At 61.4% G+C, this 57,671-nt stretch carries 45 protein-coding genes and 2 pseudogenes (2 of these 47 running past the window's edge); 20 read left to right on the top strand and 27 right to left on the bottom strand.

Features of this window, described 5'->3' with window-relative positions; genetic code table 11:
• The 3 genes in view from CO657_RS26720 to CO657_RS26730 are tightly spaced (each overlapping or abutting the next) and all read left to right on the top strand, a layout consistent with a single transcriptional unit that may run on beyond the window.
• Nucleotides 1-433: the 3' end of an ABC transporter substrate-binding protein gene (locus CO657_RS26720; protein WP_054183934.1), read on the top strand. The gene continues 593 nt to the left of window position 1, outside the view; the window shows 433 of its 1,026 coding nt (coding positions 594-1,026); the start codon falls outside the window, past its left edge; it ends in the stop codon at nucleotides 431-433.
• Entirely contained in the window at nucleotides 430-1,470 is a 1,041-nt protein-coding gene (locus CO657_RS26725) for a FecCD family ABC transporter permease (RefSeq protein WP_054183933.1), read from the top strand. The genes CO657_RS26720 and CO657_RS26725 overlap by 4 nt, the downstream gene beginning before the upstream one ends.
• Entirely contained in the window at nucleotides 1,467-2,228 is a 762-nt protein-coding gene (locus tag CO657_RS26730; RefSeq protein ID WP_054183932.1) for an ABC transporter ATP-binding protein, read from the top strand. The genes CO657_RS26725 and CO657_RS26730 overlap by 4 nt, the downstream gene beginning before the upstream one ends.
• Nucleotides 2,229-2,356: 128 nt before the next feature.
• Here CO657_RS26730 and CO657_RS26735 read toward each other — a convergent pair whose 3' ends face one another.
• A complete protein-coding gene (locus CO657_RS26735; RefSeq protein WP_054183931.1) occupies nucleotides 2,357-2,824 on the bottom strand; it encodes an Lrp/AsnC family transcriptional regulator in 468 nt (155 codons plus the stop codon).
• Between the two features lie 150 nt (nucleotides 2,825-2,974).
• Here CO657_RS26735 and CO657_RS26740 point away from each other — a divergent pair, with 150 nt between their 5' ends.
• Nucleotides 2,975-4,150: an amino acid aminotransferase gene (locus CO657_RS26740; protein ID WP_054183930.1), complete on the top strand. Its 1,176-nt coding sequence runs from the start codon at nucleotides 2,975-2,977 to the stop codon at nucleotides 4,148-4,150.
• Nucleotides 4,147-5,775 carry a thiamine pyrophosphate-dependent enzyme gene (locus CO657_RS26745; RefSeq protein WP_054183929.1) on the top strand — a complete coding sequence of 543 codons (1,629 nt, stop codon included), beginning with the start codon at nucleotides 4,147-4,149 and terminating at the stop codon, nucleotides 5,773-5,775. The genes CO657_RS26740 and CO657_RS26745 overlap by 4 nt, the downstream gene beginning before the upstream one ends.
• Nucleotides 5,776-5,782: 7 nt before the next feature.
• On the opposite strand, the gene glgB is transcribed toward CO657_RS26745, so the two are convergent.
• From glgB to CO657_RS26760, 3 genes are read right to left on the bottom strand one after another with little or no spacing between them, the layout of a single operon-like run.
• Nucleotides 5,783-7,993 carry a 1,4-alpha-glucan branching protein GlgB gene (gene glgB / locus CO657_RS26750; protein ID WP_054183928.1) on the bottom strand — a complete coding sequence of 737 codons (2,211 nt, stop codon included), beginning with the start codon at nucleotides 7,991-7,993 and terminating at the stop codon, nucleotides 5,783-5,785.
• Nucleotides 7,990-11,271, bottom strand: coding sequence for a maltose alpha-D-glucosyltransferase (treS, locus tag CO657_RS26755; RefSeq protein ID WP_054183927.1), 3,282 nt, complete (start codon nucleotides 11,269-11,271; stop codon nucleotides 7,990-7,992). The genes glgB and treS overlap by 4 nt, the downstream gene beginning before the upstream one ends.
• Complete coding sequence (locus CO657_RS26760) at nucleotides 11,272-14,499, bottom strand: alpha-1,4-glucan--maltose-1-phosphate maltosyltransferase (RefSeq protein WP_054183926.1); 3,228 nt, start codon at nucleotides 14,497-14,499, stop codon at nucleotides 11,272-11,274.
• A 240-nt stretch (nucleotides 14,500-14,739) separates the two neighbouring features.
• Between CO657_RS26760 and CO657_RS26765 the strand changes: the two genes are divergently transcribed.
• The 5 genes from CO657_RS26765 to CO657_RS26785 all read left to right on the top strand — a co-directional run bounded on the left by CO657_RS26765 (nucleotide 14,740) and on the right by CO657_RS26785 (nucleotide 17,579).
• The gene (locus CO657_RS26765) at nucleotides 14,740-15,102 is read left to right on the top strand and encodes a hypothetical protein (RefSeq protein ID WP_054183925.1); all 363 of its coding nucleotides are present in this window, start codon (nucleotides 14,740-14,742) and stop codon (nucleotides 15,100-15,102) included.
• Nucleotides 15,103-15,177: 75 nt separating this feature from the next.
• A complete protein-coding gene (locus CO657_RS26770) occupies nucleotides 15,178-15,432 on the top strand; it encodes a hypothetical protein (RefSeq protein ID WP_054183924.1) in 255 nt (84 codons plus the stop codon).
• A complete protein-coding gene (locus tag CO657_RS26775) occupies nucleotides 15,429-15,878 on the top strand; it encodes a type II toxin-antitoxin system PemK/MazF family toxin (protein WP_012556193.1) in 450 nt (149 codons plus the stop codon). Before CO657_RS26770 ends, CO657_RS26775 begins: the two co-directional genes overlap by 4 nt.
• An 81-nt stretch (nucleotides 15,879-15,959) precedes the next feature.
• Nucleotides 15,960-16,841, top strand: coding sequence for an MBL fold metallo-hydrolase (locus CO657_RS26780; RefSeq protein ID WP_054183923.1), 882 nt, complete (start codon nucleotides 15,960-15,962; stop codon nucleotides 16,839-16,841).
• Nucleotides 16,842-17,579, top strand: coding sequence for an aminoglycoside phosphotransferase family protein (locus CO657_RS26785; protein WP_054183922.1), 738 nt, complete (start codon nucleotides 16,842-16,844; stop codon nucleotides 17,577-17,579).
• A 60-nt stretch (nucleotides 17,580-17,639) separates the two neighbouring features.
• Here CO657_RS26785 and CO657_RS26790 read toward each other — a convergent pair whose 3' ends face one another.
• The 3 genes from CO657_RS26790 to CO657_RS26800 form a co-directional block, all read right to left on the bottom strand.
• Nucleotides 17,640-18,683 carry a magnesium and cobalt transport protein CorA gene (locus CO657_RS26790; RefSeq protein WP_054183921.1) on the bottom strand — a complete coding sequence of 348 codons (1,044 nt, stop codon included), beginning with the start codon at nucleotides 18,681-18,683 and terminating at the stop codon, nucleotides 17,640-17,642.
• Nucleotides 18,684-19,170: 487 nt separating this feature from the next.
• Nucleotides 19,171-19,359: a type II toxin -antitoxin system TacA 1-like antitoxin gene (locus tag CO657_RS38310; protein WP_245292985.1), complete on the bottom strand. Its 189-nt coding sequence runs from the start codon at nucleotides 19,357-19,359 to the stop codon at nucleotides 19,171-19,173.
• A 119-nt stretch (nucleotides 19,360-19,478) separates the two neighbouring features.
• Nucleotides 19,479-20,189: a DUF4272 domain-containing protein gene (locus CO657_RS26800; RefSeq protein WP_054183918.1), complete on the bottom strand. Its 711-nt coding sequence runs from the start codon at nucleotides 20,187-20,189 to the stop codon at nucleotides 19,479-19,481.
• A gap of 198 nt (nucleotides 20,190-20,387) precedes the next feature.
• On the opposite strand from CO657_RS26800, the gene CO657_RS26805 reads away from it, so the two are divergent.
• Entirely contained in the window at nucleotides 20,388-22,271 is a 1,884-nt protein-coding gene (locus tag CO657_RS26805; protein WP_054183917.1) for a HAMP domain-containing methyl-accepting chemotaxis protein, read from the top strand.
• A gap of 88 nt (nucleotides 22,272-22,359) precedes the next feature.
• Here CO657_RS26805 and CO657_RS26810 read toward each other — a convergent pair whose 3' ends face one another.
• The 5 genes from CO657_RS26810 to CO657_RS26830 form a co-directional block, all read right to left on the bottom strand.
• Nucleotides 22,360-23,814 carry an NCS1 family nucleobase:cation symporter-1 gene (locus CO657_RS26810; protein ID WP_054183916.1) on the bottom strand — a complete coding sequence of 485 codons (1,455 nt, stop codon included), beginning with the start codon at nucleotides 23,812-23,814 and terminating at the stop codon, nucleotides 22,360-22,362.
• A 142-nt stretch (nucleotides 23,815-23,956) separates the two neighbouring features.
• Nucleotides 23,957-25,099: an alpha/beta hydrolase gene (locus CO657_RS26815; protein ID WP_054183972.1), complete on the bottom strand. Its 1,143-nt coding sequence runs from the start codon at nucleotides 25,097-25,099 to the stop codon at nucleotides 23,957-23,959.
• A gap of 73 nt (nucleotides 25,100-25,172) precedes the next feature.
• On the bottom strand, nucleotides 25,173-28,244 hold the full coding sequence (locus CO657_RS26820; protein ID WP_054183915.1) for an efflux RND transporter permease subunit: 3,072 nt from the start codon (nucleotides 28,242-28,244) through the stop codon (nucleotides 25,173-25,175).
• On the bottom strand, nucleotides 28,241-29,329 hold the full coding sequence (locus CO657_RS26825) for an efflux RND transporter periplasmic adaptor subunit (RefSeq protein WP_054183914.1): 1,089 nt from the start codon (nucleotides 29,327-29,329) through the stop codon (nucleotides 28,241-28,243). The genes CO657_RS26820 and CO657_RS26825 overlap by 4 nt, the downstream gene beginning before the upstream one ends.
• Nucleotides 29,326-30,399 (bottom strand): efflux RND transporter periplasmic adaptor subunit, encoded by a 1,074-nt coding sequence (locus CO657_RS26830; protein WP_054183913.1) that lies wholly within the window; start codon nucleotides 30,397-30,399, stop codon nucleotides 29,326-29,328. The genes CO657_RS26825 and CO657_RS26830 overlap by 4 nt, the downstream gene beginning before the upstream one ends.
• Nucleotides 30,400-30,509: 110 nt before the next feature.
• On the opposite strand from CO657_RS26830, the gene CO657_RS26835 reads away from it, so the two are divergent.
• Entirely contained in the window at nucleotides 30,510-31,142 is a 633-nt protein-coding gene (locus CO657_RS26835; protein WP_054183912.1) for a TetR/AcrR family transcriptional regulator, read from the top strand.
• A gap of 178 nt (nucleotides 31,143-31,320) precedes the next feature.
• Nucleotides 31,321-32,358: a LacI family DNA-binding transcriptional regulator gene (locus tag CO657_RS26840; protein WP_054183911.1), complete on the top strand. Its 1,038-nt coding sequence runs from the start codon at nucleotides 31,321-31,323 to the stop codon at nucleotides 32,356-32,358.
• A gap of 46 nt (nucleotides 32,359-32,404) precedes the next feature.
• On the opposite strand, the gene CO657_RS26845 is transcribed toward CO657_RS26840, so the two are convergent.
• Nucleotides 32,405-33,424 carry an AraC family transcriptional regulator gene (locus CO657_RS26845; protein WP_054183910.1) on the bottom strand — a complete coding sequence of 340 codons (1,020 nt, stop codon included), beginning with the start codon at nucleotides 33,422-33,424 and terminating at the stop codon, nucleotides 32,405-32,407.
• A gap of 265 nt (nucleotides 33,425-33,689) precedes the next feature.
• Here CO657_RS26845 and CO657_RS26850 point away from each other — a divergent pair, with 265 nt between their 5' ends.
• Entirely contained in the window at nucleotides 33,690-34,841 is a 1,152-nt protein-coding gene (locus CO657_RS26850) for an ROK family transcriptional regulator (RefSeq protein ID WP_054183909.1), read from the top strand.
• 179 nt (nucleotides 34,842-35,020) lie between these two features.
• Here CO657_RS26850 and CO657_RS26855 read toward each other — a convergent pair whose 3' ends face one another.
• Genes CO657_RS26855 through CO657_RS26880 form a run of 6 tightly spaced genes read right to left on the bottom strand, consistent with a single transcriptional unit; the run spans nucleotide 35,021 to nucleotide 43,161 of the window.
• Entirely contained in the window at nucleotides 35,021-36,067 is a 1,047-nt protein-coding gene (locus tag CO657_RS26855; RefSeq protein ID WP_197283901.1) for a carbohydrate ABC transporter permease, read from the bottom strand.
• Nucleotides 36,068-36,080: 13 nt separating this feature from the next.
• Nucleotides 36,081-37,070 (bottom strand): carbohydrate ABC transporter permease, encoded by a 990-nt coding sequence (locus CO657_RS26860; protein WP_003591231.1) that lies wholly within the window; start codon nucleotides 37,068-37,070, stop codon nucleotides 36,081-36,083.
• Between the two features lie 2 nt (nucleotides 37,071-37,072).
• Nucleotides 37,073-38,179: an ABC transporter ATP-binding protein gene (locus CO657_RS26865; RefSeq protein WP_054183907.1), complete on the bottom strand. Its 1,107-nt coding sequence runs from the start codon at nucleotides 38,177-38,179 to the stop codon at nucleotides 37,073-37,075.
• The gene (gene pglB / locus CO657_RS26870; RefSeq protein WP_054183906.1) at nucleotides 38,167-39,531 is read right to left on the bottom strand and encodes a polygalacturonase PglB; all 1,365 of its coding nucleotides are present in this window, start codon (nucleotides 39,529-39,531) and stop codon (nucleotides 38,167-38,169) included. Before pglB ends, CO657_RS26865 begins: the two co-directional genes overlap by 13 nt.
• On the bottom strand, nucleotides 39,528-40,622 hold the full coding sequence (gene bglB, locus CO657_RS26875; RefSeq protein ID WP_054183905.1) for a beta-galactosidase BglB: 1,095 nt from the start codon (nucleotides 40,620-40,622) through the stop codon (nucleotides 39,528-39,530). The genes pglB and bglB overlap by 4 nt, the downstream gene beginning before the upstream one ends.
• A 16-nt stretch (nucleotides 40,623-40,638) precedes the next feature.
• Nucleotides 40,639-43,161 (bottom strand): hypothetical protein, encoded by a 2,523-nt coding sequence (locus CO657_RS26880; protein ID WP_054183904.1) that lies wholly within the window; start codon nucleotides 43,159-43,161, stop codon nucleotides 40,639-40,641.
• 191 nt (nucleotides 43,162-43,352) lie between these two features.
• Between CO657_RS26880 and CO657_RS26885 the strand changes: the two genes are divergently transcribed.
• The 3 genes from CO657_RS26885 to CO657_RS26890 all read left to right on the top strand — a co-directional run bounded on the left by CO657_RS26885 (nucleotide 43,353) and on the right by CO657_RS26890 (nucleotide 46,264).
• Nucleotides 43,353-44,639, top strand: a complete 1,287-nt coding sequence (locus CO657_RS26885) for an ABC transporter substrate-binding protein (protein ID WP_054183903.1) — start codon at nucleotides 43,353-43,355, stop codon at nucleotides 44,637-44,639.
• A 59-nt stretch (nucleotides 44,640-44,698) separates the two neighbouring features.
• Entirely contained in the window at nucleotides 44,699-44,851 is a 153-nt protein-coding gene (locus tag CO657_RS36940) for a hypothetical protein (protein ID WP_156339787.1), read from the top strand.
• 150 nt (nucleotides 44,852-45,001) lie between these two features.
• A complete protein-coding gene (locus CO657_RS26890; protein WP_054183902.1) occupies nucleotides 45,002-46,264 on the top strand; it encodes a DUF3422 domain-containing protein in 1,263 nt (420 codons plus the stop codon).
• Between the two features lie 59 nt (nucleotides 46,265-46,323).
• Here the strand turns inward: CO657_RS26890 and CO657_RS26895 are convergent, their stop codons facing one another.
• The 6 genes and pseudogenes from CO657_RS26895 to CO657_RS26925 form a co-directional block, all read right to left on the bottom strand.
• Nucleotides 46,324-48,465 carry a methyl-accepting chemotaxis protein gene (locus tag CO657_RS26895; RefSeq protein WP_054183971.1) on the bottom strand — a complete coding sequence of 714 codons (2,142 nt, stop codon included), beginning with the start codon at nucleotides 48,463-48,465 and terminating at the stop codon, nucleotides 46,324-46,326.
• A gap of 16 nt (nucleotides 48,466-48,481) precedes the next feature.
• Nucleotides 48,482-49,410 (bottom strand): annotated as a pseudogene (locus tag CO657_RS26900) (substrate-binding domain-containing protein).
• A gap of 197 nt (nucleotides 49,411-49,607) precedes the next feature.
• Complete coding sequence (locus tag CO657_RS26910; RefSeq protein ID WP_054183900.1) at nucleotides 49,608-50,492, bottom strand: carbohydrate ABC transporter permease; 885 nt, start codon at nucleotides 50,490-50,492, stop codon at nucleotides 49,608-49,610.
• On the bottom strand, nucleotides 50,482-51,408 hold the full coding sequence (locus CO657_RS26915) for a carbohydrate ABC transporter permease (RefSeq protein WP_054183899.1): 927 nt from the start codon (nucleotides 51,406-51,408) through the stop codon (nucleotides 50,482-50,484). The genes CO657_RS26910 and CO657_RS26915 overlap by 11 nt, the downstream gene beginning before the upstream one ends.
• Nucleotides 51,409-51,608: 200 nt before the next feature.
• Nucleotides 51,609-52,829, bottom strand: a complete 1,221-nt coding sequence (locus CO657_RS26920) for an ABC transporter substrate-binding protein (RefSeq protein WP_054183898.1) — start codon at nucleotides 52,827-52,829, stop codon at nucleotides 51,609-51,611.
• 49 nt (nucleotides 52,830-52,878) lie between these two features.
• Nucleotides 52,879-54,200 (bottom strand): annotated as a pseudogene (locus tag CO657_RS26925) (alpha-L-fucosidase).
• 202 nt (nucleotides 54,201-54,402) lie between these two features.
• Here CO657_RS26925 and CO657_RS26930 point away from each other — a divergent pair.
• The gene (locus CO657_RS26930; protein ID WP_054183897.1) at nucleotides 54,403-55,410 is read left to right on the top strand and encodes a LacI family DNA-binding transcriptional regulator; all 1,008 of its coding nucleotides are present in this window, start codon (nucleotides 54,403-54,405) and stop codon (nucleotides 55,408-55,410) included.
• A gap of 64 nt (nucleotides 55,411-55,474) precedes the next feature.
• Here CO657_RS26930 and CO657_RS26935 read toward each other — a convergent pair whose 3' ends face one another.
• Both CO657_RS26935 and CO657_RS26940 read right to left on the bottom strand, forming a co-directional pair.
• The gene (locus CO657_RS26935) at nucleotides 55,475-55,750 is read right to left on the bottom strand and encodes a type II toxin-antitoxin system RelE/ParE family toxin (protein WP_054183896.1); all 276 of its coding nucleotides are present in this window, start codon (nucleotides 55,748-55,750) and stop codon (nucleotides 55,475-55,477) included.
• Nucleotides 55,750-56,010, bottom strand: a complete 261-nt coding sequence (locus CO657_RS26940; protein ID WP_054183970.1) for a CopG family ribbon-helix-helix protein — start codon at nucleotides 56,008-56,010, stop codon at nucleotides 55,750-55,752. The genes CO657_RS26935 and CO657_RS26940 overlap by 1 nt, the downstream gene beginning before the upstream one ends.
• 198 nt (nucleotides 56,011-56,208) lie before the next feature.
• Here CO657_RS26940 and CO657_RS26945 point away from each other — a divergent pair, with 198 nt between their 5' ends.
• Together CO657_RS26945 and CO657_RS26950 are read left to right on the top strand one after the other, a co-directional pair.
• Nucleotides 56,209-56,937 (top strand): FadR/GntR family transcriptional regulator, encoded by a 729-nt coding sequence (locus tag CO657_RS26945; protein WP_054183895.1) that lies wholly within the window; start codon nucleotides 56,209-56,211, stop codon nucleotides 56,935-56,937.
• A gap of 285 nt (nucleotides 56,938-57,222) precedes the next feature.
• A protein-coding gene (locus tag CO657_RS26950) for an ABC transporter substrate-binding protein (protein ID WP_054183969.1) crosses the window boundary here: on the top strand, nucleotides 57,223-57,671 show its 5' portion. 565 nt of this gene lie beyond the right edge of the window; 449 of the gene's 1,014 nt are visible here — the first part of the coding sequence; the start codon lies at nucleotides 57,223-57,225; the stop codon falls past the right edge of the window.

A 57,671-nucleotide genomic window follows, 5' to 3' on the forward strand; every position in this document is an offset into this window, starting at 1 on the left:
CAAGCTTCGCGGGAGCGTTGCCAAGGACGGCAAGAACCTGTCCTACGTCTTCTGGTTCTCCAGCCCCAGCCCGTCGGCCGACGCCTATGTCGGCGGCAAGAACAGCGCCTCCGGCTTCATCGCCGACCTGCTCGGTGGCCACAATGCGATATCGGCGGAAGCAGAATGGCCGACCGTCGGCTGGGAAGGCATCATCGCCGCCAACCCCGACGTCATCGTCGTCGCCAGCCTCGACCGCAACCGCTGGGAACTCGACAAGCCTGAGGCCAAGATCAACTTCCTGAACACCGATCCGGCCGTCAGCCAGACCCCGGCCGTCAAGAACAAGGCGCTCGTCGTCATGGACGGCCAGGCGATGAACCCGACGATCCGGACGATCTACGGCGCCGAACAGGTCGCCGAGCAGCTGAAGGCTCTCGGTCTGCTGAAGTGACGGACGCAGGCCGTCTCTTCCGGCAGTTGGGAGCGCTCACCGCACTGCTGCTCGCTTCCCTCTGCCTCATCGCTGTCGCCGTCGGCATGAGCGTCGGGATCGGCGACTTGCCGATTCCGCTTGCGACCACGTTTTCGGCCGTCACCAATCGGCTCGGTTGGACTGCCGTCGAGCTGAACCGCATCCATGAGACGGTGATCTGGGATTATCGCCTGAGCCGCGCGCTGGTCGCCGCCTTCTGCGGCGCGGGGCTGGCGCTCTCGGGCGCCATCATGCAGTCGCTGCTGCGCAATCCGCTTGCCGAACCCTATGTGCTCGGCATCTCCGCCGGGGCCTCCACCGGCGCCGTCGCAATCGTCATCCTGGGCCTCGGCGCTGGCGCGGTGTCGCTGTCGGCAGGCGCCTTTGCCGGCGCCTTCGCCGCCTTCTTCTTCGTGGCGCTGCTCTCGAACGGCACGCGCGGCGGCGCGGACCGCACCATTCTTGCCGGGGTCGCCGCCTCGCAGCTCTTCAACGCCTCAACCTCTTATATCGTCACCACCTCGGCCAATGCGCAGCAGGCCCGCGACGTCATGTTCTGGCTGCTCGGCAGTTTCAGCGGCGTGCGCTGGCCGGAATTCGCGCTGGTCTCGGTTATCGTCGGCCTCGGCCTTGCCGCCTGTCTGTTTTATGCCCGCGTGCTCGACGCCTTCGCTTTCGGCGACGAGGCGGCCTCCTCGCTCGGTGTCAATGTCGGCCGCGCCCGCATGGTGCTCTTCGCGCTGACTGCCATGATGACGGCGACGATCGTCAGCATGGTCGGCTCGATCGGCTTTGTCGGCCTTGTCGTGCCGCATGTCGCGCGCTTCGTCGTCGGGCCGCTGCATATCCGCCTGCTGCCGGCCTGCGCCATCGCTGGAGCGATCTTCATGGTGCTCGCCGACATTGCCGCGCGCGCCCTCATTCCCAACCAGATCCTGCCGATCGGCGTCGTCACGGCGCTGGTCGGCGTTCCCCTCTTCTCGATCATCCTCTACCGGTTCCAGCGCGCGTCATGAGCATCAAGGCCGACAACCTCACTTGGAAAATTGGCAGAAAAACCATTCTGGACGGCGTTTCCATGGAGGCACGGCCGGGCCGGATGCTCGGCCTGCTTGGTCCGAACGGCTCCGGCAAGACCTCGCTACTACGGCTTCTCGCCGGGCTGAAGCGACCGCATTCCGGCCGGGTCACTCTTGATCGAAACGACATCGGCACGATCAGCCGCCGTTCGATCGCCCGGCGCATCGCCTTCGTCGAGCAGCATGCAACGACAAACGCCAATCTGAAGGTCGTCGATGTCGTCAAGCTCGGCCGCTTTCCGCATCGCTCGATGTTCTCCGGCTGGACGAGAGCCGACGAAGAGGCGGTCGAAGCGGCGCTCGCGCGCGCCGGCATGGCGGAGAAGCGCGACGATCGCTGGCAGAACCTGTCGGGCGGTGAAAAGCAGCGCACCCATATTGCCAGGGCGCTCGCCCAGTCGCCGCAGGAATTGATCCTCGACGAACCCACCAACCATCTCGACATCCAGCACCAGATCGGCCTGATGCGGCTTGTCTCCGGCCTGCCGATCACCAGCATCGTCGCCCTGCACGATCTCAACCATGCCGCCATGTTCTGCGATGAGCTTGTTATCATGCAGCAGGGCAGGATCGTCGCCTCGGGCGCGCCTGAAGACGTGCTGAGCGAGAATCTCCTGCGCGACGTCTTTTCCGTCGAGGCCCGCATCGAGGCCTCGCCCCATCATTCGCGCCCGCATGTCCACTACCTCATATGAGAGTGGCTAGAACAGGATTCAGATTTTAGGCCGGATCGGCCTAAAATCTGAATCCTGTTCTAAATTAAAAAGTTAGAGCATGATGTCGCCCGAAAACCGCTCACACTTTTCGGCATCATGCTCCGTTCTCACGTCACGATCTGCAGCGGCAAAGCAGTCGTCTTTTTCAGCGTCTTCAGGACGATGCTCGATTTGACCGAGGCCAGATTATCGGTGACCCGGATCATTCTTTCGAGAAATTGGCTGAGATGGTCGAGGTCGCGCGCCATCACCTTCATCAGAAAATCGGCATCCCCCGTCTGCGAATAACACTCCAGGATCTCCGGCGAGGTTTCGATGAAACGATGGAGCCGCTCGTTTCCGCCTTCCGTATGCGCACGCAAGCTGACGAGGGTATGAGCGACGACGGCAAAACCCAGTTTTGCAGGATTGAGGATAGCAACGACGCTCTGGATGTACTGCTCATTGCGCAGCCTTTCCAAACGGCGGGCGCATTGGGTCGCGGAGAGATTGACCTTCTGCGACAGCTCACCCTGCGTCACTTCACTGTTTTGCTGGAGAGCGGCGAGCAATTTGATATCGAACTGGTCAAGCATGACTCACCCGAAAAAAGGAGACTTTCTGCACATTATAGCCAGATGACGCAGAATGTCTGCATCCAGATATCGCATTAGGCAGATAATCGCATAAAATCGCCGCGGAACTTCCGTTAATCTCCAGCCATTGGATAAAACGGAGGTGGACTTGTGTTTGAGAAACTGAATAACCGGCCAGCCGACAGCCTGCTTGCCCTCATCAAGGCCTTTCAGGCCGACGAGCGCAGCGGAAAGATCGACCTCGGCGTCGGCGTCTATCGCGACGCCATGGGCCGCACGCCGGTGATGCGAGCCGTAAAGGCGGCGGAACAGTTTCTTCTCGAGACCCAGGACAGCAAGAAATATCTCGGCCCGGAAGGCGATCTGCAATTCGTGCGCCTGCTGCAGCCCATTATTTTCGGCAAATCGCCAAAATTCGATCATCGCCTTGTCGGCATTCAGACACCCGGCGGCAGCGGCGCGCTGCGTCTCGGCGCCGAGCTCATCCAGATGGCAAACCCATCGGCGAAGGTTCTGTTGGGGACACCGAGCTGGCCGAACCACGCGCCGATTTTTGCCTCGGCGCGCCTGGCTGTAAAGGACTACGCCTTCGTCGATCTGACGTCGCAACAGGTCAAATTCGAAGGCGTCGCCGACGCCCTGTCTTCCGCTGCGGAAGGCGATGTCGTCCTCCTTCACGGTTGCTGCCACAATCCGACCGGTATCGATTTCACCATGGAGCAGTGGCTAGAGATTACCGAACTCCTCGTTGCGCACAAATTGGTGCCGTTCATCGATCTTGCCTATCAGGGGCTTGGCGACGGTCTCGAACAGGACGCTGCACCGACCCGCATGATCCTCGACGCGGTCGACGAGGCGCTGATCGCCTATTCCTGCGACAAGAATTTCGGTCTCTATCGCGAGCGCGTCGGCGCGCTCTACGTCATGACCCGCAATATCGACGACGTCGGCAAGGCAGAAAGCAATATGGCGGCACTTGCGCGTGTCAACTGGTCGATGCCGCCCGATCATGGCGCGGCGATCGTCAGAACCATTCTCGAGAGCCCCGAAATGTCGGCAATGTGGCGCGCCGAACTCGACGAGATGTGCGAGCGTGTCAACGGCAACCGCGCGGCGTTCGCCGCCGCAGCCGCCGATCTGGCCTTTATCAGCCGGCAGCGCGGCCTGTTCTCCAATCTCTCCATGTCGAAAGAAACGGCCGCGGCGCTACGCGCCAAACACGGCATCTACATGGCCGATTCCGGCCGTATGAACCTTGCGGGCATGCAGCCGGCTGATGCCGACGCAATCGTGACCGCACTTCGCGCTGAAGGCTGCTTGAAATGAGCAAGAAGGAAACAACCGGCCAGGCGATGACCCGTTCGCTTGTCGCCCATGGGATCGACACGGTGTTCGGCATCCCGGGCGCCCACATGTATGATTTCAACGATGCCCTCTACGGCGCCCGTGACAAGGTTCGGTTCATTCACACACGGCACGAACAGGGCGCCGGATATATGGCCTATGGCTATGCCAAATCCACCGGCCGGATCGGCGCTTATACCGTCGTCCCCGGTCCCGGTGTTCTCAATTCAGGCGCGGCTCTTTGCACCGCTTACGGCGCCAACGCGCCGGTGCTTTGCATCACCGGCAACATCATGTCCCACCTGATTGGCCAGGGCAGAGGGCAGCTGCACGAACTGCCCGATCAACTCGCGACAATGCGCGGGCTTACCAAGACGGCGGAACGCATCAATCATCCGTCCGAGGCCGGTCCTGTCATGGCCGAGGTTGTTAACAAAATGCTCTCCGGCCGCCAGGGTCCGGGAGCGGTCGAAGCCCCATGGGACGTGTTTGGCCAATCCGGCCCCGAAGTCGATCTTCCCGTCGGGTCGAAAGCCCCTCACCCGGCTGTCAACTCGGATCAGATCGCTGCCGCAGCGGCACTGATATCGGTCGCCAGCAACCCGATGATCATGGTCGGCGGCGGTGCGGCGGATGCCGGCGCCGAAATCGCCGCCCTTGCGGAATTGCTTCAATCGCCCGTCACCTCCCATCGTTCCGGCAAGGGCATCGTCGCCGACGACCACCCGAACTATCTGAACTTCGTCGCCGCCTATGAATATTGGAAGAAGACCGACGTTCTGATCGGCATTGGCAGCCGGCTCGAATTGCAGTTCATGCGATGGAAATGGCTGCCGAAGGACCTCAAGATCATCCGCATCGATATCGATCCGACCGAAATGGTCCGTCTCAAGCCCGGTGTCGGCATCGTCGCCGATGCCAAGGCGGGAACGCAGGCTCTGATAGATGCACTGGCAGGCGCCCCACGCGATGATCGCACCCGCGAATTTGCCGACCTCAACAGAGACGCCAGATCCCGGTTCTCGGAAGTACAGCCGCAGCTTGCCTATCTCGATGCCATTCGTGAGGCTCTGCCGAGAGATGGCTTCTTCGTCGAGGAAGTCAGCCAGATGGGCTTTACCGCCCGTTTTGCCTTCCCCGTCTACGCCCCGCGTCAGTACGTGACATGCGGTTATCAGGACAATCTGGGTTTTGGCTTCAACACCGCCTTGGGCGTGAAGGTCGCCAATCCCGATAAAGCGGTCGTGTCCGTTTCCGGCGACGGCGGCTTCATGTTCGGCGTTCAGGAGCTTGCCACCACCGTCCAGCACAGGATCAATGTCGTCGCCATCGTCTTCAACAATTCGGCCTATGGCAATGTCCTGCGCGACCAGAAGCAGGCGTATCATGGCCGCTATCTTGGCTCGGATCTCACCAATCCGGATTTTGTCGCGCTTGCCGAGAGCTTCGGTATCCGCGCATTCCAGGTGACAAGCCCCGTCGAACTCAAAGAGACGATCGAGAAAGCCCTCTCTCTCGACGAACCTGTGCTGATCGAGGTTCCGATCGAAAAGGGATCCGAGGCAAGTCCCTGGCCTTTCATTCATCCAGCGCCGCACGCCGAATGATGCCCTATCAACGCGACGAGCTCTTGAGAAAGACCGTCGCCAGCGGCGGCAGCGTCAGCGACAGGGAAACCGGCCTGCCGTGGGCGGGGATGGGTTCGCTCGACAGCGCGCCGTTGACGAGGCCGGAGCCGCCATATTCGCGTGCATCCGTGGTGATCCGCTCGATCCACACGCCATCATCAGGCACGCCGATCCTATAGCCGTAACGCGGCACCGGCGTGAAATTCGATACGACAAGGACGGATGAAGAGCGGCCCTCGGAATAACGGAGCATGCCGAGGACGGAATTGACGGCATCGTCGGCCGCCGCCCATTCGAAGCCCTGGGGATGAAAATCACCGAACTGTAATGCCGGCTCGTCCAGGTAGAGGCTATTCAGATCCTTGATCAGCCGCTGAATTCCGACATGCTGAGGTCGGTCCAGCACATCCCAGCTTAGCGAAGCATCGTGGTTCCATTCGCCCGGCTGGGCGATTTCGCTCCCCATGAACAGCAGCTTCTTGCCGGGATGACCCCACATGAAAGCGAGATAGCTGCGCAAATTGGCAAATTTCTGCCATTCGTCGCCCGGCATCTTGGTCAGCAGCGAGCCTTTACCATAGACCACCTCGTCATGAGAAATCGGCAGCATAAAGCGCTCGGAATAGGCGTAGATCATGCCGAAGGTCATGGTGCCATGATGATGGCTCCGATAGACCGGATCCTTCTCGATGTAACTCAGGCTGTCATGCATCCAGCCCATGTTCCATTTGATGTCGAAGCCAAGCCCGCCTTCTTCCGGCGGCTTCGTCACACCCGGCCAGGCCGTCGATTCCTCGGCGATGGTCATTGCATGCGGGCAGCGCTCGTGGACGATGCTGTTCAGGTGCTTGAAGAACTCCACCGCCTCCAGGTTCTCGCGGCCGCCATACTGATTTGGAATCCATTCGCCTTCGTTGCGGCTGTAATCGCGGTAGAGCATCGAGGCCACGGCATCGACGCGCAAGCCGTCGACATGATAGCGCTCCAGCCATTCGAGCGCGCTGGCGATCAGGAAGCCTTTCACCTCGTTGCGACCGAGATTGTAGATCAGCGTATTCCAGTCGCGGTGAAAGCCCTCGCGCGGGTCCTCGTGTTCATACAGCGCGCTGCCGTCGAAACGGGCAAGACCCCAGACATCCGTGGGGAAGTGAGCCGGCACCCAGTCGAGGATGACGCCGAGCCCGGCGCCATGGCAGCGGTCGACGAAATAGGCGAAATCCTCGGGCGTTCCGTATCGCCCGGTCGGGGCAAACAGGCCGAGCGGCTGATAGCCCCAGGACCCGCCGAACGGGTGCTCCATGATCGGCAGCAGCTCGATATGGGTAAACCCCATGTCGCTGGCATAGGGAACAAGCCGCTGGCTGAGCTCGACCCAGTCGAGATATCTGTTGCCGTCCCGCCCGTCGCGCAGCCAGGAGCCGGCGTGCACCTCGTAAACGGAGATCGCGCCCTCCAGTCTCGCTTGCCGAGACCGGCCCTTCATCCAGCTGTCATCGGTCCATCGAAATGGTGTCGACGATGCGACGATGGAGGCGGTGGATGGGGCGGCCTCGCTCGCCCGTGCCACGGGATCGGCCTTTTGCGGCAGGCAGGACCCCTCGGCATCGACGATCTCGAACTTGTATCTTTCACCGGGGGCGAGGCTCGGAATGAACAACTCCCAGACGCCCGCCGATTGCCTCAGCCGCATCGGATTTCGCCGCCCGTCCCAGGCATTGAAGTCACCGACGACCGAAACGCGGCGAGCATTCGGCGCCCATACAGCGAAACGAACACCTGATATGCCGTCGATCGACATCGCCACCGCGCCAAGCGTGCGGCTCAGACTGTAATGCGTGCCCTCCGATATCAAGTGGAGGTCGAGTTCACCGAGCAGCAGACCGAAACTATAGGGATCCTCGGTGATCTGCACCGCATCCGGCCAAGTGATCTTCAGCCGGTATCCGCTCCTCAAACCGGTTGCCGCCGCAAACAGGCCGGCGGGATGGGCGATGCTGAAAGGCGTCACCACCCGTCCACTCGCAGCCTCGATGAGATCGACCGCCTCCGCCCCGGGCAGGTAGACCCGCACGATCGTCATCCCGCCGCTTTCATGGGGGCCGAGGATCGAAAAAGGATCGCCGTGGCGCCCCTCGATCAGAGCCCAGAGGGCATCGTGCCCGATGCCGGCCAGAAGTTCCGAGCGCTCAACATTCATGCCGGAACTCCCGCCAGACGCGAGACGATTTCGGTGAGGCCGGAAAGCGGGATCGGAAGCCATTTCGGCCGGTTGCGGGCTTCATAGGCGATTTCGTAAGCGGCCTTTTCGAGAAGAAAGGCATCGAGGACCCTCCGTCGTTGATCGGGTGGCATATCAAGCGCCTTCGATGCCGAAACCGCCTGCGAATAGGCGTCGAGAAACGCCTCTTCCGCCTGGCGCCCGAAGCGGGCGATGGCCTCGCGCCGGACTTCGTTCTCGTGTTCGATGACGGCGTCGTTATCAAGCTGGGCGGTGGCGACGAGATAACTCAGTGACCTCAAAAGCCCGGCGACATCGCGCAGCGGATTGGTCTTGGCGCGGCGTTCGGCCAGGTTTTTCGCCGGCTCGCCCTCGAAATCGATGATAACGGCATCGCCCTCGCTGACGAGGATCTGACCAAGGTGAAAATCGCCATGCGTGCGCGTCATCAGCGTATGGCGCGTGGCCTCGGTCAGCGTCGCGGCAAGCTCGACGAGTTCGGAGCGGCGCTTGAGCAACGGAGCAGCGAGTAGATCGATCGCCGGATCGGCATTCTCCGCCCGTTCGGCAAGTTTCGACATGGCATAGGCGACTTCGCCGGCAACCGCCTTCTTCATCGCCTCGACTTCGCTGTCGCCGGCGATTACCGGGCTGAAGGCTTCGTCTGCAGTCTCCCCGGCGAGCACGACATGCAGCTCTCCGAGACGCATGCCGACCATCGCAACGAAGCTGATCAGCGGCTGGAAGACGTCGTCGCCCGGCTGGACGGCCGGGTCGTTCAGCACGAGTTCGTCTGCCCCGCGGCGCAGGTTGTTCAGCATCCAGTTCCAGGCATCGCCCTGATTGCGGATCGCGCCTTGTACGATGATCAATGTCGAGCGGCGTCCACTGGAGTCCGTGTGCGCGACCTCGCCGAGCAAGGGCGCCGTGTGATCGTAGCCGGCACGGGTGAGATAGCGCGTCATCTCGACCTCCGGATGAATGCCGGGAAAGATGTGCCTGATCAGCTTGATCATCGCGAGATCGCCGACGATCAGCGAACTGTTGGATTGTTCGGCCGAGAGCCAATGGACCGGAAGATCGTCGGTGACGGCGAGACGGTCGAGCCGTTCCGTGCCGAGAAATTCAAGCGTGCCGGTGCGCCCCGTGGTACGCGAGCGGTCGCCAAGCCCGCGCAGGATACCGCGCGCCATCGCCTCCACGGCAAATCCGTCCGTCAGGAAGCCGACGCGCCGGCCCTGGCGGACCCGCCCGAGCGCAAGCTGCTGGGTCAGCACCGATGGTTGCGCATCGTCCCAGGCGACCGCCAGCGGCAGCTGGTAGGATTCGCTATGGTTTGGCAGCACGGCCTCCAGTTCGCCGAGAACGATCCCGTCGGCAAACGGGATCGGCGTTGCGGAGATCAGACGCGCCGCCTGCAGCGGCTGGTCCTTCGCCCCGAACCACCGCCGCTTCGCCAGATAGGCCGGCAGAATTTCATTGCTGAGGACGCGTGCAAGCTTGGGTTCATCGACAAGATCCAGCAGGCCGCGGCGGGTGACGATTGTCACCAGATCGGGAAGTTGCTCCGGCGGCGCGGTGCGCCATGCCGGCGGGTCGGCATCGGCCTCCAGCTGGAACCAGAAAAATCCGTAGGGCGGCAGTGTCAGCAGATAGGTCAGCTGGCCGATCGGCGGAAAAGGCGACATGCCGGTCAATTCGATCGGCACGCGGCCCTCGAAACTCGACAGGTCGAGTTCCACGGCCTGCGGCAGGCGCGAGAGGTTTGCGACGCACATCAGCGTCTCGCCTTCATATTCCCTGAGATAGGCGAGGATCTTGCGATTCTCCGGCGCGAGAAACCGCAGCGAGCCACGGCCGAAGGCCGGATGCCGGCCGCGTAGCGCCAGCATCTTGCGCGTCCAGTTGAGCAGCGAATGCGCATCCGTGCTCTGCGCCTCGACGTTGACGGCCTCGAAACCGTAGAGCGGATCGGCGACCGGCGGCAGCACGAGACGCGCCGGATCCACCCTGGAGAAGCCGCCATTGCGGTCCGGAGACCATTGCATCGGCGTCCTCACCCCATCCCGATCGCCGAGATAGATATTGTCGCCCATGCCGATCTCGTCGCCGTAATAGATCACCGGCGTTCCCGGCATCGAGAGCAGCAGCGCGTTCATCAGCTCGATCCGCCGGCGGTCGCGCTCCATCAGCGGCGCCAGGCGGCGCCTGATGCCGAGATTGATGCGGGCGCGCTTGTCGGATGCGTAGGTTTCCCAGAGATAATCGCGCTCGGCGTCCGTCACCATTTCGAGCGTCAGTTCGTCATGGTTGCGCAGGAAGATCGCCCATTGGCAATTCTCCGGAATCTCCGGCGCCTGCCGCAGGATATCGGTGATCGGAAACCTATCCTCCTTGGCGATCGCCATGTACATGCGCGGCATCAGCGGAAAGTGGAAGGCCATGTGGCATTCGTCGCCGTCGCCGAAATATTCGCGCGTATCCTCCGGCCATTGATTGGCCTCGGCCAGCAGCATGACGCCGGGATGGGTGGCATCGAGGGCGGCACGGATGCGCTTGAGGATCGCATGGGTTTCGGGCAGGTTTTCGTTGATCGTCCCCTCACGCTCGACAAGGTAGGGGATCGCGTCGAGGCGGAAGCCGTCGATACCGGTTTCCAGCCAGAAGCGCATCACCTTCAGCAGTTCCTCCATGACCAGGGGACTGTCGAAGTTGAGGTCAGGCTGGTGGGAATAAAAACGATGCCAGTAATAGGCGCCGGCCACGGCATCCCATGTCCAGTTCGATTTTTCCGTATCTATGAAAATGATGCGCGTTTCCGGGAATTTCTGATCGGTATCCGACCAGACGTAAAAATCGCGCTCCGGTGATCCGGCCGGCGCCTGACGGGCACGCTGGAACCAGGGATGCTGATCGGAGGTGTGGTTGATGACGAGCTCGATAATGACGCGGATATTACGCTGGTGGGCGGCGTCGACGAAGGCGCGAAAATCCTCCAAGGTGCCGTAATCGGGGCTGACATTGCCGTAGTCGGCGATGTCGTAGCCGTCGTCGCGGCGCGGCGAGGGAAAGAAAGGCAGCAGCCAGATGGCATTGACGCCGAGCGCCGCGATGTGATCGAGCTTGGCGTGCAGGCCGGCAAAGTCGCCGACGCCGTCGCCGTTGGCGTCGTAGAACGACTTGATGTGCAACTGGTAGATGATCGCATCCTTGTACCAGAGGGGCTGCTCAATGCCATCGGGGTTCATCGTGTCCATTCATGCCTCCGCTGCTCGAACGCGCCAGATCGCAAAGGGCAGGATTTCAGGGTTCAGGCTGATGCTCTGCCGTTTGCCGGTCCATTTGAAACGATGCCCGCCGATGAGATCCTCGGCATCCAGCGCGCCGCCGTCGCCGAGCGACCAGTGCCAGAGCGGCAGTTCGACATCGCTTTGCTGAAAATTGTGAGGGTCGAGGCTGATCGCGATCAGCAAGACATTGTCGCGGGCCTTGCTCGCCTTCTCGAAGAACAGGATATTGTCATTCCAGGCATTCAACAGCGTCAACCCGAGATGCGAATGCAGCGCGGTGTTCTCGTTCCTGATACGGTTGAGCATCCTGATTTCGCCGACGATATTGCCCGGCCGGTCATAGTCCCAGGCGCGGATCTCGTATTTCTCGCTGTCGGCATATTCCTTGCGCTTGGCATCGGGTCGCCCCTCGCAAAGCTCGAATCCATTATAGACGCCCCACAGGCCCGAAAGCGTGGCGGCGAGCGCCGCACGGATCAAGAAGGCCGGGCGCGGTGCGTTCTGCAGAAAGTCCGGATTGATGTCATGGGTGTTGACGAAGAAATGCGGCCGGAAAAATTCCTTCGCCTCCGTCTGCGTCAGCTCGCGCATATATTGCTCGAGCTCCCATTTGGCATTGCGCCAGGTGAAATAGGTGTAGGACTGGGAGAAGCCGATCTTAGCCAGCCGGTACATGACCTTCGGCTTGGTGAAGGCTTCCGACAGGAAGACCACATCGGGATGACGCGCCCTGATATCGCCGATCAGCCATTCCCAGAATGGGAAAGGCTTGGTGTGCGGATTGTCGACGCGAAACAGCTTGACGCCCTGGTCCACCCAAAGCTGGACGACATCCCTAAGCTCCACCCATAACGAGGGCAGCGCGTCCTTCGTGTAGAAATCGACGTTGACGATATCCTCGTATTTCTTCGGCGGGTTCTCGGCATATTTGATCGTGCCGTCCGGGCGCCAGTCGAACCAGCCGGGATGTTCCTTCAGCCAGGGGTGATCCGGCGACGCCTGGATTGCAAGGTCGAGAGCGATCTCCAGCCCGTGCCGGCCCGCCTCCTCGACCAGCCGGCCGAAATCCTCGAAATCGCCGAGCTCGGGATGGATGGCATCGTGGCCGCCCTCCTCGGAACCGATCGCATAGGGGCTGCCAGGATCGCCGGGAGCGGCCTTCAGGCTGTTGTTGCGCCCCTTTCGGTTGGTCGAGCCGATCGGGTGAATGGGCGGGAAGTAGAGTACGTCGAAGCCCATGCCGCGAATATCGGCCAGCCTCGGGATGACGTCGTCGAAGGTGCCGTGCCGGTTGGGATCACCGCTCTGCGAGCGCGGGAAGATCTGGTACCAGCTGGCGAAGGCCGCTTCCTTGCGTTCGGAATCGACGGCGCTTGCCGTGGAGCGGAGCCGGAACGGCCGGCTGTCGGCTTTGTTCATCAGCTCGGATGTCTGAGGATCGAGCAGGATTGCCGTCCGCTCGGCATCCGAGGCGGTTTCGAGATTGTCGCTCAGGGCCTGCAGTTCGGCGCCGAGCGCTGCCGGCGCCCCGGCCTGCGCGGCGCGGACGAGGTTCAATCCCTCCTGCAGTTCGAGCTTCAGGTCGAGCCGGGCGTCGTTCTTCTTGGTCAGCTCGTAGCGGAAGATCGCGAACGGATTTTTCCACGCCTCGACGGCGAACTCGTAGCGGCCGGTGCGCTCCAGCAGGAACTCGGCGCGCCAGCGGTCGTTTTCGACCAGATGCATCTCCGTCTCGTTCCAGTCCGCCATGGCATCGAGCGGCCGCCAGAGCAGGACGGCGGCGATCGGGTCGTGGCCGTCGGCGAAGATATCAGCCTCGACGGTGACGATGTCGCCGACCACCCGCTTGACCGGGAAACGCCCGTCATCGACGCGCGGCATGATGTTTTCGATGGCAAGCCGCGGCGACGCCGTCGCCTGCGCGATCTCCAGGGCGGGCCTGGACGTGATCGGCGCCGGCGCCCTGCCTTGGATGACCAGCGCCTCCCCTGCCCGCAAGCGCAAAACCCCAGCGTCGGCTGCGACGGGCAGAAAGCCGGAGGCCGCTTCACGAAGGGCCGTCACCGGCGCGGGCGCACTTTTCCGAAGGTCTCTGTTCAGCAGGATGAAGCGCACATTGTCAGCGCTGCGCAGATCCTCCACCTCGGATTGCAGGAGCGCCGAGACCGGTCCATTGGCGTTGCGGATCAGGCGTAGCGATGCGGCAGGCGCGTGATCGATCTTGCCGATCTCGGCATTCGCACGCCGGATTTCGGAAGAAAGATCGAAAGCCAGGTCGTGACGCAGTCCCTTAAGGCCCGACCTGTTCCCATGCGTCGGATCGAGCGGCGTGGCTGCACCATATTCGAAACCCATCGGAATCATAAGGCCGCCGCCGAGCGAAGCGGCAAGGCGCAAGGCTCTCACGGCGCGCCGCTCGAGGATCTCGCGGCTTTCGGTTCCGTGCGCGATACGCCGCGCGAATGGCGGCTCCGGAAACGCGACCTGCCAGCCCAGCGGCTGCTGCACACGATGCTCGTCGATGAACCATCTCTCGTCAAAGTCCCACCAGGGCATCGACGAAAAACAGCCGTTAAAACCTGCCCCCTTGATCCCGTCCCTCACCGCAAAATCGGTGCCTGGCGTCCAGGCGAGGAATTGCGCCTCAGTCTCTTCGCGCACCGCCGCAATCAGCGATTTGAAAAGCGCCGGCGTCGCCCGATCGATCCCGAGCACCCGATAGCCGGCGAGGCCGGCGTCGGACAGCCGCTGCAGCCGTTCCGTCCATTCCGCCAACAGCTGCGATTGCCGTTCCGCCCCCATCGCCGTCATCGGCTCCGCCGGGTCCAATGGCGAGCGCCTCGGATCGACTGGGCGAAAGCCCGCCTCGGAATCTTGCGCCCTGCCGTCGAGCATCAGGTCCATCATCACGGCGACGCCACTCTTGCGGCCAGCCTCCGCCAGGCGGGCCAACCCATCCTCGACCACGTTTCCGAGCGACAGTTCAGGATCGAGACGATCGAAGTCCCGGGAGGCAAAGACACTGCGCTCCCCACCGCGGTCGAAGAGGGGTGCCGTCAGCACATGATCGAAACCGGTATCCGCCGCATGGTCGAAAACCTCGCGCCATGCATCGATGCCCTGGAGAAGGAGCGGATTGACATAATAGATCCGGGGCGGGGTGCTCAACACACCCCCGTTTGCACGAAATAACATCGGCCGCCGCCTCGAGTTGCTTTTCAGGCAAACTTCCTTTGGCGGTTGTTGTTCCACCGGCAAGGCCAATTCGCGGCTGTACGAACTCATCCGTCGCATCGGCGGCGGATCGAGGGGACGCATTTCGTTCGAGCATCAAAGCCCTTCCAGGAGACGAAGAAACCTTGAGAATTCCAGCCGCATCCGGGTAGTCTTCCGTCATCTACAGAGGTGAGTCAGTTGGCTGTTGAAAGCGCATCCATGCTTCGATCAATACTCGTCGCTGCAACCCTGCCGGCCTGCGTCCTCTGCCTCACCGCCTGGAGCATCGAGACCGATCGTTCGACAGAGTACAAACAAGGCCTGTTCGAAATCCGCGAGGAGGCCAGGCGCTTCATCGCGCAGGAGAACGCCAATGGGCACGAGCAGTGGAACGTGCTGGAACCCAACGCGAAGGTGCTGGTTCCCCGATGCGCGGTCCCGCTCCAGGCGCAGTGGACGCCGAAGAGCCTCGGCCGCTCAAAACCCAGCGTGATGGTCGTGTGCTCAGCCGCGGTGCCGAATGCCGTGATGAAACGATGGGATGTGCCGGTGCCGGTGCGGCAGAAACCAACATCGAACTGAGCATTCCCGTCGATACGCTGGCAAATTGACAAATTGTGTAATTTACGTATTTTACACATTTTAGTGGAGGAGAAAATGGCCCAAATATTGAGAGTGCCGGCGACCACATTCTCTCGCAGCTTCGCACGATATCAGGACGAAGCGCTGAGCGAAAAGATTATCGAAGTCACAAGCCATGGGCGGGTCATTGGCGGATATCTTTCCGCAAGCGAGCTTGAACACTATAAGAGCCTGAAGCGCAGGGAACGTGAAGTTCTCATCGTCGGAGAGTTGGACGAGGACACGATTTCGGACATTGAAAACGCTCAATACGGCGTTGCGCCGAAGTGAAGTTTCCCGAACCCGCACCAGGCCTGGTGATCAGATATTCGTTTCTTTGGAAAGAGGACTACGACAAAGGAAAATACGAAGCGTCGAAGGACAGGCCTTGTGCGGTCGTACTTGCAGCAAAGGTGAAAGACACAACGGCAATTCAAGTCGTTGTTGTACCCATCACGCACTCGCAACCCGACCAGGCCGATCGCTCGGCATCGCTTGAGATACCTGCCGCAATCGCAAAATCACTCGGCCTGGATGGTGGGCGGCATTGGCTGCGACTCACTCAGCTGAACCGCTTTATCTGGCCTGGTTATGATCTGCGCGTACGGCCCGATGACCCTGGCCGCGTCGATTACGGCTTCATCCCCGAGGCGTTCTTCAACCAGATCAAAGCTGCGATCATTGCGGAAAACAACCGAAGGAGGCTCTCCTTTACACCGCGGGACGAGCAGCCTTGAAGTGCTTCCTGTGCTTCACTCCCGAGCAAGATTTCGACTATCTCGACGAAAGCAGTCCGACGGCAACAGAGGCGACCAGACGTGAACGCATCGGTAGAATTGTGCACCTATCCCGAACTTGACGATCGGATCGTGATCGTTCGGGCGGGGGATGAAGTTGATGCCGTGTTTGTCCGGACCGACAGATTCAACGTTCTGATCGATACGCTTGGAACGCCCGAGCTATGCCGGATGGCGCTGGATCTGCTTGAGGGGAAGACTGCAGCTCGCCCGCTGATCGTCATCAATTCGCATATGGATTGGGATCACTTCTGGGGAAATGCAGCTATCGTGGGCCGCGCTCCGATTATCGCGCATGCCGCAGCACTCGATCGCTTGCGTGAACCCTCCGCGCAACAGGTTCTGAAAGACAAGGCCAGCCAGGAATCGCGGTTTCGCAATGTCGAGCTCATCGGCCCAGATATCACCTTCTCCGGCTCGATGGTTCTCAACGGCGGCGATCTGACGCTCGAACTTATCCATACACCCGGGCACACGCCCGACCATATCGCCGTCTGGATTCCCGAGCTTCGCATCTGCCTGGCCGTCGACGCGGTGGAATATCCTATCCCCGAAGTCTGGAGTAAAAGCGCCGAAGACCTTCGCCTGATCCGTTCATCGCTGGAGCGGATCCGTGATCTCGACGCGAGGCTGGTCATCCCCGCGCACGGCCAGACGTCGTCGCCTTCGACGGTGAAGGCGAACCTCGCCTATTTCGAAGCCCTGGCCGAACGTGTCGACGGGTTGAGCGAAGGCCAGCTGGCGGATAGGCAGCTCAGCCGCTCGAGCGGCTTCCGGCTTGAAGACTTCGTCGCCATCCCCGACGGGATGCCTGCGGATACGGTGACGTTCTACCGGAACTGCCACGAGACAAACCTTGGCGCCACCGTTCACGCCCATATCGAAAAACTGAAATCAACGTAGATGGATCTGACGGGCGAGAATGACGTGACACCGTTGGAAGGCGGGCGAACCGGGCAGATCTGGCGCGACGGCGATACCGTCGTCAGACCATCAGGCGCATGGACGCCGACAGTGCACCGGTTTTTGCGCCATCTCAGAGACAGCGGTTTTCTGGCTGCGCCGGAGCCGATCGACATCATAGGGGAAAACCAGGAGATCGTCAGCTTCGTCGCCGGGCGCGTCTGCAAGGATTTGGGTAACTCGTTTGTTGGATCGGAGCGCATGCTGCTGTCCGCGGCCAGGCTTCTGCGCGATTTTCACTCGGCATCGCAAGGGTTTCTGGAGCGGGATAGTGAAGGTCAGACGTGGATGCTGCCGCCGCAGGAACCGCGCGAAATCGTCTGCCACGGGGATTACGCGCCTTACAACGTCGCCACGGCAGAGCATGAGGCTGTCGGGATCATCGATTTCGACACCGCGCATCCCGCACCGCGCCTCTGGGATCTGGCCTATGCGGTCTATCGCTGGGCACCCTTGTCCGATCCCTCCCATCCCGGCGTGATGTCAGGCCTCAACGAACAGCTGCGGCGAGCCGACATCTTCTGTTCGGCTTATGGGGCAACGGCAGAAGAACGGCAACAGCTCCCGGAGACGATCTGCAGGCGGCTCCAGGCGCTTGTCAATTTCATGCAGGCAAGGGCCGCGGTCGGAGACGGGACCTTCGTGGAGCACGTGGCCGCAGGAGACGCTCAGCTGTAACTAGGCGATATCGACTATGTGCAGAAACATCGAGACCGACTGCTGAACGCGCTCCTGTAGCTAGAGCCACTTCCTCCGACGGAAGAAGCCAAAGAGGCCGAGGCACAGGACGCCGATGACGCCGAGCACGACGAAATAGCCATACTGGGTTTTCAGTTCCGGCATGTCGCTGAAGTTCATGCCGTAAATGCCGGCGATCGCGGTGGGAACGGCAAGAATTGCCGCCCAGGCGGCGAGCTTGCGGGCAATCGCCGTCTGCTCGGTCTGGCCGATCATCACGCTGGCCTCGAAGGCGAAAGCCAACACCTCGCGCAAAGCGTCGATATCTTCCTGAACCCGGCGCACGTGATCGGTCACATCGCGAAACAGTGACTGCAGCGTCGGATCCATGCCGGGAAGATCAATGTGCTCATATCGCCGACAGACGTCGACCAGCGGCACAACGGCATTGCGCAGCCGCAAGAGCTTGCGTCGCAGCAGATAAAGCCGCTCGATGTCGGACTTCCCCAGCTGTTCGCGCAGCACCAAATCCTCGAGCTTCTCGACCTCTTCCTGCACGACCTCGATCACCGGCATGTAGTTGTCGACGATGAAATCGAGGATGGAATAGAGAATGTAATTTTCACCGTGGGCGAGCGCCGTCGGTGTGGCCTCGCACCGTTGCCGCACCGACAGGTAAGACGACGAGTCACCGTGGCGAACGGAGACGACATAACCGCGGCCGACGAACAAATGCGTTTCGCCGAAGATGATTTCGTCATTCTTCATATGGGCGGTCCGGGCGACGATGAACATCGCGTCCCCATAAATCTCCAGCTTCGGGCGCTGGTGGGGCTGTGCCGCGTCCTCGATCGCCAAGGCGTGGAGATTGAACTCGGCCTGGACCTGATGCAGCAGCACTTCATCCGGCTCGTGCAGGCCGATCCAGACGATGGCATTCTCCCGGCTGCGCCATTCTCCGGCCTCTTCTATCCTAATATCACGAATGCGCTGCCCATGCTGATACACGGCGGCAGCCACAACGCCGCGCCGCTCATGCGGCGGCGAGGCAGAGCCGCTGCCGGCCTGCGGGGAAACACTGTCCAGATCCTTCAGCCGTTCCAAATCTTGCCGTCCTCCCGCTCCTGCGCAGATCACGCCTCCGCAAGCAACGCCGCATCGATGATAATGCTATTTCGTAAAACATGCATCCATTTCAGTGCGGGACCGTGGGAAGGCGGATTGCCTTAGGCTTTCGTCATCTCCCCACCAGCGACATCACGCAGAAAAATCGCGGTGAGCCAACTCTCCATTTTCCGACCGTATCAACAAGACAAGCGGCTCGGCAGGGCTTACAGGATCGACATCAATACGCTCACTCTTGCCTGATCTCAGACATATCGTAAGCTCAGTCTAATCCGTCGCATTGGGACTGGAACTGTTGCCGTCCGATTCGAATTGCAACCAAAGCCCCACAGATGTTCTGCCAATGCGCGAGGCGGGGGACGATTACCGGGGAGGAGAGGAGAAACTTATGCACATCCTCCTCCTCCTGAAATGCTAAGGCTGGAAAGTCCTCTCTGTATGGTTCGACAGTCGACAGAGCCACCGATCATTTTTCCCATGGAGCCTTGCGCTGCAAGCGCTCTGTGATCTTCGGTGACGCTGTGGAGGGGCCCGCCTCGACTGCAGCGACGAAGCTCTTGAAGGCATCGGGGGACAGGCGGATAACACTTTCCTGCAGGATTGCCGTCTGCGCCTCGTTTATTGCGGCTTGCCGCATAATCTCTTGATCGGCCATGTTTTTCTCATCGAGTATCCGGGCATCATATATAGGAGATGCCGCGGCCTGTCGAAGAAGGACATGGATATCGACATCTATTCGGCCGCCCTCCAGCATTGCAGAACGCGTAACCCACATTACGTGTCCGTAGAAATATCGTCCCAGTCCTGATCCATGTAGCCGATCAGCCAGTTGAGGGCATAGTGCCATTCGTAAACCACGCCCTTGTCCAATCCGCCCGGCGGCTCTTCGCCCTTCAGCCTTGCGTTCACGGCCGCCCAATCATAACGGTAGATCAGGTCAGCGGCGTCGAGCAGCTCTTTCTGCGGGCGCAGTTTGGCACGGCGCATCAGCCCGTCCGTTCCCAATTCGCGAAGTGTTTTCGCGATGAAAGGGACATCGCAAATATGGTCGGGACGTTCGAGCTGCGGCGAAATCCCGATTGCCCACAACATCACGTGCACGCCTTCGTAACGCCAGGCGAAGTTTGCCCGATCCTGATCGGAGGGATTGGGATCGTCCATGAAGGCCTGCTCTTTCGGGGTGAAAAAACTTGCTGCGTCGAACTGCCGGATGAGAGCCTGACCCATGGCATGGTCCCCAGTTTCGCCTTTCACCGCAACGATCGCAAGCGCGATCGTGCGCTGCACGACCGCCTTGGTATTTCGGCGGGTGCTCTCGCTCTCGGGCTCGACGGTCGGCAGATGATCGATCGTCGGTACGCCTTCCGATTGAAGCTGAGCGATCGACCGGCCTTTGCGCGCGCCTGCCTCATCGACGGGTTGCGAGACGGCTGCCTGAACCGGAAGGATCAATGCAAGAAGGGCAGAAAATAGGCGCTTCATCATGTATGGCTCCTCTCACCTCTTTGACGCATCGATAAACATTTCCAGCGCTATCGGGATATGTTTTGCGCAAAAGCGACGTCGGTTTCCGGAAGGGTGGTAAACGGCATTTTACATATTGAGCAAATCGTTAAATTTTTCTCGGTACAAAAGTCCCTAGCCAAGCCGGTATGGGCCGGACCGTTCGATCGAGGACTTTCTATGCGTCGTCCAAACATTAAAATGAGTTTGCTGTTGATTTTCAGCGGTGTAGCTCTTCTTTTCGGTCTTGTAGCCTATCTCGCGGTCGATGGTCTTCGCAAAACGAACGACACGACCGATGAAATTGCCACCGACTGGCTGCCAAGCGTTCAGGCGTCGCAGGCAATCAATCTCGCCATGACGAATTTGCGCCTCACTTACCGCGATCACATCATCGCGCAGTCGGAGGCGGAAAAGAAAACACGCGAAGAGGCCATCAAGGTTGCCGAGGATGCGATACGCAAATCGGTCGACGCCTATCTTCCGCTGGCGTCGTCCGATCGCGAGCGCGACCTGATCAAGACGATCAAGGAGAGCGTTGAAGGTTACATCTCCAGCAGCTCCCAACTCCTCGTCCTTTCCCGCGCCAACAAGACCGAGGAAGCCGGGCAATATCTCGGCGGGGGAATGCGCTCCTATTCCGACGAGCTTAAGGAGGCCACGGCGGCCCTGGTCGAATTGAACGTCATCGGCAGCAAGAAGGCGGCCGACCTTAGCACGGAGACCTTCGCCTCCATAGAATTCTACCTGCTTGCAACGATCGCTGTCGCCGGGTTGCTCGTTCTCGGTGCTGTCGCTTTCGTGCTGAAGGCCATTGCCAACCCGATTACCGGCATCACCGCCTCGATGCGGCAGCTGGCAGAGGGAGACACAAGTTCACAGATCCCATTTGCCGACCGCGCCGACGAAATCGGATCCATGGCGGGAGCGGTGGAGATCTTCCGCCAAGCCGCCATCGCGAACAAGCGGATGGCGACGGAAGCTGAGGAAAACCGCGTCCGGGCAGAGGCTGACCGCGTTGACACCCAGAAGCAGGCGGAAGCCGACGCCTCCGAGCGGCTGCGCATCGCCACCTCGGGTCTCGCCGCAGGCTTGAAGCGGCTGGCCGCAGGCGACCTCGCCTTCCAGCTCAACGAGGCCTTCGCGCCCGATTTCGAGGCACTGCGCCACGACTTCAACCAGTCCGTCACCCAGCTTGGCGCAACGCTCCGGGCGATTTCCGACAGCATCGGCACGATCGACGAAGGCACGCGGGAAATCTCCTCCGGTGCAAGCGATCTGTCGAAACGCACCGAGCAGCAGGCGGCTTCGCTCGAAGAGACCGCAGCCGCACTAGAACAGATCACCGCAAACGTTGCGAACTCCAGCAAGCGGACCGAGGAGACGCGCACGGTGGCAACCGAGGCAAACCGCAGCGCCGGCATCTCTGCAGAAGTCGTTTCCCATGCCGAAGAGGCGATGGAACGCATCGAAACCTCGTCTCAGCAGATTTCCAACATTATCAGTGTCATCGACGAAATCGCGTTCCAGACCAATCTTCTCGCGCTCAATGCCGGCGTGGAAGCCGCCCGTGCCGGCGAGGCCGGCAAGGGCTTTGCCGTCGTCGCCCAGGAAGTACGCGAACTTGCCCAGCGCTCGGCAAGTGCAGCCAAGGAAATCAAGGGCCTGATCCAGAACTCTTCGAAGGAAGTGGAAAGCGGCGTCAAGCTCGTCCGCGATACCGGCCAGGCCCTGAAGACCATCGGCGGCTTCATCACCCAGATCAATCACCATATGGACTCGATCGCCACTTCTGCAAAAGAGCAGTCGATCGGCCTCAGCGAAGTCAATGTTGCGGTCAACCGGATGGATCAGACCACGCAACAAAACGCGACCATGGTGCAGGAGTCGACGGCGGCATCCGATTCACTCGCGCAGCAAGCCCAAACACTTCGCGAGCTTATCGCCCAGTTCAGGCTCGACGATACGACGTCCACCCAATCGTCAGCTCTTCGTTCGACGGCAAGAACGATGGCGCAGCCGACAGCCCGCGCCGCGATCCACGCGGTTGCCGCTCGCCGCTAGGATGGATGCGGATCGGCGATCCTCGCCCTGACCTGCGCTTGCACAGACCAGAGATGAAGGCGCCCGGCAATGCCGGGCGTCTCTCATTTTATCGTGCGGCGAAGGCCGGATTGCGCCGGGCGCCCATTCTCAGCACGAAATAGATCGCCCCGCCGATCCCGACGCCGAAGAACCAGCCATAAGTGCCCCACCAATCCGGCAGGATGCTGGTGAAGGTGGGCAGGATCGAGGAGAACAGTGCGCCGACCGCAAATGCGATGAAGGCATTGCCGTGCCAGCCGTTCTGGAAGCGGAACTCGCCATTCTCGTGATAGAGCGCCTCGACGTTCAGCTGGCTCTTCCGGATGAGATAGTAGTCCACCATCATGATGCCGAAGATCGGTCCCATCGTCGACCCGATGAAGTTGACGAAATGCGCCGCACCCGTCTCCCAGGGAGCAAACGGATAGAGCACGAGAGCGATCAATGCGGCGATGTACCCGCCGCGTTTGAAATTGATCTGGCGCGGGAAGACATTGGCGAAGTCGAAGGCCGGCGAGACGAAGTTCGCCACGACGTTGATGCCGAGCGTGGCGATCGCGAATGTCAGGGCCGCAAGCAACGCCAGGAACCAGCTTTCGAATTTCGCCGATATCATTTCCGGATGCAGCAGAACCTCGCCATATACGGTGAAGGCGGCCGTGGTGGTGACGCCTGCGACGAGGCAGAAGGCCAGAAGGTTGATCGGCAGGCCCCAGAGGTTGCCCTTGCGCAACGCCTTTTCGCTTGTCGCGTAACGCGAGAAATCGCAGAAGTTCAGATAAAGCGCTGCGAAATAGGTGATCCAGGTGGCGGCCACTGCGGCAAGTGCCGCAAACGAGCCGGGCTCGCCCGGCACGCCGGCATCCTTGGTCTTCTCGATCAGCACGTCGCGCGGGATCTCCGAACCGAAGGAGAAGGTGCCCGACTTGACGACCAGATAGACGGCCAGGATCAGCATCATGATCCAGACGGCCGGACCTGCCCAATCCTGAAACTTGCGAACCGTCTCCATGCCCCGCTGAATGATCAGCAGCTGCAGCGCCCAGACGATGACGTAGCAGATGAGTTCGAGGGTGGAGTGGCCGAGCATATGGCTATTCTGGTGGAAGGCGAGCAGGCTCTCGTTGCGGATAAGCAGAGCGACGATCGCGCCCGATGCGGCGGCGGTCTGCGCGCCGTACCAGAAGCAGGCGACCACCGCCCGGACCAGGGCCGGAACGTTGGCGCCGAACGTGCCGAAGGAGGCGCGCGCCAGAACCGGAAAGGGTACGCCGGTGCGCACGCCCGCATTGCCGACCATGCTCATCAGAAGGAAGATGACCAGGGAGCCGATGCCGATGGCGATGACGAAATTCACGAAGCTGCCGCACAGCAGGAACAGGCTCGCCGCCAGATAATAGCCCCACAGGCTGTGGACGTCTGATGTCCAGACGTTAAAGATACTGAATGCACCCCATTTGCGCTCCTCGGCGGGTGCAAGATCCTCGTTGTATAACGAGGGAGACGGATTTCGAATGCTCATGAATGCCCTCCCATATCCCCTGAGGCCGACTCGACCCCGGACGGAAGTTTGCGCCTCATTTAGGCATCTGACAATTTAATAGTCATATTGTACACAATGTCGGTGGCGCGCTGTACAGATCCGGTGAGCGCCCTCGCGCTGCTCACTGCGCGCCGACGACCCGTCCAGCCAGCCGAAACGGGCTTGCGACCGCAGCGCCGGCCGCATCGAAGACATAGGCGCCGACGTCGCCGGCGGTCGAACGCCTGCCGGTTTCGAAGGAGGCAAGCTGCGCACCGAACTTGGCGAGTGATGCATAACGATCATGCCCGAGCCCGTCGGAGGCCTGGATCGAGGTGATGTCGATGAGCCGGAGCCTTTCCTTCACGGCCGCCTCCTCGATGATGGGATCGTTGATATCAAGACGCCCGACGCGCGGCCGCTCCCCTGCGATGAAGCTCGAGGCGACAAGCGCCCGGTCGTCCTTCGAGACCAGGAGAGAGATGGGGATAGGCATCCGCCCGATATCCTTCAGCTGAGATCGGAAGACATCGACGTCAATGTCGGGGGCGGCGAGGATCACCGCCAGTTTGCCGACGACATCGTCGCGATGCTGCAGCTTGAGTTGGCGGACCGTTTCCATGACCAGGAACCCGCCCATACTGTGTCCGAACAGGACGATGCGTTTCACCTTGCCGGAGGCCGAAAGCGAGGTGACGAGGGAATCGAGCGCGCTGCGCGAGGCGAGCGCGGCATCCCGGTCTGCGACATAGCCGGCAACGGCTGCAGCCGAAGGCCAGGAAAACAGGATCGGGGCGCCGGGCATTTTCGCATCTGCGGCGATCTGCGCCGTGCGATAAAGCGCCTCCTGGTAGCTGTAGTTGTAACCATGCACGAAGATACCAATAGTGCCGTCCGGTTGCACCGACCGCAACGCCTCCTCAACGAAAGCGCCCTTTGCGAGCTGCTTACGGTCGATGACGGCAAATTGCCGTTCGGGATCCAGTGTCGAGGTCGGATATGCGATGGTGACACCCTTTCTGTCCGGCGGGACAGAAAATGTATATTGCTCATAGGTCAGGTTGTCGGCCCATGCGCTCCCGAACCCGCCCCGCACGGTATCGGGGGTCCTGTTCGTCGCAGTCAGCACGCCCACCTCGGTCTCATCTGCACGAGCCTGCAGATGCACCGGCTTCAAGACATCGGGCGACGGCCTCGAGACGCAGCCCGTGAGTGTCACCAGACCGAGCGCGACCAGCACGGCCGGAGCTATCTTCGCAAGCCCGTTCAAACGTCGTTGCTCCATCGAGCGATCCCTTCGCAGGTCAAGGCGTGCAGCGGCCGCTTCGGGCCGCTGCGATGGCTGATGGATCTCATCCTCAGGCTTCCGCCGGGACATTGGCCTTGACGGCTTCATCTCTCGGGATCCTGAACCAGGCGACGTAGAGCGCCGGCAGGAACAGCAGCGTGAGCGCAGTTCCTACAACGATGCCGCCCATCATGGCATAGGCCATCGGCCCCCAGAAGATCTCGCGCGAGATCGGGATCAGCGCGAGGGTGGCCGCCGCGGCGGTCAGCATGATTGGCCGCATGCGATGCTCGGTCGCCTCGATGACCGCCTGCCAGGCAGCAACCCCTTCGGCGCGCAGATGCTCGATCTGCACCACCAGGATGACGGAGTTGCGGATCAGGATGCCGATCAGCGCCAGCACGCCGAGGATCGCCACGAAGCCCATGGGGGCATTGCTCAGCAGCAGCGCCGCCACCACGCCGATCAGCGCCGTCGGGGCAACTGCGAAGACCAGGAAGAGGCGGCTGAAGCTCTGCAGCTGGATCATCAGGATCGTCGCCATGATGAACAGCATCAGCGGAGCCACCGCCGCGATCGGTCCTTGCGCTTCGGCGCTGGATTCGACCGCCCCGCCCACTTCCACCTTGTACCCCACAGGAAGGTTCTTCTGGAACGCCACAACCTTCGGCTTCAGCTGGTCGACGATCGTCGCCGGCTGGGTCGAACCGATGACTGCCGCCTTGAGGGTGATAGTCGGTTGCCTGTCACGACGCCAGATCGTCGGCTGCTCGAGCTCGTAGCGGAAATTCGCGACCGCCGAGAGCGGCACGACCTTGCCGTTGGAGGTCGAGAGCTGCAGATTCTCAAGCGTCTGGATGGAGTCGCGCTCGGAGGCCCTGGCGCGGCCGATGACGTTGACCAGATAGATGTCGTCGCGGATCTGTGTGGCGGTCGAGCCTTCGACGATGCCGTTGAGGGCAGTGGCGATATCCTCGGAGGAGACGCCGAGCTGGCGCGCCTTGTCCTGTAGCACGTCGACCTTGACCACGCGGGAGGGCTCGTTCCAGTCCAGCACCATGTTCGACAGCAGCGGATGCGTGCCGACGACGCCGGCGAATTGCTGGGAGACATCCCGGACCTTCTGAATATCGGGGCCGCTGATCCGGTACTGGACCGGTTTTCCCACAGGCGGGCCGATATCGAGAAGCTTTACGAAAGCGTCGGTGCCCGGGAAGGTTTTCGTCAGATAGTCCTGCAGTTCCGCCCGCACCTTATCGCGCACGTCGAGGCCCGTCGTGACGATCACCGTCTGTCCAAACGAAACGTCGGGCGTCTGCACGTCGAAGGAAAGGATGAAGCGCGGGGCGCCCTGGCCGACATAGGTCGTCCAGTGGTCGATATCCTTGTTACCGGCCAGCATCTCCTTCTCGAACCTCGCCATCTGCCTGTTGGTCTCGGCAATCGAACTGTTGTGCGGCAGGTTCCAGTCGATTATCAGCTCGGGCCTGTCGGAATTGGGGAAGAACTGCTGCTGCACCAGTCCCATGCCGCCGATCGAGAGACCGAAGACGCCGACCGTCAGGATGATGGTGATCCAGCGCCAGCGCATCGCCAGCCCGAGGAGCCATGAGAAGACGGCGGCAAAGCGGCCCTTCTTCTCATGGTGCGATTTCATGGTCTTCGGCAGGATGGTGACGCCGAGAAGCGGCGTGAACAGCACCGCCACGATCCAGGAAACGACCAGCGAAACCGCGATGACCACGAAAAGCGTGAAGGTGAATTCGCCGGCGGCGCTGTTGTTGAGACCGACGGGAATGAAGCCCGCGACGGTAACGAGCGTTCCCGTCAGCATCGGAAAGGCGGTCGACGTATAGACGTAGGTTGCCGCCTTCCTCAGATCGTCGCCCGCCTCCAGACGGGCCACCATCATCTCGACGGCGATCATGGCGTCGTCGACGAGCAGCCCGAGCGCGATGATGAGCGCGCCGAGCGAGATGCGCTGCAGCGAAATGCCGGAATATTCCATCACCACGAAGGTGATCGCCAGCACGAGAGGTATGGAGATCGCCACCACCATGCCGGCGCGAAGGCCGAGGCTGATGAAGCTGATGACGAGCACGATGACGATCGCTTCGAAGAGCGCGCGGGTAAAGCCGGAAACCGCTTCATCGACGACATGCGGCTGGTCGGAGACACGGTGGACATCCACGCCGATCGGAAGATCGGCGACGACGCGTTTCATCTGCGCATCGAGCGCCTCGCCGAACTGCAGCAGGTTGGCGCCCTGCTTCATGCCGATCGCAAGCCCGATCGCCGGCTGGCCGTCGAACCGGAACAGCGCCGATGGCGGATCGACATAGCCGCGCTTGATCGTGGCGACATCGGTCAGCGGGAAGAAGCGCTCATTGATGCGAAGGTTGATCGACCGCAGGCTTTCCTCGGAGGTGAACTGTCCGCTCACCCGCAAGGCAATTCGCTCCGGCCCGGCATCGACGAAGCCGGATTGCGTCACGGCATTCTGCGCCTGCAGGGTCTGGATGACCGACTGCTGGTCGATGCCGAGGGCCGCGATCTGGCGGGTGGAGAATTCGAGATAGATCGCCTCGTCCTGCGCGCCGACCACGTCGACCTTGCCGACATTGGGCACAGTCAGAACCTCGGAGCGGGCGTCTTCCACCAGATCGCGAAGCTGGCGCTGGGTCAGCCCGTCACTGGTGAAGGCGTAGATGTTTCCGAACACGTCGCCAAATCGATCGTTGAAGAAGGGTCCGACGACGCCGGTCGGAAAATCGCCCTTGATATCGGCGATCATGTTGCGGATGCGCAGCCAGGTCGGCGCGACATCCCTTGCCTTGGTGGTCGGCAGCAGTTCGACGAAGACGGTGGTCTGGCCGGCAACGGTTTCGCTCTTGGTATAATCGAGCGATTCCAGTTCCTGGAGCTTCTTCTCGATCCGGTCGGTCACCTGCCGCGTCACCTCATCGGCCGAAGCGCCGGGCCACTGCGCGGTGATCACCATCGTTTTGATCGTGAAGTTCGGGTCTTCCTCGCGGCCGAGATTCAGATAGGAGAAGGCGCCTGCGAGAATGAAGACGATCATGAAGTACCAGACGAGCGAACGGTGTTCGAGCGCCCAGTCGGAGAGATTGAAGGACTTCACTGGCTGATCTCCTGGTCGATCCTGATGGCCTGGCCATCTTCAAGTTTATGCACGCCGGCCACGACCACCCTGTCTCCGGGGGCAAGCCCTTCGGTGACGCGGACAGTGCCGCCATCGACGACATCGCCGTCGATCTTCACGCGGCGGCGCGAGACTTTCTTGCCCGGCACGTCGACGATCCAGACGCTCGGGCCGTCGGTGGCGGCAAGGATTGCCGACGACGGCAGCACGATCTCAGGATCGGCGGCGATGGTGGCCGAGGCTGTGATGACGGAGCCAAGCCTGAAGGCTTCGGGCGGATCGCTGAGCGCAATCTTGGTCCGGCTCGTCCGCGTCGCCGTCTCCGCCTCCGGCGCGATCTCGCGCACAACGGCGGATGTACGGATAGTCGGATCGAGCTGCAGCATCACCTCGAAAGGCGCGCCGATCTTCAGTTTCTGGGCGGCGCCCTGCGGCACGTCGACCACGGCGTCGCGCTTATCCGGCCGCGCGATGGTGACGACGGTCTGGCCGGCCGAGACGACCTGCCCAACCTCGGCCGAGATCGCCGTCACCACCCCGTCGAATTCCGCCCGAAGCTGGGCATAGCCGAGCTGCTCCTTGGCCTTGTCGAGATTGGCCTGCGCCTTGGCGACGGCAGCCGCGGCCGTGCGCCTTGCCTGCTCGGCCTCCTCAAGCGCGGCCTCGGTGCCGGAGCGCGACTCCAGCAAAGCGCGTTGGCGCTGCTCGGTGGTCACAGCGTTTCTCAACTGGGCGTCGCTGTTTTCCACGTCGGACTGGGCGTTGCGCACGGCAAGCTCCAGTGCCAGCGGATCGATGGCGGCCACGACGTCATCCTTCTTGACGACGTCGCCAACATTGACGTTGCGGGCGATCATCCGCCCGAGAATCCGGAAGCCGAGTTCGGTCTCGATCGTCGGTTCGATTGTGCCGGTCAGGCTGAGGCTCGAAGCGGGCGTCTGCTTGACGGTCATCGACAGCACCGGACGAGGCGCCTCCTCCCCGCCCTCTTCTTCCTTCGGCGCGCAAGAGGAAATGAGGGCCGTGCCCACCATCAATGCGACTATCTTGAGACGAATACTCACTTGGAAGCTTCCTTGACATAAGACACGATTTCACCGGGCCTGAGGAACTTGGTTCCGTCGGCCACCACGGCCTCTCCTGCCGAGACGCCTGATTTGACGATGAAGCTGCCGGTCTCGTAGCCCGCAACATTAACCGCCCTGACCGAAACCGCCGAGGATGCGGGATCGACGATCCAGACGGCCGGCTTGCCGTCCTTAGAGGTCATTGCCGACCAGGGCAGCTGGATGACCTCCTGCGCGACGTAATTGAAGCGTCCGACGACAGGAGCGCCCAGCGGAATGGGAGCGTCGCTCGAGAGCGCGACCTTGACCTTGATCGTGCCGGTGGAGGAATCGATCGTCGGCGAAATCTCGCGAACCCTGGCGGTGATCTTCTGCGAAGGGTCCGACAGAAGGGTCACGGTGCCGTCGCCCTCGATCGGGCGCAGAAAGGCGCTTTCGACCACTTCGAAGACGGCGTCCCGGTCGCCGTCATGGGCAAGGGTGAAGACGACCTGGGCCGCCTGCGCCACCTGCCCGACCTCGGCGTTGCGGGCCGTGATCACCCCATCGGCGTCCGCCTTCAGCTCCGTGTAAGAGAGGGTGTCTTGAGCCGTTTCCAACAGCGCCTGCGCCGATTTCGCCGATGCCTGCGCCGTCAAAAGCGCTTCCTGCGCCTGATCGAGTGCTGCACGCGTCGTCACTTGCGTTCGAAACAGGCTCTGTTGCCGGTCGAATGCGAGCTGTGCCTGGGTTTGCTGCGCTTGCGCCGACTGCAGATTGGCAGCCGCCACATCCAGGTCGGCTTTCTGCTCTTCCGGATCGATGCGCGCCAGGAGCTGCCCCGCCTTCACGGACTGCCCGACCTCCACCAGTCGCTCGACGATCTTGCCGCTGACACGGAAGGACAGGTCGGTCTGGATGCGGGCCCTGACTTCTCCGGTGAGCGCGCCGCCCTGGGCCAGCGGCTCGGACTTGGCCACGACGACGCCGACCTGCCGCGGGACGGGTTCGGTCGGCCCGCTCGAATCGCTGCATGATCCGAGACCGATGGCGCATACGATCGCGTTAGCGATCAGAATGGTTCTCATAGTTGACCTCTTGCTCTCAACGGCAGCTGCTATATAATTGACTGACGACTTAGTCAATGAAACTTTGTGTCGCGGGGGCGAGGCGCGCGCAACAACGGGGGAGGCAGGAAATGGCAGATCAGAAGAAGCTCACACGCGCGCAACAGAAGGCGCTGCGGCCCATCCAAATTCTGGATGCCGCCTTCGAGGAATTCGTCAAATGCGGCTTTTCCGGAACACGCGTCGAAGACATCGCCGACAGGGTCGGCGTCACCAAAGGCACGGTCTACGTCTACTTCGAAACCAAGGAAAAGCTTTTCGAAGCCATGATCAACCACTTCTCCGTGCCCTTTCAGGAACTGGTCGCAATCGCCGATCGGCTGAGCGGCAGCGCTACGGACAGGCTGATGTCCATTCTCGGTCTCTTCTACGAGCAAATTCCCGAGGACCGCGCGACGCGGGAATTGACACGGCTGGTCATTTCGGAGGGGCAGCGTTTCCCCGACCTGATCGATCGCCACCACGATCAGTTCATTGCGCCGATCATCGCCAAGATCGACGCCCTCATCCTGGAGGGAGTCGCGTCGGGCGAGTTTCGTCCAATTCCGGTGGAATTCTCCGACATCGTGGTCGCGCCTATCCTGACGACCACAGTTCTGCGGCTGATCTTCGATGACCGCCGCGTGCCCACTCCCAATAAGGAGGCCTTCCTGCGGACCTATTTCGACCTGCTGTTCAACGGCCTGCTCGCCAAGCCTCTGTGATGGCCAATAGCGCCGGGCGCCCGCGATTCATCGCCCGTTTGCGGTAGCGTTGCGACCGGTTTTCACCGAAAGCGGAAAAATAGGCCACGCAGCACGTAGCTTTTTTGAAGTCTTTATGTGAAAACATTGAGTTAGCTTGTGTCTTTGAAAGCACGAACTCAATTCGCGACGGAATAAAGTGGAACGCAAAGTCAATCTCAAGGATGTCGCGCGCGACGCTGATGTATCGCTGAGCACCGCCTCGCACGCGCTGAACGGAACCGCGCCGCTGACGGTCGAAGTGCGCGAAAGGGTCCTGGATTCGGCCAAACGTTTGGGCTATCTCGACCGCCGCAGGAAGAAAGCAACGATCGCGGCACTGCGCGTCCTGCTTCTCGCTATTCCGGGCGATGCGGCGCCGGAGAGCGACCTCAATCTGGTGAGCTGGACGATCCTCAACGGTCTCAGGAAAGAATGCGAGCGTCGCGGCATCCGGATCGTGCCTTTCGTCAGCACCGGCCGGCGCATCGACGGCGCTGAGGTCAAACAGATCGCGCTTTCGGAACGCGCCGACGGTATCGTCGTCCTGAACGACGACCAGCCGGAACTCATCCGCAGTCTCTCCTCCCCTGACATGCCTGTTGTCATCGTCAACGGCGAGGATCCGGCCATGCTGGTCGATACTGTGACACCGGAAAACCGCTTCGGGGCGCGGCTTGGCATCGAGCACCTGCTGGCCCTCGGACATCGCCGCATCCTGCACCTGACCTGGAAAGGCCGCACGACAATCCAGCGCAGATATGACGGCTTTTCCGATGCCTATTTCGCCGCGCAGCTTCGCGTGCCCGAAGACATGATCGTCGAGGCAGAAGGATATGAGCCTCGTCACGGCGAGGCTGCCATCAAAGCGCTGCTCGATCGCGATCCGACGATGAACGGCGCCACCGCCGTCTTCTGCGCCGCCGACAATCTGGCGCTCGGCTGCCTGAAGGCATTGGCCGATCGCGACATACGCGTGCCCGAAGCGATCTCCGTGCTGGGCTTCGACGATATCGTCCCCGGCGAGTTCAGCCGCCCGCCTCTTTCAACGGTCAGCGTTCCCACCGACAAGCTCGGCGCTGCCGCCTTGGCGCTCATCGAACAGAGGTTGATCGCCAACGACCCGCAGCGGCCGGCCCATCGCCTGGAACTCGGATGCCACCTCGTCCTGCGCGGCAGCATCGCGCCCCCGCGCTAGAAATTTGTCGGAAAGCGGCAGAGCCCCGAAAGGCTCCAAGCCCGAGCTAACGCAAGCGCTCTGCCCGTAGGCGCGTATCGCGCGGGCTTTCGCCGAAGGTGCTGCGATAGATGATGGAGAACCTGCCCGCATGTGCGAAGCCCCATATCGCGCAGATTTCGCGGACGGATCGCTGGTTCGTTGGATCCCGCAGTTGCTCACGGGCTGCCTGGAGCCGGATCGTACGCAGGTAACCAGCCGGCGAGGTTCCTCTGAAGGCCTTGAAACCCGTCTGCAGCGCGCGAAGTGAAACGCCGACATTGTCCGCAACCATCGTCATGGTGAGAGGCTCTGCGATATTGGCATGCATATAGTCGATGGCACGCCGGACATGCCAAGGCGCAACCAACGACACTTTCTTTTTCTCCAGATGGCCGGACAGGCGGTGGTGGCCAAATCGGATGACAAGATGAGCGAGCGTTTCACTCATCGTCGCCATGGCGAGAGGGGAAGACAGAAGCGGACCGCTGTTGCGCATGCCCTGCACGATCGTCTGCACCAGGTTGCCGATAAGCTGGCCCGACTGTGTCGAAAGATCCAGGATGGGCTCAAGGTTGAGCGACTCGGAAAGCGGCGTTTCCGCAAGTGAAATGAGCACACGCTTTACGATATTCCAGTCGAGGAAGAGGACATCCGAAGTGTGCGGGCCCTGGACGAAACGATCACCGGCCTCATGGTTGTTGGCCATAAGGAGATAACCCGCTCCACTTTCAACCGCCCTTTTCCCGATGGACACTCGAAAGGACCCGGTCTGCGGCAGGTAGAAGGCAAGGTGTTGGGGCGTCTCATTGAGCGTTCGAACTGTCCAGGAACTTCGAAAGACGGAGTGAAGGACCGTAAACCCATCGCCTCTTCTCAAGTCCGCCGCCCAGCGGAAGTTTCGATCGTTGCCTAGCGGCTGTGCGGCAAAAACCCCATAACCGGTCGACAATGTCTTAACCATCGACTCAAAGTCGTGGCCTTGATGCGTCGGTGCGAACTCATAATCCTCGCGCTCAGGAGCGCGCGCCGTGTTCTCGTACCTCATGCAGCTCGATCCTCCCTTTCAGCATCCGCCTCCCGCATGGCCGAACGTTCCATCTCGCTCAGGATTGCGGTGATGGCGAATGGGTTCCTCCAAACGCACGGACCCGCTCTTCGAGTCCCGAAATGCGCTCACCTCGGCTGGCTTGGCCAATCTTGATGAGGTAAGCAAGCTCAGCAAACGAGGGACCGAATCCCCTCATTTGACAGAAGCAACACGCCCCTTCAATGTGCTTCACACTCACAGTGTAAATCAAAACGATCTGCAAATGAAGTATGATCCGCTAGAACATGTTGCCACGCATTTTTTGCGCGATGCACAACCGGCCCGGGTGGCGTCCCGCAACGAGCGGGATCTCTTGCGGCTGATCTGGAAATCCCCAGGGATCGAGCGCTCCGACCTGACTGAGCCGCTCGACCTCACCCAGCAATCCCTGCACAGGATCGTCGCGCGGCTTCATGAGCGAGGAATGATCGTCTTTTCGCATGCCGAAGCCCGGCGCGCCGGTCCACCCAGCCCGGAGCTGACCCTTCGAAAAGACTGGTGTCTGACGCTCGGAATCGCCGTCAACGTCGGCTCGATCGGCCTTTGTCTCATGGGTTTCGGCGAGCCTCTGGAGAATATGGAAATCCGGCAGGCAGGCGCCTCGCTGTCGGTGGAATTGGAACGGATCGAAGCGGCGGTCGAGGACATTCTGGCCCGCCGGGGCGCCAAGCGGCGCGACATCCTCGGCGTCGGTCTGGCGGTCGCCGGCCACCGAATGCTGGAGACGGCCTTCAATTGTCCGCTGCCACTTGCCCATTGGTCACTGATCGACCTGGCACCTTTGCTCGGGAAGCAACTTGCCTTGCCGGTCTGGGCGGACAATGTCGCCAGGACCGCAGCTTTGGCGGAAGCGATCTTCGGCGTTGGTCGCGACGTTGCGGATTTCGCCTATATTGCTCATCTTCACGGCTACGGTGGCGGCCTGGTTTCCGGAGGCATGCCGTTTCGCGGCAGTTTCGGCAATGCCGGCGAATTCTCCGTTCTCTTCGGGCGTGAGGACTATGACGACCGTCCCGCACTCAACCAGTTGCTCGAACATCTTCGCGCCAAAGGGCGCGCGGGCCTGACCCTGAACGACCTGAAGAACGAAGAACTGGTGGGTTGGGACGGCGTCGAGGAGTGGGTCGACCGGGTCATGCCTGCCCACAACCGCGCCATCAATGCGATCTGCGCGATCTTCGATCCGGCCCTCATCGTCCTTGGCGGCGAGCTTCCGCATTCCCTTGCGAGAAAGCTTATCGAGCGGACCGAATTCAACAATCTGCCTCGCCACGGCGCAGTGCGTGACGTTCCGCAGCTTGCAGTGGCGGAGATCATCGACGCTCCCGGTGCGATTGGCGCGGCCTTGATCCCACTCTTCGAAACCGTTTTGTGAGACCCGGGCAGTCCAGTCCGTGCTTCCAACTCTGCATCCCCTCGTGCCGGGGCACGCAATAATGCGTGTCGGTCGCTAAAAAGGACTGAATCGCACCGCAGGATCAGGTGCGGTGCGCATCAGCCGGCGCGACGACATTGGAAGCACTCAGCCCAGAACGGTCGACGCGTTAGAATTCATCACTTCATCCCTGTACCTGCAATGCCTGTGGTGATGTATTTCTGCAGGAACAGGAAGACGACGGTGACGGGCAGCAGGCTGAGGAAGGTCATCGCCAGGATATAGTGCCACTGCACCGAGAACTCTCCCTGGAAGGCGTTCAGGCCGACCTGCAGCGTGAAATTCTCGCGGCTGTTGAGAACGATGAGCGGCCAGAGGAAGTCGTTCCAGCGCCAGAGCACCGAAAAGATCGCCAGCACGGCCAGTGCCGGCGCCGTCAGCGGCAGGATGATGCGCCAGAAGATGCAGAATTCGCTCGCCGCATCGACGCGCGCTGCCTCGATCAGTTCGTCCGGGATGGTCAGCATATATTGCCGCAGCAAGAAGACGGCGGTCGGAGACGCGATCGTTGGCAGGATGACGCCCCAGAGATTGTCGGCAAGCCCGACCCCGACGATGACGAGATAGGCCGGCACCATGACGACGGCGAGCGGGATCATCAGGGTCGAGATGATGATGACGAAAACCGTCGTGTCGCCGCGAAATTTGTATTTCGACAGTGCAAATGCCGCCATGGCGTTGACGATGAGCGTCAGCAGCGTCGCGACCAAGGTGACGAACACCGAATTCTTCAGGAAGGTCAGGAAGCTGAAGCGCGTCAGCGGGTCGGTGTAATTCTCGGTGGCGACGGTCAGATGTTGGACCGGCGTGATCCCCTTGACGTCGACGCTGACCGGCTGCCCTGGATTTGCCGGATCGACCATCTGAGCCTTGAGGCCGATGCGCCGCACCATGGCCATTTCGCGCTGCTGACCGTCGACCGTGACCTGCCAGAGGCTAAGCGGCTTGTCGAAGCCGGGCACGGTCTGTTCCACGGCGGCGCGTGGAAGCAGCGTCGGCGGAAAGCGGGTGATTTCGGCCGCCGGCTTCAGTGAGGAGAGGCCGGCCCAGACGACGGGAACGAGCACCGCCAGCGTTCCGCCGATCAACCAGACCCATGACAGAATATCGGTGATGTCGATGCGTCCGGCCCGGCGCGTGCGCGAGAGGAAGCGGATCGGGTTCATAGAGCTGTTCATCTCAGGACTCCATTCGCTTGCCGAGGCGCAGCTGTATGAGGGTGAGAACCAGAAGCACCAGTCCCATCAGAACCGAGGCGGCCGAGGCAAGTCCGAAGAGACGGAGATCGCTGCTGAAGGCCATCTGGTAGATATATTGGACGATGAAGCTGTTGGCCGTACCGGGGCCGCCGCCATTCGTCAGGACCCAGGCCTCGTCGAAGATCTGCACGGATTTGATCATCAGAAGGATGAAGACGACGAGCAGGTTCGGCGCAAGCAGCGGCAGCGTGATCCTGAACAAGGTACGGCGCGGCGAAGCGGCGTCGATGGAGGCGGCCTCGTAGAGTTCCTTCGGGATCGCCTGGAGGCCGGCGAGCAGGATGAGGGTGTAAAAGCCCATGTGGAACCAGACCGACACCACGACGACGAAGAAGCGCGACCAGCCGACATCCAGCAGAAAAATCTCAGGCGGCACGCCAATCATCTGAAAGAAGGCGTTCAGCAGCCCGTTGCGATCGAGGAACCATTTCCAGATGAGGCCGATAACGACGGGCGACAGCAGGACGGGATAGAAGAACATCGCCCGGAAGAAGCCGCGCGCAAAGATCGCCCGGTTGAGGATCAGCGCCGTGATCAGCGCCACCAGCAATGTGGCGGTAACGTTCAATGCGACGAACCAGAGCGTGTTCCACACCGCCGTCCAGAACAGCGATTCCTGGCAGGTTCCCGGCTGCAGATAATTGCCGCAGGAAAGCAGGGCGCGGAAATTGTCGAAGCCGACGAAGGGCCGCTCCGAGACGAAAAGATTGGTACCGCCGGTAAAGGCGTAGCCGACCGCAATCGCGATCGGAAGGAATGTGAAGATGGCGAACAGAACGAGGTTCGGCGCCAGGAACAGCCAGGGCATGCGCTTGCGGCCGAAGATGCGCTCGACCGCATTCATCGGAGCCTCGACCACCCTCATCGCCATGTCGCCCGCCTGCGCGAGCAATGCACCAGCAGCAGCCATGGTCAGCGCCTCCCCTGCCCTGATCGGCGGGCAAAGGCCAGGCCGCTTTCGGGATCGAACAGATGAACGCGTGCCGGATCGGCATCGATCATGATCCGGTCGCCCTGAACAGGCGCGAAGTGGCCGGCCTCATGGATGATGATCTGCTCCTCCTGCCCGGCAAGATTGCCGTAAACATAGGTCTCGGTGCCGAGGCCTTCGTGATACTGGACGATGAACGGCAGGCCCTTTTCGCTGGAGCGGGAGAAATGCGCGGGCCTGATGCCGGCAAGCACATCCTGCCCGACAGCAATGCCCTTGGGATCGACGTCGCTGACGATGTTACCGCCGCCCGCCACATCGATGGCGACACCGCTCTCACCGATGCCCGACACCTTGCCCTTGATGATGTTCATGCGCGGCGAGCCGAGGAAGCCGGCGACGAAAAGATTGCGCGGGTGGTCGAAGAGTTCGAGCGGCGCGCCGACCTGCTCGACCCGCCCGGCGCGCAGCACGACGATCTTGTCGGCCATCGTCATCGCCTCGACCTGATCGTGCGTGACATAGATCATCGTCGTCTTGATCTCGCGATGGAGCTTAGTGATCTCTGCTCGGGTCTGGACGCGCAGCGCCGCGTCGAGATTGGACAGCGGCTCGTCGAAGAGGAAGATATCCGGTTCGCGCACGATCGCCCGGCCGATCGCCACGCGCTGGCGCTGGCCGCCGGAAAGCTGCTTCGGGCGCTGATCGAGATAGGGTTCGATCGCCAGCATCCTGGCGGCTTCGGCAATCCGCGCCTCGATCTCGGCGCGCTTGAACTTCAGGTTCTCCAAGCCGAAAGCGAGGTTCTTGCGAACGCTCATATGCGGATAAAGCGCGTAGGACTGGAAGACCATGGCGATCTTGCGCTCGGCCGGCGAAAGGGCGCTGACGTCCCGGCCGCCGATCGCAATTCCGCCCGACGTAACCTCTTCCAGGCCGGCGATAACGCGCAGCAGGGTCGACTTGCCGCAGCCCGACGGGCCGACGAAGACGACGAATTCACCGTCCTTGATATCGAGGTCGACGTCATGCAGCACTTTGACGGAGCCATACGACTTGTTGACGGTGGAAAGTTTCAATTCTGCCATGCCCCACTCCCATCGGGTGCCGCCGTCTCGAAGACGACGTCGATTGCGTTCCAGCCTTGCGGCAGCGGTGTCGGTCTCTTAATCCGCACCTCGTTCATCAATATCCCGGTGACATCAGCCACGTAGACGGCGGGCATTCCGCCCGGATAGTCCTGCAGGCCGATCACCCGCCCATCCGCCGCGCGCGTCCAGGCATTTGCGCGGCCGCCGCCGTCCGCCTTCGGCGCAAGGTCCGCGTTTGTCGGACGCAGGTCATAGGACTGCGCGGTGCCGAGTTCGCCGGGCCGCTGGTCTATGCCGATGCGCGCCAGCGATGCATTGCGGATGCCGGCGGGCGAAGCCGAAATGACGGTGATCGCCCCTTCCATGCGCCCGGTAATGTCCTCGACAATGAGGTTTTCGATGGCGCCTGCCGGGCGTTCAGCGACACGGTCGACGACATTGACGGTCAGCGCCTCCCCCGAGCCCCAGAAGCCGTCTAGCGTTTCGCGGCACTCCACAGCAATCCGCGAAAATCTGACGTTCGAGATCCGGCCGCCGTCGCGCGAAAATATGCCGAGCGCCCGGTTGGAAGATGAGACGCTGCAATCCTCGAAGACGATATTGGTGACATCGCCATGCGTTTCCGTGCCGATCTTCAGCGCGCAGCTGAGGCTCTGAACAGCGCAGCGGCGGATAAGAATATTCTCGCATCGCCCGATGGCGACACCCTGCGGGCCGATGCTTGTCTTCAGGCATATGCCGTCATCGGCCGTCGATATCGTGCAATCCTCGATCACGGCGCCGCGGCAGGCATCGAGCACGATGCCATCCGTATTGGGAAGGCGGCGGTCGTTGTCGATGGTGACGTTGCGGACGGCAACATCGGTGCAATCGACGAAGTGCAGCGTCCACATCGGCGAACGGCTGATATGCAGCGCGCTGATCTCGACCTCGTCGCAGTCCTCGAAGACGACGACACGGGGGCGGAATTCGGCCGGGATGAAAGTCCCCACCGTCACGTCATCTCCGATGATGAATTTCTCGCAGCCGGCTTCGATACGCCCCGCCCCCGTCAGGGCGATCCGCCGCGCGCCCTTGGCGACGATCATGCCGCGGTCCGACTTCTCGGCGATCACCGAAACAGTCGTATGCGCATAGGCCGCGTAGTCCGGAACCGGCCGCAGGATCGCGCCCGCGGTCAGATGCAGATCGACGCCCGAGCGCAACCGAAGCCCCCGGCAGATGTGGATGCCCGCCAGGAGCTCCAGGCGTCCGCCGCCGGAAGCCGAGAGATCGTCGATCGCCGCCTGCAGGCGCTGGGTATTGTCGCCGTCGAGCGCCTCAATCGAAACGAGGGAAGCTGAAGTCATTGACGCTGACCGCCTTCGAGAAAGACTTCCGTCAGCAACAGCATGGTCAGTGCCTGGCCGTAGGGCGTCGGCAGGTTCGGGATGCACCGGTAGAAATCGAGGTCGTGCCCCATCGGCGTGCCGTCCGAAACGCCGTGGACGACGCCCTCCTCGTCGATCTGCGCCAGCACGGCCTTGAGCGCCCGTTCCGCATGGGGCCTGTCGCTCTCGTCCAGAATGCCGGCATCGATGGCGCGCAACATGCCGTAGGCGATGCCAGCCGTGGCCGAGGTTTCGAGCGGCGAGGACGGATCGTCCAGAAGGGTCGTGAACATCCCGTCCGGCCGCTGATATGCCTTCAGCGAGCGAACCTGGCTGACGAGAACATTCGAAAGGAAACGCCGATCCTTCTCGCCAAGGGTCGGAACGAGATCGAAGAGTTCTGGAATGGCGACGGTGATCCAGGCATTGCCGCGTGCCCAGAAGGCATTGGCGAAATTGTGCCGGCCGTTGAAGGTCCAGCCGTGATACCAGAGCCCGCTGACCGGATCGGAGAGATAGCGGGTGTGGATCACGAACTGATAGACGGCCTCGTCGACCCAGTCGCTGCGCTCGCAGAGCACACCGGCCCGGGCGAGGAACAGGCAGGCCATGAACAGCGTGTCGTCCCACAATTCGCCGTCGTTGAGGCGTTCCTTGACGACGTGCTGAAAGCCACCCTCCTCCGTCTTCGGCAATTCCTTGACGAGCCATTCGGCCCAGTCCTCGACGAGCGCGCGGAAATCGGGACGGTCGACATGCTGGACAAGGATTGCCAGCGGCAGCATCGGTGCCGTGCTGTTGATCTGGCGCGGCGGCAGGCCGCGTTCGATCTGGCCGGCATACCAGGCGACGAGTTCCTGCAGCGCTTTCTGATCATTGGTGGAAATCGCGCGTCGCAAGAATCCGTAGAGGCCGACACCGACTTCCCAGTCCCATTCGTCGAACTGGATCCCGGAGGTGGAGCTTCCGGTCACGAGACCTTCCTTGATGCCTCTGAGCCGGCTGAAAGCCGTCGCCACGCGATCGATCGTCGTCAGGAGCGCGGCGTTATCGACAGATGTAGTGTTCATGCTGGGGACCTATGTTTTACGAGTAGAGCGGTCCGTCAGTACCGGCTTGGGACGCGGCACTGTCGTGGGTGAGAATCGGCTGCGGCTGATCATGTGTGAATGGCCGGGGCTTGCCGGCGATCGAAAGACCTTCGGCATAGGAAAGCAAGAGCGCGGGGCCGCCCGGCGGCGTCAATGAGAGATGCCGAAGCGCAGGATCGAAGGAAACCGTCGTCTGGGAGAGGCGCTCGATGAAGGTCTTGAAGGCGTCGCCATTGCCGCATCCGACGATAGCCGCCCAGCCGCAGAGCGCCCCGTGGGAGCGCGCCTCGCGGCCGGCCGTTGGCCCCTCGGTGATCAGTTCCAGACCGTCGGAGGCCCAGAGGGCGGCAAATCCCCTGCCCGACCGCGCGATCAGCCACTTGCCTTCGACGATGAGAGCATCGAGGCCATCGCGGCCGATATAGGCATGCGTCCATGTATGGCGTGCGTCACCGGTGTCCTCGATCAGGAGCGCGACGTCGCGATGCTGGGCGACGCGCGGCAGGATGCCGTTGCCGGCCCAATAGGACGGCCTTTGACTGCCCCAGGGATCATCCTCGCCGGGATGATTGACCCACAACCTCGCCATCGGGTGGCCGGCCAGCCTGACATCGAGAACGTGCTGCTGGTGGCCTTTCCCGCCAGTCTTGTGATCGACGACCGTCGAAAGCTGCGCCGCCTCGTTTTTGAACAGCACCAGCTTTCCGCTCTCGAGTCCCTGGCTATAGCGCGCCTCGACGCTTCTGCCTCTGGAAAGGGCGGCAAGCTCGGTCAGATCGGCGGGCGGCTCGTAGCTGCCGGCGCAGAACATCGTCAATGCCGCCACGCCGTTGTTGAGCCAGCCGGTGCCGAAGGCGACCTGGGCAAAGGGGGCAAGCTCGGTCAGCGGGCCGGCGCGCAGTTCCTTGTCGTAAGCGCGGCCTTGCGAGCCGGCCGGAACGCCGGCCAGCGTATGAAGCGCGATCATGCGGAAGATGAGGTCGATCTGGCCGCGGGCGCGATCGGCGATTCCGCTTGTCGCCCAGCGCTCCAGCGCCAGCAGCCCGATGAAATCAATCGGGTAATAGGCGGCGGAATTCCATTCCGCCAGGCCATGGGCCTCGACGCTGTCGAACCAGCGCCCCAGGCGCTCGGCGGCGAGTTCCGCCTGCTGCCGTCCAGTCCGCCCCGAGGCCGAGAACACCGCCTCGGGCAGGAGAAGTCCGGCCAGCAGCTGGCTCGTGTGGAAGCAGAGCACATGATTCTCGCTCCAGAACCACATCGCATCATTGCCCGGCTCGTCGACCCAGTAACGGTAGGAAAGAACCGAACGGCGGATGCGCTCGACCGTCGCTTGCGACATCCGGTCGCCATAGGCGCCGAGCAGCCACAACAGCGGCACCATAATGAAATCCGAGCAATCCTCCCGCGCATCAATCGAGGCGAGCGTCGCATCGACGATGCGGTCGAAGCTTTCTGGGTCGTGATGGCCGGTTTCCATCATCGCGATGAGGCGCCCGGCGCGGTTGGCGCCGAAGCGGGCGCTGTATTCCAGCGCGTGGCGCTTGCGGGCGGAAAGCGAGGTCTCTTCAGGCAATGGCGAAAGGCTGCTCATGAAGGCGGCGTCGATGACGCGGGTGACCGAACCCGGTCCGGAGCCGATCGTCATATGGATGCCGTGATAGCCGTCCGCAATGGCGCAGACATCCTCGGCGAGCAGACGGCTCTGACCGGCATGCAGTGTCAGCTTCGAATGGGCGAGAACCGGCCGCTCATGGCCATGGCCGACGACCTTGAGCTCGACGGGCAAGTCGCGCTCGGGCGCCGTGTCGAAGATGATCTCCAGCGGCTGATGGACGAAGACGTCGCGGGCCGGGCGCACGCCACGCGAAAGCTCTTCCAGCTCGCGCACCTCGTCCTGATCCAGCGAGACCGGCAGCAGCACACAGAGCGGCTGTTTGTCCAGCATTTCGAGTTCGAAGAACCATGTCGTGTCGCGCTCGGCAAGGTCTTCGGTGTGGACGAGGATCTCGTTGTCGCCGGCTTCGAGCGTCAGCATTATCTCGGTTGCGCTCTCGACGTTGCGCTTGAATGGCTCGAAGCGCACCGCTTCCTGCCCGTTGACCCAGATGCGGACACCGCCGCAGGTCTTCAGCGCGAAGTTGAGCGTGCGGGGGGCTTCCGTCCTGAACGTGCCCTTCAGCCATCGCCTGACATGTGTGGGCACATGCCAGAAGCTGGTAAACTCGACGCGGCGGTTCGAGCCGGGAAGATAGAGGCTTTCTGTCGGCCAGGACGTGTCCGGCGCCAGCGCCCGCCCGACCATGGTGGACCAGAAAGCCTTGCGGCAAGGCAGGTCGCCGACATCGACGAAACCGTTGATGAAGCGGTAGTTCACGCGATCTTCGGCAGGTCCCGGCTCGCCGGGAAAATAGGTCTCGATGAGGCCGGAAACGGCCCATGCCGTCACCGTCTGCCCCTCGGCCACGCTGTAGGTAGGCGCCATGTCGTCCGGCTGCTTAATGCTTTCCGTTTTCACAGATCGCCTCCTCCGCAATCTAATGAAAATATTTTCATTAGGTAATTTTGGCGCGTTATTTCTGAAAATTGCTCAAAAACATCGCTATTCGCTTAGAAAATAGCTTGACGGCACGAATGTCAAGTATATGAAATTCACTTATCGATGGCTGATGCCGCGATTGATGAAAATGTTTTCATGGGAGGATGAAAATGAAAACCTATCTCTCAGGGGCTTTCGCACTGGCGCTGGCCACCGTTTCTTTCGCATGGTCGAGCGTCGCCATGGCGGAAACCCAGACGATCACCTTTCTCTTCACCGACGACGACCAGGCTTATGTCGAGCGGATGGAAGCGCTGAGCAAGGAATTCGAGACGGCGCATCCCGACATCAAGGTGAATTTCGTCTCGTCGGGCTATGATGCCGTCGCCAAGCAGCTGCCAGTGCAGCTTGCCATCGGCGAAGGTCCTGATGTCGCCAAGATCACCGACTGGCAGCTGGCGCCCTACTACCTCGACATGCGGCCGCTGATGAAGGATCCGGATGGCTTCGCCAAGCTGCACGGCGACAGCCTGAACACGCTTCGCTTCCCCGGCGTCAACGATCCGAACTCGATCAACGGCTACGTCGCGTCGCAGACCTTCAACCTGCCCTTCGTTAACAAGACGCTGTTCGAACAGGCGAAAGAGCCGCTTCCGCAGCCGACCGCCACGCTGAAGGACATCGTCGAAGCCTCGGCCCGCGTCGCCAAGGCGACCGGCGCCCAGATCCCCTTCACGATGGACCGCTCGGGCCACCGCTTCTCGGGTGCTGCCTTCTCCTACGGCTCGAACTACGTCAAGGACGGCAAGTTCGCCTTCCCCGACGATGCCGCCAAGCACTACATCACCGATCTCTACAACTGGACGAAGGACGGCTCTTTCCCGAAGGAAATGTGGGGTGCTGCCGGCGGAACCCAGTACAAGAACATGGGTGACGAGTTCGTCAACGGCAATGTCGTGACCTATCTCGCCGGCAACTGGATGGTCAATCCGTTCCAGAAGAAGATCGGCGACGCCTTCGACTGGACGGCAATCAGCGCGCCCTGCGGCGATGCCGGTTGCTATGCGATGCCGGGTGGTACCGCAATCGTCGGCTTCAAGCGCACCAAGTACCCGCAGGCCGTAGCCTCCTTCATCGAGTTCCTCGGCTCTGAAAAGGTCCAGCGTGAAATCGCCGAAAACTACGTCATCCTGACCGGCGCCGACATCAAGGATCCGCAGTACAAGCTCGACAGCAAGAACGCCAAGGACGCCATGGCCGTCTTCCTCGCAAGCCGCAACAGCGCGCCGAAGGCAGCCCGCGATCTCGAACGCCTGAAGGGCTCCTCCGCCATCTATCAGCTCATCGTCCAGCGGATGAGCCAGTTGATCGTCGGCGAACTTTCCCTTGAGGACACCTTCAAGGCGATGAGCGCAGACGTCGACAAGGTCAACGTGGCGCTTGCCGCCAACAAGTAACGGCCGCGCCTGTCTCCCACAGATTGCGCGCTGCATCAGCCACGGCCTCGCAACGGGCCGTGGCTGATCGTTTTTTGCCTCTCCCTATGCCGATCTTCGCCTTCCTCGGAGAAGCCGAGACCGGCTTCGTCGTCGCGATGTCGGCCGGCGGCAGCGTGCAGCTGCTCGGGACTCGCCTAGCGCTCACTCTGAACGCGCGGCTGGACGACTGATGCGAAGGCGTCGTGACACGAGCCGCTGGAGAGGCTATAGGCGTTGTCAGCCTGAGCCAGTCCCAGGCGCCATATCAAATTATCAAGCGCCGGCACCCGGTCGTTCCGCCGGCGACCCAGCGACTGTCTACCGTATAGAGGTGCATCTCCATGCCGATGGGTTCCGAGCATCCGCTGCGCAGGGAGCTTCACAACGAGTTGCATGCCCGGCCATCGCTTTATTTCGATGGCGACACCGATGTCTGGCATGTCGCCATCGTCGGCGACAATGCCGCGCCTGCGTTTCCGAATTCCTTGCCCGGGTTGGAAGATATCACCACGACCTACCAGGGCAACCACGGTATTGGCCGCGTCGGCGACGGACGGCTGAAGTGGGAGGCGCATACCGAATTCCTGACCCTCACCTTCGTCGTTCCCGCATCGTCCGAACCCGGCAGCAATCCGCCGGAAGCCTTTCAGGCCTGTTACCGTCAGATCGAAGGCAAGGTCATGGCGGCCGTCCGTGTGGTGGTGCGCGACGAGAAGGATGGACAGCGTCTCGAAAAACCGAAGCTCGACTATGTCGCCTCTCAGGTCGGCGGCGGCGGTGCGGAAGTGCATTCGAACTTCCGCCTGACCGACAGCGGTTTCGTCGAATTCCTGTTCTTCAATCGCGACCTCAACGCCTATCGCACCGGCCGCATGGTCAGGCGTTTCCTGGAGATCGAAACCTATCGAATGATGGCGCTTTTGGCGCTGCCCAAGGCGCGCGAGACGGTGTCCAAGCTTTCGGCCTTCGATCAGCGCCTCGATCTGCTGATCACGCATATGCAGAGTGCCGTCAAGGTGGACAAGGCGCTGCTGTCCGAGGTGACCAGGCTCTCGTCCGATGTGCTCAACTTCTCGGCGCTCGCCCGCCACCGTTTCGGTGCGACGAAAGCCTATGCCGATATCGTCGCCAGTCGGCTGTCCGAGCTTCGCGAAGAGCGGGTCGAGGGAAGGCAAAGACTGGGGACGTTCATCGACCGACGCTTCCAACCGGCTGTGCGATCGGTCTATGCAGCAGAGCGGCGCCTCGACGAATTGGCCGAACGCGTCAGCCTGGCCGGAGACCTGCTCAGAACCACCGTCCAGGTTCAGCTTGAGGATCAGAACGCCTCGCTGCTCACCTCGATGGAGGAGCGGGCGCGCATCCAGGTGCATATCCAGCAGGCGGTCGAAGGTTTTTCGGTCATCGCCATTACCTACTATACCGTCGGCCTGGCGAAGATCTGCCTGGAAAGCATTTCCGCACTGGGCGTCGATCCGCACGTGGCAAAACTCGCCGTTCTCGGCGCTATCCCGCTTGTGCTCTTCGCCGTCTGGACCGCCGTCCGTCATGTTCGGCGAAGCATCGCCGGGGTGCCGCACGGCCCCGCAACCGGCAGCCACTGACACGCGTTCACCGCCGCCCTTTCGGGGCGGCGGTGTTCCTTCACTGCATCAGCAGAACGTTACGATGCCATTGCATAATGCCGGTGGTTCGACTGGCGGCTGCCCGTCTTGAACCGCCGCAGCAGATCAGCGAGGCTTTCGGTTTCCTGCGTCAGGCTCTGGGCGGCCGCCGTGGTTTCTTCGACCATCGCAGCGTTCTGCTGGGTCACTTTGTCCATCTGGTCGCCGGCGGCCGAGACCTCGCGCAGGCTCGTTGCCTGTTCGCGGGCGGCAACGGCGATCTCGGCGACGGTCGCATTCATCGCGGTGACCTGCTCGACGATCTGTTCGAGCGAGAGGCCGGATTCGCCGACCAGTTGGACGCCGGTCTTGACCTGTGCCGAGGAGGTGGAAATCAGCTGCTTGATCTCGCGTGCCGCATTGGCGGAGCGCTGGGCGAGCTCGCGGACTTCCTGGGCGACGACGGCAAAGCCCTTGCCCGCCTCACCGGCGCGCGCCGCTTCGACGCCGGCATTCAGCGCCAAGAGGTTGGTCTGGAAGGCGATCTCGTCGATGACGCTGATGATGTTGCCGATCTTCGACGACGAATTCTGAATTTCCGTCATTGCGTCGATCGCCCGGGCGACGATTTCGCCGCCCTTTTCGGCATTGGTGCGGGCCGTCGCCACGACGGCCTGGGCGCGGCCTGCGCCCTCCGCCGTGCCGTTGACGCCGCGTGTCACGTCGCCGAGTGCTGCGACCGTTTCTTCCAGGGAGGCTGCCTGCTGCTCGGTGCGGCGGGCGAGATCATTGGAGGCGGTGGAGATTTCCGACAGGCCGGAGCGGATGGTGGCGACCGCGCGAATGACGGAATCGACTGCTTCCTCGAGGCTTGCGACCGAGTTGTTGAAATGATCGCGGATCCTGACATATCGATGGTCGACTTCACCGACGCGGACGGTGAGATCGCCCTTGGAGAGCGCGTCGAGGCCGACCGAAATCTGGCGGAAGGCATGTTCCATCACCTGCGCATCTGAAAGCCGCTCGGCCTCCTGGCGCAGCCGCTCTTCTTCGGCGGCGAGGCGCGCCCGTTCGGCATTAGCTTCGGCGATTAGCTTGGCGCGGCCGGTCTCCTGGAAAACCTTCAGGGAACGCGCCATGGCCCCCAGTTCGTGGCGGTGCTCGACGCCGGTTATCGCGATCTTCTCCTCGCCGCGGGCAAGCTGCTCCATGGACTGGGCCATCTTGCGCACCGCCGAGGAAATCAGCAGGCCGACGAAATAGGAAAGCACGAGGCCGATGACGATCAGCAGCCCGCTGATGACGAGCGTCGTGCTGGTCGCGGAGGCAACCGTCGCCTCCACAGAACCATCCAGGGCCCTCTGGGCACCTGTCACGGTCGCCTGCAAATCCGTGAATTCGCCCGATATTTTCGGCGCGAGCACACCAAGCTGCGTCTGGCGGATATTGCCGGAGGCCTGAAGCACCTCCTTCATGTCGCCGAGACGGGCGGTGTAGTTCTGCATGAGCTGGCCGGCGCCCATCAGGCGCTTCTTCTGCAGTTCGTTCTTTGCAGCCTTGGCAGCGGCATCATTGAGCGCAACGGCTTCGGCAAGAGCCGCCTGCGCCGTGTCGTAAGCGGCGAAATCGTTGGAATGCACGAAACGTTCGGAGAAATAGAGGCTGCGGTTCAGGGCCTCCAGCGTCGCTGCCGTCATCTGCAGCAAGGCAACGTCGTTCTGGCGCCAGGCGCTGCGCACGACGTCGTTGAGCGCGATACTTGTCCAGGGGCCGAATTCGGTAACCTTGGAAATCAACACGTCGCGTCGGGCCTGCAGCGAAACGATCTGTTCGAAGGCCTTGCCGTAGGCGGCGATATCCTGGCGGATCGTGGTGAGGCCGGACTGCAGGTCCTTATTGCCGGCAAAACGCGGATCGTCGGCCTCGAAGGCCTTCACGCCGGCGCGGAAACTGTCGACGACAGCCTGGGTCGGTGTCGAGCGGAAGGCTTCCGCCGACATCTGGATCTCGTGCAACTGGTCGCTGTAGTCGGAGATGGCCAGACTCTGGCCGGCCGTGACGCGGTAGGACGCAAAGATGGCGGCAAGACCGTTCATGCCGGAAATTGCGCTGACGGTGAGCAGGCTCATCAGCAGGATCAACGGCACGAAGCCCGAAGTGATCTGCGCGCGAATGCCGAATTTATTCCAGAAATGCAACATCATAGGCCTCTTATGCTCACTGGCTCTTCGGCAGGTATTGGGCAATGTTGTCGGGTGTGACGAGTTCGAAGGGAACGTTGTTTTCGCGCGGCACCTTCTCCTTGTTGACGAGCTTCACGGCAGCGTCGACAGCCGCCGCCCCCTGCCCGACCGCACTCTGGAGAACGGTCACGTCGAGATCACCGGCCACCATGGCAGCAAGCGCATCGTCGGTGGCATCGACGCCGGCGACGACGACGTCCTTCATCGGGATATCGGCCTTCTTCATGGCGCGGATCGCACCGAGCGCCATCTCGTCATTGTTGGCGATAACAGCATCGAACTTGACGCCGGCCGCCAGCCATTCCTGCATCTGCTGATCGGCATAATCGCGCGACCAATAGGCCGCTTGCTGCTCGACGATCTCAAGGCCTTTGCATTCCGGCGTCGCGATGACATCTGATATGTCCTGGGTGCGGGTACGGGCGGCCACATGGAAGACCTCCCCATCAGCACGACGACACGGCCCTTGCCCTTGAGGAGAGAGCACACTTGCTTCGTCTCCAGCGTACCGGAGTCTTTTTCATCGGAGGCGACAACGACCTGATTGTCCGGCAAGTCCGAAAGATTGGAGGGCGTCGTGTTGATGTAGATCAGCGGAATGCCGGCATCCGCTGCGATCTTGGTCATTTGCGGCCCGAAATCGCCATCAGACAGCATCATGATAATAGCATCGACCTTGTCGGCAACGAACTGCTGAACCTGCTTCTTCTGAAGCTCGTTGTCGCCATTGGCATTCTGGGTGACGAGCTTGAGACCTGATATCGTCTTCCCGTGCGAGAGGACGCCGTTCAGAAGCATCTCTCTGAATTTGTCGAGATTGGTCATCGAAACCCCGATCGTCTGTGCATTGGCAACAGAGACCGATATCGCCAAGGCGATGGATGCAAGCGTGGCCGTTTTCATGAATTCCCCTGCCCAATTCGGATATGAATGCGTTATTTCAAATTTTGGTTAAATTTTACTTTTCGTGAGGAAACGAAAGTTAAGATCGGGGATATGCTTTTTGCGGTGCGGAAGCGCCTTCGGCGGCGAGCAGCCGATCTCGACCGGCTTCGCCTCGAACTTCGCGCGACGCACATAAATCTGTGTTTTTATGTAAATTATCTTCCGCCGAAGCCGGAGCTGACGGTGATGCCCTTGTAGATCACCCGCTGCAGCACGATGGCGAGGACAACACCAGGCAGCATCGAGATCGTCGCGCCCGCCATGATGTAGTTCCACGCCGTGCCCTGCTGGGTCTGGAACAGAGTGAGCCCGAGCGGCAGCGTGGCTTTTTCCACGCCGCTGGTGGCGATCAGCGGCCACAGGAAACTCTTCCACTGGGCGATGAAGGTGAAGAGCGACAAAAGCCCGATCGCCGGCATGGCGAGCGGCACGATGACGGTGACCAGGATGCGCAGGCGCGAAGCGCCGTCCATCATTGCCGCCTCGTCGAGATCCTTGGGAATGCCGAGGATGAACTGCCGCAGCAGAAACGTCCCGAAGGAAGAGAAGGCGACCGGCAAGATCATGCCGTGATAGGTATTGATCCAGCCGAGCTTGCTGACGAGGAGGAAAAGCGGGATCACCAGCATCACCTGCGGGATCATCAGCGTGCTGAGATAGGTGAGCAGCAGCCCCTCGCGGCCGGGAAACCGCAGCCGCGCGAAGGCATAGGCGGAAAGGCAGGATACCGCAATCACGATTGCCGTGACGCCGCAGGCGACCACGAGGGAATTCAGCAGGAAGGTTCCGAACGGCAGAGCCACCAGGGCTTCGACGAAGGTGCCCCAATGATATTCCTCGGGGAAGATGCGGACCGGCACGGCCATCACCTCGGCATTCGAGCGCACCGCGTTCGACACCATCCAGAAGAACGGGAAGAGGAAAAGCAGCGCGACCAGCGAAAGGCCGGCATAACTGAAGAAGGTGCCGATGCGCCGCAGGAGACGCTGCCGACCCGCGGAAACGGAATGCGGATGCCGTGAGGTCGGGTCAGTCGTCATAATGCACCCATTTGCGCTGCATGTGGAACTGCAGGATGGTGAGCGCCATGATCATGACGAACATCACCCAGGCGAGAGCGGAGGCATAGCCCATCTGGAAGTTGGTGAAGCCCTTCTGGTAGATCGCAAAGCCAAGCGTTGCCGTCGCCGAGCCCGGGCCGCCGCGCGTCATCGCAAAGATTTCGTCGAAGACCTGCAGCGAGGTGATAGCCGTCATCACGGTGGCGAAGAAGACGGTGGGCGAGATCAGCGGCAGACGGATGCGCCAGAAGCGTTGCCAGGCATTGGCGCCGTCGATCGTCGCCGCCTCGAGATAGTGTTTCGGCACGAGATCGAGCGCGGCGTTGAACATCACGACGTTGTAGCCGACATTCGCCCAGAGCGTGACGATCACCACCGCCTGCATCGCCCAGGTCGGGTTCAGCAGGAAATTCGGCAGGCCGAGGCCGAGCGAACGGATGACGGTGTCGGCCAGTCCGTCCGGCGTGAAGATCAGCAGCCACACCACCGAAGCGGCAATCGTCGGGGTGAAGGTCGGCAGGAAGAAGATCACCCGGAAGATCGCCTTGCCGCGCTTCAGGCTGGATATCCAAACCGCCAGTATCAGCGAGACGATGATATTCACCGCCAGATACTCGACGGCGAAGAACAGCGTGTTTCTGAGGATGGTGTAGAAGGCCGGATCGACGGTGAAGAGCTTGATATAATTCTGAAGACCGACGAAGGACGGCGTCGAGATCAGCTGCCAGTTGGTGAAGGAGAGCGCCAGCGACGCCAAGATCGGCAGGGCCATGAAGATCATGAAGCCGAGGAAGCTCGGCAGCAGGAACAGCATGGCCGTCTGCGTCTCAGGCTTCAGAAAGCGCCGCGGCCGACCGGGCTGCAGGGTGATTTCGGCAACGGCGCTTTGCGACATGTCTTCCTCCGTGCGCGGCAATCCTGCCGCCGCGCTTTAACCTCTTGTTTTCACGCGTGTCATCATCGCCAGACCGCACACTTTGCGCGACATGCTCTAAAGCGCGTCGCATCAATTTTGATTCATGCGACGCGCTTTAGCCCTTTGTTTTGATGCATGTCGTTGTCCCGGAACCGCTGCACACTTCCGGGCGACATGCATTATTGCTGTGCGAGGCTCTGGATCGACTCCATCGTCTGCTTGGCGTCGGCGCTGCCGCCGAAGGCCGGCGGGAAATACTGGTTGAACAGGTTTTCGACCGCCGCCCAGTTGTTGGTGATCACGTAGGGCACGGAATGCGCCAGAGAATAGTCGATGGCCTCGCCGCCATTGGTGATGTCCTTGGCCGCCACCTTGTACCAGGAGGATTGCGACGCCGTGCGCGCCGGCAGCGCACGGCCCTGTTCGGCGAGATACTGCAGCGCCTCCGGGCTGGTCAGCACCTGGATCGCCTTCCAGGCCGCATCCTTGTTCTTGCTCGTCGTGGCGATGCCGAAACCCGAGCCCGCCGTGACGGCGGTAAGCTCACTGTCTCCGCGCGGCAGGGAGGTGGAACCAATCTTGAACTTGACCTTGTCCTTCATGCCGATGATCGACCATGGACCGTCGACATACATGGCGACATTGCCCGAATAGAACCGGCCTTGGATGACCGTGCCGGCATCGGCGCTCGACGGCACCAGCGGCGATACCTTATCCTTGGCGGCAAAGCCGATCACCCTCTCGGCCGCAGCTATGGCGCTCGGATTGGTGAGGTCGAGTTCTCCTGCATCATTGACATATTTATCGCCCCAGGCAGCCGCCAGGACCGAATAGTTCTGCGGGGTGATGCCGAAGCCGTATTTGCCGTCCTTGGTCAGCTTCTTGGCAGCATCGGTGAATTCGGCGAGCGTCCAGCCCGGCTTCGGCAGCGGAACGTCGGCGGCTTCGAGCGCGTCCTGGTTATAATAGATGACCCACGGACCGACGTCGTAAGGCAGGCCGTAAAGCTGCTTATCGACGGACATGCCGCCGATGATTGAGGGGGTGAAAGCACCGACATCGAACTTGTCGGCGGCGATCCGGTCATTTAGGGGCTCGAGCAGCGAATAGAAATTCGGCATGCGCAGTGACTGCATGGAAACGATGTCGGCAAGCTGGCCCGACGCCGCCAGCACCGGCAGCCTCGTCCAGTAGTCGACCCAGCCGGTCGTCGTCAATGTCACCTTGATATCGGGATACTTGGCGGTGACCATGTCGGCCAGGTGCTGCCAGCCCTTGGTGTCGGCATCGGAACCGGTCCACATCTGCCAGGTCAGATTGACCTGTTCGGCCGATGCGGCTGTGGCAAAAAGACTGCCGCCGATTGTGGCGAGCAAAAGCGCTTTCTTCAGAACCTTCATGGGTTTCTCCTCCCTCCATGACGCAATGAACACGCGAGTGCGACCGAGTTCACGCCTTGAGGACGATCTCGATCACCGGCACGGTAACGTCAGGTCGCCGGACCGGCAGTTCGAGCGTGATCATGCCTTCCGGCACCATCACGCCGATATTGGAATCCACTTCCTTCGTCTGGCTGAGCCAGCGCACTTCGCTGGCGTCGTGCAGGAATTGCGCATAGGCGATCCTGTCGGCGAGGCCCTCGATATGGATGTGGCGGTAAGGCCAGTTATAGACATGCAGGTAGAGACGGTTGCCGCGCTGGGTGTAGCGGCACCCGGCCGGCACCGGTAAATCGGACGGGCCAGCCCCATAGATGGAGCGGCCGTTGACGGCCATCCAGTTCTGATAGACCTCGAGCGCATCGATGGCACGGGCGTCGAAGGTGCCGCGGCCGGTCGGGCCGACATTCATCAAGAGATTGCCGCCGAGCGCAACGGAATCGATCAGCAGCTGAATGATCTGTTCCGGGCTCTTCCAGCTATCCTCGTCGCGATGATAACCCCAGGAGCCGCTGAAGGTGTGGCAGGCTTCCCAGAGCACCCCCTGGCTGGCGATGGCAGGCGCCACACGCGGCGTATATTGCTCCGGCGTCGTCACGTCGGGCAGCTTGCCCGGCGGCAGATCGAGGCGGTTGTTGACGATGATTTCGGGCTGCAGCTCGCGCACCAGCTCGATCAGCCGCTCGCTTTCCCAGTCGGCGCGCCCCTTGCCGGGCAGGCCGTGATATTCGCGGCCGGGATAGCTGAAATCGAACCAAATGATGTCGATCCGGCCGAAGCCGGTCAGCAGCTCGCGCACCTGTTCGCGCATATAGGCGGCGTAATTGGCGATGTTGCGGCCGGCATTCAGCGCCTTGGCGTCGGCACGGTTGCGTAAGGGATGGTGGACGTCGATCGGAAAGTCCGGATGGTGCCAGTCGAGCAGCGAATAATAGAAGCCGATCTTCAGCCCCTCGGCGCGAAACGCCTCGACCAGCGGCGTCAGCAGATCCCTGCCGCAGCGCGTGTTCGTCGCCTTGTAATCGGTCACCTTGCTGTCCCAAAGGCAGAAGCCCTCGTGATGCTTGGTCGTCACCACGACATATTTCATGCCGGCGAGACGCGCCCGGCGGGCCCACTCTTTGGGATCGTAGAGATCAGGATCGAAATTGTCGAAATAGCGCTGGTAATTCTCGTCGGTCAGCTCTTCGCGGTTCTTCAACCATTCGTGCCGGGCTCCGAGAGCATAGAGGCCCAATGGATGAACATACCCAGGCGATCATGGCTGAACCAGGCGTGCCTGCCCGCCTCTCCCGATGCCGGATTTTCCAGCTGACGTGCTGCAATCGTCACAGGTTTCTCCTCCCTGTTTCCGGCTCATCACATCATCGAACCGGTTCGGTAGATTGATCATTCACCCCGGTTCCTCACCTGTCAAGCTGAAATCAACCAGCTAAAATGCGACTGGATGTCCACAGTTGGCGCATTATCCCGCAACCTGTTGCACCAGCTAATGGAATCTGGCACTATCGGTTAATAGAACCGGTTCGAAAATATGACCACCATACGAGATGTAGCGCGCCTTGCGGGAGTTTCGATCTCGACCGTCTCGCTCGCGCTCAACAGCCCGAAGCGGGTCGGCGTCGAGACGCTCGACCGCATCCAGGAGGCTATAAAGTCGACCGGTTACCGCATCGATCCCGTCGCTCAGACGCTGGCGCGCGGGCGCAGCTCGCTGATCGGCTTCGTTTCTGCCAATCTCGGCAATATGTTTTTCGGCGACATCCGCCGCGAGATCGAACATCAGGCGCTCGATCATGGTTATTTCGTCCTGATCGCCGACTCCTCGGGCCGAGCCGACCTCGAACGGGCGCTGCTGGAGCGGCTGGAGGCGCAGAAGATCGCCGGCATCGCCTTGGCGGCAAACGGGCGCGGCGAGGAATATGCAACCTTCCTGCGCGACTTCAAGACCCCGATCGTGATGTTCGACCAGAAGGTGGAGGGCGCGGAACGCGATTTCGTCGGCTCCGACAATCCGCTGACGACGACCATCCTGACGGAGCATCTGCTGCAGCTTGGGCACAGGCGCATCGGCTTCATCTCCGGCCCAAGCGGCCTGCACACCGCCGACGAACGCCTGAAAGGTTTCATGGATACGATGGCCGGCGCCGGCGCGGAGATCGACCCGTCGTTGGTCGTCGAAGGCGGCTACACTAGGACCGGCGGCCATGCGCAGGCGATGCGGCTGCTCACCCGCCGCGACCGGCCGACCGCCATCATCGGCGCCAACAACATGATGGGTCTTGCGGCGCTGCAGGTGATGCAGGAAATGGGTTTCCGCTGTCCCGACGACGTGTCGCTGGCAATGGTTGACGACGTGCCCTGGAGCAACGTCATCACGCCCCGCATCACCATGGTCGTACAGGATGCGCAGAAGCTCGGGGAACTCGCGGCGCAGCGCCTGCTGGCAAGGATCGCAAGCCCCGAGGCCGCCGCCGAGCCGCCGCAGGATTTCATCCTGACGCCGAAATTCGTGCGCGGGGAATCGACCAGGCGGCTATGAGAAGCACTGAGCCCAAGGCCCTCCCGGAGGACGCTTCCAACGACATGGCTCGAGCATCTGTGCTTTACCGGTCTTCTCGCGTATGCCAGAGCCGCAATACATAGATGACCGACTGCTGGATTTCGTAACGCAGTTCATACCGTCCAACGAGAATGCGGCGAACCTCCCGAGGATCGAACTCCTCCAGCCGTTCACCAAGACGCGGCTGCTCAAGCAGCCGTAGAGGGGCAGCCGTCAATGCCTGCACGGTCCGGACCGCCACCTGTCGATTAACCGGCGCGAGAAAGGCATAAAGGCGATCAATGTCCCCGACCGCTTTGCTCGTCCACTTAAGTTCCATTACCGAGGCAAAGAAACCGGCGCGTCACTATCGAGACTATCGGCCCAAGCCCGGACGGACTGGTGATCGACCACCTTGCCTTCCTCCACATCAGCCAGAGCCTCCAGCGTCAAACGGCGACGCTCCTCCTCCTGGTCGATCCACGCCGTCAGCGCCTGCTTGACGATCCAGCCGCGCGAGCGCTCAAGCCTCGCGGCGAGTTGATCGACCTTCTGTGCAAGGGGCAGAGGGACATGCGCGGTCAGCACTTTGGTTTCCATCGAAACCTCCTTTTCAATCATCATCAATCATAACGATTGGTTCTGATGATGTCCAATGTCACAACGCATCACTACTCCACCGCTTTTCCTCCATTGAAAGAAAGTAACATTTGTCATACATGTGTGATGAATCGGGAATTCGCATCTGCCAGTCCCGGGGGATTGCGCGTGAAGCCGATGCGGGGGCGAGGGGCAGCTATGCAGGTGAAGGATCGCAGCAGAGGCTCCGGGTCGCTGGTCTCGCAGGTCGGCGAAAGCCTTCGGCAAGCCATATTGAGCGGCCAGTATTCCGCCGGCGACAAGCTACCAAGCGAGCATGAGCTGACCGAGACGCATAGCGTCAGCCGCCCCGTGGTACGCGAGGCCGTGGCCGCTCTTCGTTCCGACGGACTGGTCGAGGTGCGCCAGGGCGCAGGCATTTTCGTGATCGGCGCCGACCCGGCGCTGTCAGGTCGAAAGGTCGACAAGGCCCGCGTAGCCTCGGATCTGGAAGTGCTCGAAATCCGAACCCCTGTCGAAGTCGAGGCAGCGGGACTTGCCGCGCTTCGCCGCTCGCCGGCGCAGGAGGAGGCGATCTTCGAATGCCACCGGAAGATCCTCCAGTGCATCGAGGAAGATCGATCCGTCCGCGAAGCGGATCTGGAACTCCATGTGGCGATCGCCGAGGCGACGAACAATCCGCTGTTCAGGCATTTCCTAGAATCCCAGGGGGCGGCGATCATCCCGCAATCGCGGCTTGTCCCGGAAACGAGGACAGCCGAGCAGACTGCCTACCGAAAGCTGATCCACCGGGAGCACGAAGCGATCGTCATGGCGATCTCCGACAGGGACGATCAGGCCGCCCGCAACGCCATGCGCGAGCACCTGGTCGGAAGCCAGACCAGGTACCGCAACCTGCTGAAGGACCTGCGGAGTTTTGCGACCTAAGTCCAAGCTCCGCCCCCACGGCAAGCTTTTCGGCCGCCACGAGCCAGGCCATTCCCACATTCGCGCCGAAAAGCGGCTTTCCTGGCGATTTGCGCAGGCGCCTGTATTGTACGGCAGCGTCCTCAGCGCGCGTCGGCGTGATGCATAAATTGAACGCGCCGGGTAGCGTCCGCGGCTGAAAGCTAGTTGAAAGCTTCGACGTCATAGGTAAGAGGCAGCATCGTGGAGGAGCACGGTCAAGGTGGCCAGACGACGATGCAAGCCAATCACCAGGAGGAGATTTCCATGCGTTCTTCACGCAGCCTTTTTCAAACCGTCGCCATTTCCGCGCTTTTCGCCGCAGCATCTTTTGGTGCGAGCGCCGCGAACGCAGCCGACAAGATTACCATCATGGTCGGTGGTTATGAAAAGCAGATCTATCTGCCCGCCAAGCTTGCCGAATCCCTCGGTTACTTCAAGGACGAGGGCCTCGACGTCGAGCTCCTGAACGAAGCTGCCGGCGTCGATGCCGAAAACCAGCTTTTGGCAGGCGCCGTCCAGGGTGTTGTCGGCTTCTACGACCACTGCGTGGACCTGCAGGCCAAGGGGAAATTCGTCGAATCCATCGTCCAGTTCAGCCAGGCGCCGGGAGAAGTCGAGATGGTCTCGAGCAAACATCCCGACATCAAGTCGCCGGCCGATTTCAAGGGCAAGAGCCTCGGCGTCACCGGCCTCGGCTCGTCCACCAACTTCCT

The organism is Rhizobium acidisoli (assembly GCF_002531755.2).
GTDB lineage: Bacteria > Pseudomonadota > Alphaproteobacteria > Rhizobiales > Rhizobiaceae > Rhizobium > Rhizobium acidisoli.

What these genes read in the sequence shown, in the direction of transcription:
- CO657_RS26730 (WP_054183932.1), top strand. Translation starts at nt 1,467, where the DNA reads ATGAGCATCAAGGCCGACAACCTCACTTGGAAAATTGGCAGAAAAACC.
- CO657_RS26735 (WP_054183931.1), bottom strand. Translation starts at nt 2,824, where the DNA reads ATGCTTGACCAGTTCGATATCAAATTGCTCGCCGCTCTCCAGCAAAAC.
- CO657_RS26745 (WP_054183929.1), top strand. Translation starts at nt 4,147, where the DNA reads ATGAGCAAGAAGGAAACAACCGGCCAGGCGATGACCCGTTCGCTTGTC.
- glgB (WP_054183928.1), bottom strand. Translation starts at nt 7,993, where the DNA reads ATGAATGTTGAGCGCTCGGAACTTCTGGCCGGCATCGGGCACGATGCC.
- treS (WP_054183927.1), bottom strand. Translation starts at nt 11,271, where the DNA reads ATGGACACGATGAACCCCGATGGCATTGAGCAGCCCCTCTGGTACAAG.
- CO657_RS26760 (WP_054183926.1), bottom strand. Translation starts at nt 14,499, where the DNA reads ATGTTATTTCGTGCAAACGGGGGTGTGTTGAGCACCCCGCCCCGGATC.
- CO657_RS26765 (WP_054183925.1), top strand. Translation starts at nt 14,740, where the DNA reads ATGCTTCGATCAATACTCGTCGCTGCAACCCTGCCGGCCTGCGTCCTC.
- CO657_RS26770 (WP_054183924.1), top strand. Translation starts at nt 15,178, where the DNA reads ATGGCCCAAATATTGAGAGTGCCGGCGACCACATTCTCTCGCAGCTTC.
- CO657_RS26785 (WP_054183922.1), top strand. Translation starts at nt 16,842, where the DNA reads ATGGATCTGACGGGCGAGAATGACGTGACACCGTTGGAAGGCGGGCGA.
- CO657_RS38310 (WP_245292985.1), bottom strand. Translation starts at nt 19,359, where the DNA reads ATGGCCGATCAAGAGATTATGCGGCAAGCCGCAATAAACGAGGCGCAG.
- CO657_RS26800 (WP_054183918.1), bottom strand. Translation starts at nt 20,189, where the DNA reads ATGATGAAGCGCCTATTTTCTGCCCTTCTTGCATTGATCCTTCCGGTT.
- CO657_RS26805 (WP_054183917.1), top strand. Translation starts at nt 20,388, where the DNA reads ATGCGTCGTCCAAACATTAAAATGAGTTTGCTGTTGATTTTCAGCGGT.
- CO657_RS26810 (WP_054183916.1), bottom strand. Translation starts at nt 23,814, where the DNA reads ATGAGCATTCGAAATCCGTCTCCCTCGTTATACAACGAGGATCTTGCA.
- CO657_RS26815 (WP_054183972.1), bottom strand. Translation starts at nt 25,099, where the DNA reads ATGGAGCAACGACGTTTGAACGGGCTTGCGAAGATAGCTCCGGCCGTG.
- CO657_RS26830 (WP_054183913.1), bottom strand. Translation starts at nt 30,399, where the DNA reads ATGAGAACCATTCTGATCGCTAACGCGATCGTATGCGCCATCGGTCTC.
- CO657_RS26835 (WP_054183912.1), top strand. Translation starts at nt 30,510, where the DNA reads ATGGCAGATCAGAAGAAGCTCACACGCGCGCAACAGAAGGCGCTGCGG.
- CO657_RS26845 (WP_054183910.1), bottom strand. Translation starts at nt 33,424, where the DNA reads ATGAGGTACGAGAACACGGCGCGCGCTCCTGAGCGCGAGGATTATGAG.
- CO657_RS26850 (WP_054183909.1), top strand. Translation starts at nt 33,690, where the DNA reads ATGAAGTATGATCCGCTAGAACATGTTGCCACGCATTTTTTGCGCGAT.
- CO657_RS26855 (WP_197283901.1), bottom strand. Translation starts at nt 36,067, where the DNA reads ATGAACCCGATCCGCTTCCTCTCGCGCACGCGCCGGGCCGGACGCATC.
- CO657_RS26860 (WP_003591231.1), bottom strand. Translation starts at nt 37,070, where the DNA reads ATGGCTGCTGCTGGTGCATTGCTCGCGCAGGCGGGCGACATGGCGATG.
- CO657_RS26865 (WP_054183907.1), bottom strand. Translation starts at nt 38,179, where the DNA reads ATGGCAGAATTGAAACTTTCCACCGTCAACAAGTCGTATGGCTCCGTC.
- pglB (WP_054183906.1), bottom strand. Translation starts at nt 39,531, where the DNA reads ATGACTTCAGCTTCCCTCGTTTCGATTGAGGCGCTCGACGGCGACAAT.
- bglB (WP_054183905.1), bottom strand. Translation starts at nt 40,622, where the DNA reads ATGAACACTACATCTGTCGATAACGCCGCGCTCCTGACGACGATCGAT.
- CO657_RS26885 (WP_054183903.1), top strand. Translation starts at nt 43,353, where the DNA reads ATGAAAACCTATCTCTCAGGGGCTTTCGCACTGGCGCTGGCCACCGTT.
- CO657_RS26890 (WP_054183902.1), top strand. Translation starts at nt 45,002, where the DNA reads ATGCCGATGGGTTCCGAGCATCCGCTGCGCAGGGAGCTTCACAACGAG.
- CO657_RS26895 (WP_054183971.1), bottom strand. Translation starts at nt 48,465, where the DNA reads ATGTTGCATTTCTGGAATAAATTCGGCATTCGCGCGCAGATCACTTCG.
- CO657_RS26910 (WP_054183900.1), bottom strand. Translation starts at nt 50,492, where the DNA reads ATGACGACTGACCCGACCTCACGGCATCCGCATTCCGTTTCCGCGGGT.
- CO657_RS26915 (WP_054183899.1), bottom strand. Translation starts at nt 51,408, where the DNA reads ATGTCGCAAAGCGCCGTTGCCGAAATCACCCTGCAGCCCGGTCGGCCG.
- CO657_RS26920 (WP_054183898.1), bottom strand. Translation starts at nt 52,829, where the DNA reads ATGAAGGTTCTGAAGAAAGCGCTTTTGCTCGCCACAATCGGCGGCAGT.
- CO657_RS26930 (WP_054183897.1), top strand. Translation starts at nt 54,403, where the DNA reads ATGACCACCATACGAGATGTAGCGCGCCTTGCGGGAGTTTCGATCTCG.
- CO657_RS26935 (WP_054183896.1), bottom strand. Translation starts at nt 55,750, where the DNA reads ATGGAACTTAAGTGGACGAGCAAAGCGGTCGGGGACATTGATCGCCTT.
- CO657_RS26940 (WP_054183970.1), bottom strand. Translation starts at nt 56,010, where the DNA reads ATGGAAACCAAAGTGCTGACCGCGCATGTCCCTCTGCCCCTTGCACAG.
- CO657_RS26945 (WP_054183895.1), top strand. Translation starts at nt 56,209, where the DNA reads ATGCAGGTGAAGGATCGCAGCAGAGGCTCCGGGTCGCTGGTCTCGCAG.